37 protein-coding genes (1 of these 37 only partly in view) are annotated in these 49,522 nt (G+C 43.6%); 19 read left to right on the top strand and 18 right to left on the bottom strand.

Annotation, left to right across the window (positions count from 1 at the left end):
- Positions 1-438 precede the first annotated feature (438 nt).
- On the bottom strand, positions 439-1,002 hold the full coding sequence (locus IPZ60_RS11805) for a DNA glycosylase (protein WP_369074416.1): 564 nt from the start codon (positions 1,000-1,002) through the stop codon (positions 439-441).
- A gap of 543 nt (positions 1,003-1,545) precedes the next feature.
- Here IPZ60_RS11805 and upp point away from each other — a divergent pair.
- The 4 genes from upp to IPZ60_RS11785 all read left to right on the top strand — a co-directional run bounded on the left by upp (position 1,546) and on the right by IPZ60_RS11785 (position 5,207).
- Complete coding sequence (gene upp, locus IPZ60_RS11800; protein WP_201592543.1) at positions 1,546-2,181, top strand: uracil phosphoribosyltransferase; 636 nt, start codon at positions 1,546-1,548, stop codon at positions 2,179-2,181.
- A gap of 95 nt (positions 2,182-2,276) precedes the next feature.
- Complete coding sequence (locus IPZ60_RS11795; RefSeq protein ID WP_194197970.1) at positions 2,277-3,029, top strand: SDR family NAD(P)-dependent oxidoreductase; 753 nt, start codon at positions 2,277-2,279, stop codon at positions 3,027-3,029.
- Positions 3,030-3,309: 280 nt separating this feature from the next.
- Positions 3,310-4,209: an ABC transporter substrate-binding protein gene (locus tag IPZ60_RS11790; protein WP_194197969.1), complete on the top strand. Its 900-nt coding sequence runs from the start codon at positions 3,310-3,312 to the stop codon at positions 4,207-4,209.
- Between the two features lie 47 nt (positions 4,210-4,256).
- Positions 4,257-5,207, top strand: a complete 951-nt coding sequence (locus tag IPZ60_RS11785; protein ID WP_227669347.1) for an alpha/beta fold hydrolase — start codon at positions 4,257-4,259, stop codon at positions 5,205-5,207.
- A 96-nt stretch (positions 5,208-5,303) separates the two neighbouring features.
- Here IPZ60_RS11785 and IPZ60_RS11780 read toward each other — a convergent pair whose 3' ends face one another.
- The 3 genes from IPZ60_RS11780 to tyrS are packed head-to-tail and all read right to left on the bottom strand — an operon-like array spanning position 5,304 to position 7,421.
- Entirely contained in the window at positions 5,304-5,543 is a 240-nt protein-coding gene (locus IPZ60_RS11780; RefSeq protein ID WP_194197967.1) for a DUF1653 domain-containing protein, read from the bottom strand.
- Between the two features lie 31 nt (positions 5,544-5,574).
- Positions 5,575-6,153 (bottom strand): GNAT family N-acetyltransferase, encoded by a 579-nt coding sequence (locus IPZ60_RS11775; protein WP_194197966.1) that lies wholly within the window; start codon positions 6,151-6,153, stop codon positions 5,575-5,577.
- Between the two features lie 56 nt (positions 6,154-6,209).
- On the bottom strand, positions 6,210-7,421 hold the full coding sequence (tyrS, locus tag IPZ60_RS11770) for a tyrosine--tRNA ligase (RefSeq protein WP_189586136.1): 1,212 nt from the start codon (positions 7,419-7,421) through the stop codon (positions 6,210-6,212).
- Positions 7,422-7,652: 231 nt separating this feature from the next.
- Between tyrS and IPZ60_RS11765 the strand changes: the two genes are divergently transcribed.
- The 3 genes from IPZ60_RS11765 (at position 7,653) to IPZ60_RS11755 (ending at position 11,859) form a co-directional block, all read left to right on the top strand.
- The gene (locus IPZ60_RS11765) at positions 7,653-9,041 is read left to right on the top strand and encodes an anhydro-N-acetylmuramic acid kinase (protein ID WP_194197965.1); all 1,389 of its coding nucleotides are present in this window, start codon (positions 7,653-7,655) and stop codon (positions 9,039-9,041) included.
- Positions 9,042-9,529: 488 nt separating this feature from the next.
- The gene (gene fabF, locus IPZ60_RS11760; protein ID WP_194197964.1) at positions 9,530-10,882 is read left to right on the top strand and encodes a beta-ketoacyl-ACP synthase II; all 1,353 of its coding nucleotides are present in this window, start codon (positions 9,530-9,532) and stop codon (positions 10,880-10,882) included.
- 122 nt (positions 10,883-11,004) lie between these two features.
- A complete protein-coding gene (locus IPZ60_RS11755) occupies positions 11,005-11,859 on the top strand; it encodes a hypothetical protein (protein WP_194197963.1) in 855 nt (284 codons plus the stop codon).
- 91 nt (positions 11,860-11,950) lie between these two features.
- Here the strand turns inward: IPZ60_RS11755 and IPZ60_RS11750 are convergent, their stop codons facing one another.
- The 5 genes from IPZ60_RS11750 to IPZ60_RS11730 all read right to left on the bottom strand — a co-directional run bounded on the left by IPZ60_RS11750 (position 11,951) and on the right by IPZ60_RS11730 (position 19,617).
- Complete coding sequence (locus IPZ60_RS11750) at positions 11,951-13,768, bottom strand: aminopeptidase P family protein (RefSeq protein WP_194197962.1); 1,818 nt, start codon at positions 13,766-13,768, stop codon at positions 11,951-11,953.
- Positions 13,769-14,266: 498 nt separating this feature from the next.
- Complete coding sequence (locus IPZ60_RS11745; RefSeq protein WP_194197961.1) at positions 14,267-15,835, bottom strand: peptide MFS transporter; 1,569 nt, start codon at positions 15,833-15,835, stop codon at positions 14,267-14,269.
- Between the two features lie 323 nt (positions 15,836-16,158).
- On the bottom strand, positions 16,159-16,578 hold the full coding sequence (locus IPZ60_RS11740; protein ID WP_194197960.1) for a hypothetical protein: 420 nt from the start codon (positions 16,576-16,578) through the stop codon (positions 16,159-16,161).
- 141 nt (positions 16,579-16,719) lie between these two features.
- A complete protein-coding gene (lnt, locus tag IPZ60_RS11735) occupies positions 16,720-18,303 on the bottom strand; it encodes an apolipoprotein N-acyltransferase (RefSeq protein ID WP_194197959.1) in 1,584 nt (527 codons plus the stop codon).
- A gap of 414 nt (positions 18,304-18,717) precedes the next feature.
- Positions 18,718-19,617: a CBS domain-containing protein gene (locus IPZ60_RS11730; RefSeq protein ID WP_194197958.1), complete on the bottom strand. Its 900-nt coding sequence runs from the start codon at positions 19,615-19,617 to the stop codon at positions 18,718-18,720.
- A 276-nt stretch (positions 19,618-19,893) separates the two neighbouring features.
- Between IPZ60_RS11730 and IPZ60_RS11725 the strand changes: the two genes are divergently transcribed.
- Positions 19,894-21,258, top strand: coding sequence for a DUF4105 domain-containing protein (locus IPZ60_RS11725; protein ID WP_194197957.1), 1,365 nt, complete (start codon positions 19,894-19,896; stop codon positions 21,256-21,258).
- On the opposite strand, the gene IPZ60_RS11720 is transcribed toward IPZ60_RS11725, so the two are convergent.
- Positions 21,255-21,857: a YcgN family cysteine cluster protein gene (locus IPZ60_RS11720; protein ID WP_194197956.1), complete on the bottom strand. Its 603-nt coding sequence runs from the start codon at positions 21,855-21,857 to the stop codon at positions 21,255-21,257. The genes IPZ60_RS11725 and IPZ60_RS11720 overlap by 4 nt on opposite strands.
- A gap of 145 nt (positions 21,858-22,002) precedes the next feature.
- On the opposite strand from IPZ60_RS11720, the gene IPZ60_RS11715 reads away from it, so the two are divergent.
- The 4 genes from IPZ60_RS11715 to mutY all read left to right on the top strand — a co-directional run bounded on the left by IPZ60_RS11715 (position 22,003) and on the right by mutY (position 28,839).
- Positions 22,003-22,740, top strand: a complete 738-nt coding sequence (locus IPZ60_RS11715; RefSeq protein WP_194197955.1) for a dienelactone hydrolase family protein — start codon at positions 22,003-22,005, stop codon at positions 22,738-22,740.
- 312 nt (positions 22,741-23,052) lie between these two features.
- Entirely contained in the window at positions 23,053-26,265 is a 3,213-nt protein-coding gene (locus IPZ60_RS11710; protein ID WP_227669346.1) for a DUF2339 domain-containing protein, read from the top strand.
- 132 nt (positions 26,266-26,397) lie between these two features.
- A complete protein-coding gene (gene ylqF / locus IPZ60_RS11705) occupies positions 26,398-27,354 on the top strand; it encodes a ribosome biogenesis GTPase YlqF (RefSeq protein ID WP_194197954.1) in 957 nt (318 codons plus the stop codon).
- A gap of 243 nt (positions 27,355-27,597) precedes the next feature.
- Positions 27,598-28,839: an A/G-specific adenine glycosylase gene (gene mutY, locus IPZ60_RS11700; RefSeq protein WP_194197953.1), complete on the top strand. Its 1,242-nt coding sequence runs from the start codon at positions 27,598-27,600 to the stop codon at positions 28,837-28,839.
- A gap of 135 nt (positions 28,840-28,974) precedes the next feature.
- Here mutY and IPZ60_RS11695 read toward each other — a convergent pair whose 3' ends face one another.
- Both IPZ60_RS11695 and rapA read right to left on the bottom strand, forming a co-directional pair.
- Positions 28,975-29,877: an acyl-CoA thioesterase II gene (locus IPZ60_RS11695; protein WP_194197952.1), complete on the bottom strand. Its 903-nt coding sequence runs from the start codon at positions 29,875-29,877 to the stop codon at positions 28,975-28,977.
- Positions 29,878-30,261: 384 nt separating this feature from the next.
- Positions 30,262-33,150, bottom strand: coding sequence for an RNA polymerase-associated protein RapA (gene rapA / locus IPZ60_RS11690; RefSeq protein WP_194197951.1), 2,889 nt, complete (start codon positions 33,148-33,150; stop codon positions 30,262-30,264).
- Positions 33,151-33,795: 645 nt separating this feature from the next.
- On the opposite strand from rapA, the gene IPZ60_RS11685 reads away from it, so the two are divergent.
- From IPZ60_RS11685 to IPZ60_RS11675, 3 genes are all read left to right on the top strand, one after another.
- On the top strand, positions 33,796-36,105 hold the full coding sequence (locus IPZ60_RS11685; RefSeq protein ID WP_194197950.1) for a sensor histidine kinase: 2,310 nt from the start codon (positions 33,796-33,798) through the stop codon (positions 36,103-36,105).
- A gap of 111 nt (positions 36,106-36,216) precedes the next feature.
- Positions 36,217-37,173 (top strand): response regulator, encoded by a 957-nt coding sequence (locus IPZ60_RS11680; protein WP_110923565.1) that lies wholly within the window; start codon positions 36,217-36,219, stop codon positions 37,171-37,173.
- 332 nt (positions 37,174-37,505) lie between these two features.
- The gene (locus IPZ60_RS11675) at positions 37,506-38,447 is read left to right on the top strand and encodes a D-2-hydroxyacid dehydrogenase (RefSeq protein ID WP_194197949.1); all 942 of its coding nucleotides are present in this window, start codon (positions 37,506-37,508) and stop codon (positions 38,445-38,447) included.
- Between the two features lie 20 nt (positions 38,448-38,467).
- Here IPZ60_RS11675 and IPZ60_RS11670 read toward each other — a convergent pair whose 3' ends face one another.
- Positions 38,468-40,105: an NAD(P)/FAD-dependent oxidoreductase gene (locus IPZ60_RS11670; protein ID WP_194197948.1), complete on the bottom strand. Its 1,638-nt coding sequence runs from the start codon at positions 40,103-40,105 to the stop codon at positions 38,468-38,470.
- Between the two features lie 42 nt (positions 40,106-40,147).
- A complete protein-coding gene (locus IPZ60_RS11665; protein WP_194197947.1) occupies positions 40,148-40,861 on the bottom strand; it encodes an RluA family pseudouridine synthase in 714 nt (237 codons plus the stop codon).
- A 383-nt stretch (positions 40,862-41,244) separates the two neighbouring features.
- Here IPZ60_RS11665 and trxA point away from each other — a divergent pair, with 383 nt between their 5' ends.
- From trxA to IPZ60_RS11650, 3 genes are all read left to right on the top strand, one after another.
- Positions 41,245-41,571, top strand: coding sequence for a thioredoxin (trxA, locus tag IPZ60_RS11660; RefSeq protein WP_194197946.1), 327 nt, complete (start codon positions 41,245-41,247; stop codon positions 41,569-41,571).
- Between the two features lie 518 nt (positions 41,572-42,089).
- Positions 42,090-43,358: a transcription termination factor Rho gene (gene rho, locus IPZ60_RS11655; protein ID WP_055125334.1), complete on the top strand. Its 1,269-nt coding sequence runs from the start codon at positions 42,090-42,092 to the stop codon at positions 43,356-43,358.
- 476 nt (positions 43,359-43,834) lie between these two features.
- Positions 43,835-44,074: a hypothetical protein gene (locus IPZ60_RS11650; protein WP_194197945.1), complete on the top strand. Its 240-nt coding sequence runs from the start codon at positions 43,835-43,837 to the stop codon at positions 44,072-44,074.
- Between the two features lie 137 nt (positions 44,075-44,211).
- Here the strand turns inward: IPZ60_RS11650 and IPZ60_RS11645 are convergent, their stop codons facing one another.
- Positions 44,212-45,105, bottom strand: coding sequence for a neutral zinc metallopeptidase (locus tag IPZ60_RS11645; RefSeq protein WP_194197944.1), 894 nt, complete (start codon positions 45,103-45,105; stop codon positions 44,212-44,214).
- A 521-nt stretch (positions 45,106-45,626) separates the two neighbouring features.
- On the opposite strand from IPZ60_RS11645, the gene IPZ60_RS11640 reads away from it, so the two are divergent.
- Entirely contained in the window at positions 45,627-45,983 is a 357-nt protein-coding gene (locus IPZ60_RS11640; protein ID WP_110923572.1) for a hypothetical protein, read from the top strand.
- A 241-nt stretch (positions 45,984-46,224) separates the two neighbouring features.
- On the opposite strand, the gene IPZ60_RS11635 is transcribed toward IPZ60_RS11640, so the two are convergent.
- From IPZ60_RS11635 to pheS, 3 genes are all read right to left on the bottom strand, one after another.
- Positions 46,225-46,524, bottom strand: a complete 300-nt coding sequence (locus tag IPZ60_RS11635; protein WP_110923573.1) for an integration host factor subunit alpha — start codon at positions 46,522-46,524, stop codon at positions 46,225-46,227.
- A gap of 226 nt (positions 46,525-46,750) precedes the next feature.
- Positions 46,751-49,156 carry a phenylalanine--tRNA ligase subunit beta gene (pheT, locus tag IPZ60_RS11630; protein ID WP_194197943.1) on the bottom strand — a complete coding sequence of 802 codons (2,406 nt, stop codon included), beginning with the start codon at positions 49,154-49,156 and terminating at the stop codon, positions 46,751-46,753.
- Between the two features lie 60 nt (positions 49,157-49,216).
- On the bottom strand, positions 49,217-49,522 hold the final stretch of the coding sequence (gene pheS, locus IPZ60_RS11625; protein ID WP_194197942.1) for a phenylalanine--tRNA ligase subunit alpha. 750 nt of this gene lie beyond the right edge of the window; only the last 306 of its 1,056 coding nucleotides appear in the window; the start codon falls outside the window, past its right edge — the gene reads right to left on this strand; it ends in the stop codon at positions 49,217-49,219.

Raw genomic sequence — 49,522 nt, 5'->3', positions numbered from 1 at the left:
GTCCAGTGTTAGTATTTCAACTAAACAGTCATAGCCAATGTGGCTTATCCTATTTAGCGAGCTGACTATCATATCATGTTTTAATAGTCTGTCAACTTCTTTTTTTAATTCGTTTCAATGAGTTAACCACGTTATTTTAGTGTAATTATACACGTCCTAACTGCCAGTTCTCCCTGTTGAGGGGCGTATTATATAGAGTTCTCACACCGTGTCAATGCCCTAATCAAAGGTTTTTTATCTAATTTTACTACCCTTTTAATAACTGATTATTTTCAATGGGTTGAGATAAAGTTAGCTACTCAAAATTTTAGACACTGCTGTTGAAACTCTTATGATTTCCTACTTCTTTAGAAAAGCACTTCTACTTTAGCAATGATATATGATTGAAATCTCCCTAATATACCAATACTGCTATACCACTCTTTTCTATATAACTGCTTATAACTTACCCATCTTTTCAAAGAACGATTTATAGGCAGCGGCTTTTTTATCTAATGATAAAGGGTATGCCCGTGAAGTTGAAGGCAACCTATATAGGGTTAGATTATTCACATCAGCTTTGTTACCTGTACTTTGCCATTCATAAGGATAATCCATACTTTGATTGGTCTTAGGATACTTGGACTTAATAGGTGGCTCGCTTAATAAATTCAGTAGTACCTCAGTTGCCTTACCACCTGTGGTAAATAACGTTTTAACTTTTGGCACTTGTAGCAAGATATCATCTAAATCAACAGGCGTTACTACCGTTAAATTCTTGTCAGACGCATTACCCGTCTCACGAATGGCTTGTTTTACCGTCGGACAAGAAGCGATACCTCGGTCAAACATAAAAGCGCGAATACGTTCAGGATCAAAGCGCTTTTCGTCACCTACTCTGAAGTAATCTGCATCATCAAAAAACACGCGACCATATATCCGCCACATATCATTATAAAAATTGGGATAGTGAAAACTCATGGCCCATTTATCGATAGTGGGTGGAAACGTTCCCATCATCATAACAGTGGCATTGGGTGGTAAAACAGGCGGAAATGGATGTGTTTCTATTTCGGCGACGTGCGTTTCAGATAATGTTGAGTTGCTATCGGTCTTATTAGTATTTTCACGCGCATGAGATGGGTATGTAGTCATAAGATTCTTCGTCAGAAAAGCGGTTTTTTTGGTATCATAGCAGGCCTAAACCTTACTTCACTTATTATAGTGCTGCGATAGTGAAATATAGTCGGCTTAATAGGTCAATGGCTTAAATATATAGAATGATGCGGTGTTTGATTCGAATAATTGTGGCTTTAATTATTGTGACTCTAAATGTAGGTTATGAATAAAAGCACTGTAAATTAATTAAGGTTAGGACCTTTATATAAACATTGAATGTATTCAGTTGGCTTTATTATTAATATCTTAAGCTTACTATTTGTGTGCCAAAAATATAGTTAAAGTGAAGTAAGTGTTTGTATCTTTTATACTAATAGCAACCGCAGTGACTGCGCAAGCATCAGCCCCAAAATCAAGAGAGATTCTATGAGCGACCTAAATAGCGGTTTGAAAATTACGGTAATCGATCATCCACTAGTTCGTCATAAGCTTAGCCTTATGCGTGAAAAAGATTGTAGTACTTATAAGTTCCGTACGTTAACCAAAGAGCTTGCACGCTTGATGGCGTATGAAGCAAGCCGTGACTTCGAGATTGAAACATTCCCAATGGCAGGATGGTGTGGCGAAATCACTGGTGAGCAAATCATCGGTAAGACAGCAACGATTGTACCGATTTTACGTGCAGGCATCGGCATGTTGGACGGGGTGCTCGATCTGATTCCTACTGCAAAAATCTCTGTCGTAGGCTTGCAACGTGACGAAGAAACCCTGCAGCCAGTGCCATTCTTTGAAAAATTCGTCAGCCATATGGACAAACGCCCAGCACTTATCATCGATCCGATGCTAGCAACAGGCGGCTCTATGGTTGCGACTATTGATATGCTGAAGAAAAACGGCTGTACTAATATTAAAGCACTCGTGTTAGTGGCTGCGCCTGAAGGTGTACGTGTGGTCAACGAAGCACATCCTGATGTGACTATTTATACTGCCGCATTGGATAGCCATTTGGATGAGCACGGCTATATCATTCCAGGTCTTGGCGATGCTGGTGATAAAATATTTGGTAAGCAACTAAATCAGTAACCTTTAAACCAAGTTATTCGGTCATCTTAGCAAGGCATTCGGTTATCTTAGATAGTCATGACAAAAGCATACAGTATCAATGATAAGGATATAACATGAACGTATTGATTACAGGCGCTAGCGCAGGTTTTGGTAAAGCATTGGCTGAGCGTTTGGTGGCAAAAGGCCATCGCGTGATTGGCTGTGCTAGACGCCTCGATAAGTTACAAGCTTTGGCTACAGAATTGGGCGAGGCATTTTTACCTGTGGTCATGGATGTGAGCGATACAGCTTCTATTCCACAAATCATTGCTGACTTGCCTGACGGTTTTAACCAAATCGATGTCTTGGTTAATAATGCAGGATTGGCGCTGGGCGCTGGACCTGCACAAGAGTCCAATCTAGATGACTGGATGCGCATGACCGATACCAATATCAAAGGGTTGATGGCGCTGACCCATGCGGTCTTGCCAGCGATGGTGGCTCGTGATAGCGGTTATATCATCAATGTTGGCTCGATTGCAGGCAGCTGGCCGTACTTTGGTGGTAACGTCTATGGCGCGACTAAAGCATTTGTAAAACAGTTCAGTCTAAACTTGCGAGCTGACTTACTTGGCACGCAAGTACGCGTGACCAATCTTGAGCCAGGTAATGTAGCGGGCACTGAGTTTTCAAATGTGCGCTATCATGGCGATGACGACAAAGCTGCCAAGGTTTATGACGGCTTCAAAACCATGACTGGTGACGATGTTGGCGATATTTTATTATGGTTGATTGAGTCGCCTGCACATATCAACGTGAACCGCTTAGAAGTGATGCCAGTTGCGCAAACGTATAATGGCTTAACCATTGCAAAAAATGATGGTTAGTTAACACAAGTAAATAGTAGGTTTACCATTAGGCGGCAATACTTTATCGATAACAGATACGGTATTGCCGCCTAATTTTTTGCTGCTTTATCATTATGAGTTTTATCACTACTATAGACGTAGGATGGTCGAGTATTAACTGTCATAACGACTTTTATTTTATGCTATGGTCAGCTCTCTTATTCTTTGACACTCTTTGACACTCTCAGACACCGAGAGGCTAAACCATCAAAACCATCGCTCATCAATACTGTTATTTATTAAACTATAAGGACATTTTATGGCTAATACGCCGCTCACTCTGACACTAGAATGGTTTTTAAATCCAGATCACCTGCCTTTTATTGCGGGCATTAATACTGGTGCCTATTCTGAGGCAGGGCTTGATATCAAAATGATAGAACCAACTGAACATTACGATGGTTTTGCAGAATTAGAAGCAGGCAATATTGATTTACACGTGAACGAACCGATTCACTTATTCGAGCATTATTTTGAAGATTTAAAAGCATTGGGCTGTTTTTTTGTGACGGATGGTGGCGTGCTTATCAAGCAAAGTAGCCTTGATAAACTGCATCAGAACCAACCGATTCGTATCACAACACCAGCAGCCAACCCTATTACCAATAAAATTGGCTTTGAGATTTTAAGCCGTTATGCCAAGAAAAATGGTTTTGTGTTAGATGCCGCTAATGTCAGTTTTGTAGAGACTGACTTTCAGCACTTAGAAAACCTACAAAAGGGTGATGAAGCAGGCGAATTTGATGGCGCATGGTTATGCTTTTATAACTTTGAAGGTATTGAGGCCAATCATACGGGGATTGACTATACCTTTATTGATCAGCACTTATCACCATATCCCAACTTTTCAGCATTGGAGCTGATGACCACCCACAGTATTTGGGAAGAAAAGTCAGAAGCGTTGACACAGTTTGTATCCGTCAGTACAGCAATGGCGCAGTTGTGTATCGACAATCCCGAACAAGCACGCACAATTTATTACGCCTATACAGGTAAAACACCATCGGCATTGATGGACGACATTATCAACGACACTTTAAAACGCTTGATAGCACCTATCCAACCAGATGCCGAACGTTGGACCGCCCTACGTGAGATGTTAGCAACATTAGACATTGCTAATATCAGCGATGCCCACTACGCCAAACTCTGGCAGTAGTATAATCAAATCCATATAAATCCCATATGTTCAAAGCGACATTTAAAATGGCATTCAAAATACCTGAGCAATACCAATTACAGACCACTCATGTGACAGCGACTGACGGCACGCTGATACCGATGTCTGTGATTGGCAAAGGTCAACCCGTAATACTATTGCATGCTTTTGGTATGGACGCGCGACAGTTTCTGCCGTTTATACTGTCCCTGACCCGACAATACTGCTTTTATTTGCCACATTTTCGTGGTTTTGGTTTGGCCAGTGATTTGACGTTACCAACGTTTGATTTTATTGAACAATATGCAGAAGACACACAGCAAGTGGTACAACATATTCGTCAGAAAACAACCGTAGACGCCTTACCTATTGCTGCGATATCGATGGGCGCATTGGTCATGTGGGCGTACTTTAAGCGTTTTGGTTATGACAGAGTCAGTCGCTATCTGAATATTGACCAAGCACCTCTCATTCATAATCAGCCCGACTGGCAGGATGGCGGCGTCTTTGGCACACGTCAAACAGAATTATTTGCTCAGTTCACGCAGTTAATTTCTAATGCTGAGCCATATATGCATGTTAATGATTTTCGTCATCTGCCCTATCGATTAAAAGCAAACTTATTAGATATAGAGCGCTCGTTTTCACTGCTTTCTGTCAGCACCAAGCCTTCACAGATATTGACGAGAACCTTGAGCTATCAAGCACCGCATAAAATCTCATTAATGGAGCATGCGACATGGCAACATAAACTACGCTGTCTATCTGCCTATGTTGCACTGCCCTACGATTATCGTGATGTGTTGCCAACGGTAGTGATTCCAACCACCTTGTTAATTGGTGGACGCTCACAGTTGTATGATCCAAAACGGCAACAACAGTTGCTTGAGTTACTGCCCAACGCCACTGCAACCATATTACCAAAATCTGGTCATGCGGTGCCAATGGATGCGCCTGTGGCTTTTTATCAGGTGTTAAAGCAGTTTTTGCATCATTAACCCTTAAGATATTGGTCTAAGTAGACATAAAAAAGCGACTTTGAAAGTCGCTTTTTTGTTGAGTCAGCTGTGAGATGTGTTCGCAGAAAACTGAAACTAATCGTTTAAGTCTTTGATTAATTCAAACCGTGGCACTTGCTTACCATCTACCATGACGGTTTCAGTAAACATCGTTAAAGGACGAACCCACACGCCATATTCACCGTATAGGCAACGATAAACCACTAGCAATTCTTCGGTTTCTGAATGCTGCGCGGTATGCAAAACTTGGTAAAGGCTGCCTTTGTAATGGCGGTAGATGCCTTGGGCGACAGTGGCTTGATTTTGTTGGGACATAAACAGCTCATTCATATTGATAGTTTAAGGATTAATAAACGCTTTGTAATTTCCCTGCTAGATTGGGCTTTATCTGTGACCATTCAGAACTGACCATACTATACATGACTGTATCTGAAATGATGGCATCACGGCGTACACGATTGCCTCGAATCACGCCATCTTTTTTAGCACCTAAGCGCTCAATGGCTTGTTGTGAGCGATGATTGTCAATATCTGTACGCCAGCCTACGGTTTGATACTGTAAGGTTTCAAATATATAAGTTAGCAGCATGAGCTTGCAAGTCGTATTAACATGCGTTCGCCAATACGATTTAGCATACCAAGTATAGCCAATCTCTAAGCGTTTGCTGATAGGTAAAATATCATGAAAGCTCGTTGTACCAATCGCTTTACCGTTTGATTCATCAATAACGACAAATGCTTGTCTATCAGGCATTGAATCTGCGGTATTGATATAGCCAATAACCTTGTCCGGCTCAGGTACCGACGTCTCGTTTATGTTCCATAGCTCACCATCTTGGCAAGCCTCCATTAAGTCAGTTGCATGACTAAGCATCAATGGCTTAAGGGTAATACCATTACTGGATAATGTCGGTAAATCTAGCATTTCTTTTTCCTCAAGCCACTCTCAGTTTAGGCAATAGTCACTTAGACAATAGACACTTAGGCAACCGTTACTTTCGCATAGGCTTTTTTGCCTGCTTGGATAACCACGGTTTGCCCAGAAGTTAAGCTAAAGCCACCGTCTACTACTTCGCCATCTACTTTTACCGCGCCGCGTTTTACCATGTCTTTGGCAGATGAACTGTTTTTCGCAAGCCCAGATTGGTTCAGTACTTGAGTGATAAATAGTGCATCCTGACCTTCTAGATCTAACGTCACTTCTGGTAAATCGATTGGCAATTCGCCATCAGCTAAGACGTTACCAGCTGATTTATGTGCATTGGCAGCCGCATCGGCATCATGGAAACGCTCGATCAACTCTTCAGCCAAGATACGTTTGATTTCTTGTGGGTTACGACCGTTTTCCATTTCTGCCAATAAACCTTCGACTTCGTCCATCGGTTTAAAGCTTAAAAATTCAAAGTAGCGGCGAATTAACGTATCTGGCATAGATAAGATTTTTTGATACATGGTGCCCGGTGCATCATAAATAGCAACGTAGTTATTTAAAGACTTAGACATTTTATTAACGCCGTCTAACCCTTCCAAAATTGGTACGGTGATACATACTTGTTGCTCTTGACCATAACGGCCTTGCAACGTGCGTCCCATCAATAGGTTAAAGGTTTGATCGGTACCACCAAGCTCAACATCGGCTTTTAGCGCGATAGAATCATAGCCTTGCACGAGCGGATACAAAAACTCATGGATAGAGATTGGGGTCTGTGAGGCATAGCGCTTAGAAAAATCATCACGCTCAAGCATACGCGAAACCGTTTGCTGACTAGCAAGCTGAATCATATCAGCGGCGCTCATGTCGTTGAACCACTCAGAGTTAAAGACCACGCGAGTTTTTTCTTTGTCCAAAATTTTAAATACTTGCTCAGCATAGGTTGTGGCATTGGCTTTGATTTGCTCATCAGTCAATGGCGGACGTGTGCTGTTTTTGCCAGAAGGATCACCAATCTTGGCCGTATAATCACCGATTAGAAAATAAATCTCATGACCCAAGTCTTGAAAGTGCTTGAGTTTATTAATCAGCACGGTATGACCTAAATGCAGGTCAGGTGCGGTAGGATCAAAGCCTGCCTTGATACGCAATGGACGGTTTAGCTTAAGCTTCGCCACTAAATCCTCTTCAGATAGGATTTCTTGTGTTCCGCGCTGGATAAGCGCAAGTTGTTCTTCTAGGGTGTACGTTTGCGTGGTCATGATGATCTCTTTATTGTCTTTATTAAGGGTTAAACGTTTGGGCTATTTATACTAAATCATACCAAACCAAAAAATACGATGAGCGGTGGCAAACTCGTGTAGCGTAATAAATGCAGGACTTACACTCGTTTTCCGTGCTGCTCTGATTTTGGGAATGGTATTAAGGTCTCGTAGCCCGCAAAAGATGTTAGAATTTGACGGATATACTAGCGTTTTTTAAGGTAAATTGCCATGACCAACCCCGCATCGATTGCTGATACTCAACACAATACTCATCCAGATTTAGAGATGGACAGTGATTTGGATAATAGCTTGGAAAATATTGACGATTTAAATTATGCCACACTTACTGAGGCACTCGAGCAAACAGTGTTTGAAAACTTCGATGATGGCTTATATATCGGCATGATGTCGGGCACCAGTTTGGACGGTATGGATGCCGTTCTTTGTCAATTCGGTACAGATACTGGTAATGGAGATGAGGCTCAGCAGCCCATGCGTTTGTTAGCCTCTTATAGCCAAGACTTCCCACCGCGACTGCGTGAAGTGCTTTTAGCATTATGTCAGCCCAACGGTGTTCAGACATTGACACCCACGGCTGATGAACCAAACAGCGAGCTGGACTGGTTCGGCTGGGCGAGCCGCGAGTATGGTGAGTTTGCAAGTGAAGTGGTCAATACGTTATTAAAACAAGCCGATACCGATGTAGAGTTAGTGCTAGCCATTGGCTGTCATGGACAGACTGTGCGCCATCGTCCGCGGATGGGATTTAGCTTGCAGTTGCTCGATGCCAATATCATCGCTGAGCGTACAGGTATCAGTGTGGTTAGCGATTTTCGACGCCGTGATATGGCCGTTGGTGGTCAAGGTGCTCCGCTGGTTCCAGCCTTTCATCAAGCACTGTTTGCCAAGCCTGACAGTACTCGCGTGTTATTGAACTTGGGCGGCATTGCTAATATCACTGTCTTGCCAGCAGCTTCTACTAACTCATCAAATCAACCAGACAATGTCATAGGTAATGTTGTAGATAATGCCGTTGTAGGTTACGACACTGGCCCTGCCAATTTACTATTGGATGCATGGACAGCGTTGCATACGGATAAAGATTATGATGCTGGTGGTGCATGGGCGCAGTCTGGCCAAGTCATTGAGCCGTTACTCAATCAGCTGTTGGAACATCCGTTTTTTGCAAAACCTTATCCCAAGAGTACTGGCCGTGAAGACTTTAACTTAGCATGGCTGCAAGACGAGCTACAAAAATTCGAACAGGCCTCTGCGGTCATTCGTTATTCGTCAGCGGATGTACAGGCCACACTCACCGAGCTAACAGCCATCAGTGCGAGTGCGCAAATCAACCAATTTACCGACGTTGATAAAAACACTTCGGTGTACGTCTGCGGTGGTGGCGCATTGAATAGCTATTTAATGACGCGCTTGCAGGCACATCTCCCTCATTGCACAGTAGAAACGACTGCGAGCTTAGGACTGAATCCAACATGGGTAGAAGCCGTTGCTTTTGCATGGCTAGCGAGACAGACGTTGATGGGTGAAACAGGTAATTTGCCAGCAGTGACAGGCGCGAGTAAAAACGTGGTGTTGGGGCAGGTGTGCTTCGCTTAGTAGCACTGATTACCATACTACTGGTCTCACTAGCACGTGTTGCTATCGCCTGTACCATAAATCATGGATATATTGATATCCTCGGTACATTGATATAAATAAATCCAGTATAAGTGATACATGAGTATATTTAGCGAGGCAACAATACAAGGTCTTTACCTTAGATAATAACGGCATTATCGTGGATAAACTGCATAGTCAAAGTATAGGCAGTCATCAGCAATACCGTTATACTATTAAAGCAATAGATACCTAGAACAGCAGGTAGCTAAAATAACAGATAGCCTTTGCTACACTCGTTAGGCTTCGCAAGTACACTACACTTAAGTTTACATATGTACACTTAAGTGTTTTATAATGGTTGTAAAAATGCATGTATGACGCTATAAAGAGTATAACGCGACAGTAACAAACGATATGACGACAGCGCAATCAAATAATATCAGAAAAAACCATCCTTTTAGGAACGCAAGTACAGGACATATAGCATGAGCCAAGACATCAATACAGCCACATCACCGACGACGACTGGCACAAAGCGCCGTCCAAAAAAGCCTCATTATGAGCGCGACGATGACACTCGAGTGGTCGTTACCGGTATGGGAGCCATCACACCACTGGGTCTAGATCTTGAGAGTACATGGGCAAACCTGCTGGATGGCGTAAGTGGTATCGCACCTATCACTCATTTTGATGCCACAGAATACCGCGCTCAAATTGCTGGTGTAGTCAAAGACTTCGATGCCAAGCAATATATGAATGCAAAAGATGCGCGCCGCTATGATGAGTTTATGCATTATGCCATCGGCGCAACTACCATGGCCTTACATGATGCTGGCTTCATCGATGAGATTGGTGCCGCTGATGCGCCCGTTAAAAATGTCGACCAAGAACGTTTTGGCGTGATTATTGGATCAGGTATTGGCGGTATTCAAACCATCGAAAACAGCTGTGCGACCCTCAATGCTCATGGGCCAAAAAAAGTATCGCCTTTTATTATTCCTGGCTCTATTGTAAATATGGCAGCCGGTCTGGTGGCCATCAAACATAAGCTAAAAGGCCCTAACCTTGCCACATCAACAGCCTGTACGACCTCAACGCACGCCATTGGTTTAGCAGCGCGATTGATTGCACATGGTGATGCCGATGTCATGCTGGCAGGTGGTAGTGAAAAAGGCTCAAGTCCTTTAGGTATGTCTGGTTTTGCCGCGATGCATGCATTATCAACACGCAATGATGAACCAACCAAAGCCTCTCGTCCTTTTGATAAAGACCGTGATGGTTTTGTACTTGGTGATGGTGCTGGTGTAATGGTATTAGAAAGCCTTGCTCATGCTAAAGCACGTGGTGCGACGATATTGGCAGAACTGGTTGGGTTTGGCATGAGTGATGACGCCAGCCACATTACCTCGCCACCAGAAGACGGTAGCGGTGCTGCACGTGCCATGCAAAATGCAATTCATGATGCGGGTATCGAGGCGTCTTGCGTGGGTTATGTCAATGCACATGGTACCAGCACACCCGCTGGCGATGTCGCCGAATCACTGGCTATCGAAACCGTTTTTTCAGCAGTTAAAAACACCATATTGGTCAGCTCAACCAAGTCTATGACAGGCCATTTGCTTGGCGCTGCGGGCGGTATTGAAGCTATTTTCACTGTTATGGCGCTTCAGCATCAGCATGTACCACCTACCATTAACTTGGATAATCTCGAAGACAATTGCAACCTCGACTATGTGGCCAACCAATCACGTAAAGTCGACAACTTGCAATATGCGGTATCTAATAGCTTTGGCTTTGGTGGCACTAACGGTTCGTTGATTTTTGCAAAATGGTCATAAAAGCAGTCGATCATAATGTCTTAAGAGCGAAAATGTAACGATACCGTCAGACTGACTACGTTTGTCCACTTGCAGCCCCTTATTATACTTGCGTATGATAAGGGGTAATTTTTGGAACATTTATGGAAGATACCATGTCAAGCTACTCATTTTCCCATCAGTTTTACCAACGCTGGACGTGTGCGCCTGAACCCATCCGCGCAGCTATTACTCAAGAGCTAAAAGACATCACTACTTTATTGCAAAGCGATACACCTTTTGAGAGCTTTGAATTTCAAACCCATGATTTAGATGCTCATATCGATGAGCTCTACGAAAACCACGAAGCCGAGCAAGCGATTGCGAAGGCCATTGCCGATAAACAAGAGCAAGCGCGTGCAGCTGCTGAACAACAACGTATTGAAGAAGCACAGAAAATAAAAGCGGCAGAGGATGCCAAGCTCAAAGAAGAAGCTAAGTTGAAAGAAGAGGCCAAGCTGCGTGAAGAAGCAGAGTACGCACAAAAAGAACAAGAAAAGAATACAACGTTAGCCGCTGATAAGCGCAATGATGACAAGCCAGTAGCGATTGAGATGAAAACTGCAGACAAAGCAGATAATAATAGCATTACTGATAACTCTGAAAAAAATAATACCCAAAGTGTGGCTACTGAAAATCATATGGTGAGCCATAAAACCATCAGCGAACATGCGAACGCTGTTGAAGACAATACGGTTGGTAATGATAGCAGCGTTAAAAATGATAGCGCTATTAAAGCCGTTAACGATAAAGCCAGTACTGCCATCAAGTTGGCATTAAAAGACGCCAAACTGAGTGCCACGCATCAAGAACTGATTCGTGAGCTTGAGATGCAGATTGATGATTACCTCAGTGAGCAAATGATGCTGATGTCTGAAAACTTAAAGTCTTGGCTACATGCTGAAGTCATCCAAAATCTGAGCGAGCAAAATAAATCACAGACCAATAAAGAATCATAACGAAGCTAAATGCTGTGTTCCAATAGAAAAAGCCCTGTAAGTAATTTACAGGGCTTTTTCTATTTTAGATTCGCAGATATAGGCCTTTACTTTAAATAGCCTGCGTACGCTCAGTTAGCCACTCAAGTGCTGCGCCGTCGACACGGTCTTTTAGCTCTGCATAAACTTGGCTGTGATAATCGTTGAGCCAGTCAATCTCTACTTGATTTAACAATGACGGCTCAATCAAACGAGTATCAATCGGACAGTAAGTAACGGTTTCAAAGTTTAAGAATTCACCAAACTCTGTCTCGGTAGGGCTTGCCACACGCGTATTAACCATTAGATTTTCTATGCGAATGCCCCACTTTCCTTCACGGTATAGACCTGGCTCATTACTTGAGATCATACCTTCTTTCATCGCACGCTCTTTTGGCGTACTGGCACTATAGGCAATGACTTGTGGACCTTCATGAACGTTTAAGAAGTAACCAACCCCATGACCGGTACCATGACCATAGTCCATCTGTGCCTGCCATAGAGGTGCACGGCAGATAGCATCGATTAAAGGTGAAGCGATACCGTCAGGAAAATGTGCTTTTGCTAATGCAATATGAGCTTTTAGCACTGTGGTAAAGTCACGCTTATGCTCAGAATTGACTTGTCCGATACCGACCACGCGAGTAATATCAGTCGTTCCGTTTTGGTATTGCGCGCCTGAATCAATCAGTAGTAATCCACCCTCGCCCTCGGCCACATCAAGGTAGCTGAATTTTTCTGGTGTTGCGCGGTAATGTGGCAACGCACCGTTTTCATTAAAACCTGCAATCGTTGGAAAGCTTGGCGATACATAGTGTAGCTGCTGACTACGTACATCGATTAGCATGCTATCCACGTCTAACTCACTTAAACGCTCACCGTTTGCTAGGCGCTGCTCAAATGTCGCAAAAAATTCAGCTAAGGCAGCACCGTCTTGACGCATGGCTTCACGCACATGATCGATATCAGCATCAGCTTTAACAGATTTGAGTAACGTACTTGGCGCCATTTGCTCAATAAAGCCGATACCGTCTGCCATCTTCGATAGCGTACCGACTGCAACCTTACTTGGATCTAATAACAATAAGTCTTCTGGCGTCAAGGCGCTCAATGCCTCTTGTACGGCATCATAATCAGCAATCGTGATACCGCTATCTTTTAGGGCTGTGGCGATATCAGCACTGACTTTATTGCTATCGATAAACAACGTCGCGTCATTTTCACTGATGAGCATGTGTGACAAAAACACAGGGTTGTAATCAACGTCAGCACCGCGTAAGTTGGTCAACCATGCGATGTCATCTAAACTTGAGAGTAAATGATGCGTCGCTCCTGCCTCTGCCATACCTGCACGCACAGCGGCAAGTTTTGAGGTGGCAGACTGAGCAAGAAATTGTTCATCATGTTGATACAAATTAGCGGCTGGTAGTGCCGGACGATCTGACCATATCTCTGTCAACACGTCACGCTCAGTAATTAAAGTAATGTCATTGGCATCAAATGCATTCAACAATCGATCCTGCTCAGCGATAGACAACACATTGCCATCGACTGCGACACTATCACCTTCTTGTAAATGCTCAGCTAGCCAATCAATATGATTCGGCTGACCTGGCGCAAGCTTCTCTAAAGTAATACCTGTGCCTTCTAACTGATCCGCAGCGTGTACCCAATAACGACTGTCTGTCCACAGACCAGCAAAGTCAGCAGTCACGACAAGCGTACCGACCGAACCTGTGAATCCTGACAGCCATAAGCGTGCTTGCCAATATTCAGGCAAGTACTCAGATAAATGTGGATCAGCAGACGGGACGATAATCGCCGTCAGGTCTTGTGCCGCGATTGTCTGACGCAGACTATCGATACGATCATGGATGGTTTGTTTATTCATTAAAGGTGTCCTTATTAGAGGTAGAGCAATTAATTTTGGAGAAATTAGATTTAGAAAGTTATTACTGTGCGGCGACTATGGATAATCGTCTTATTCGAGTGGAACCATTTTAAGCATTCATTGACCGATTATTATTAGAATTAGAGTCAGTTACATTCAATCGTTTAAGAGTTAAAGGTTTGCCAATAGCCAGATACAGGAAGCTACCTATGGCTAAAGCAGAATCGTATCACAACAGCACACCATTAGATGTTTGGGCAGATAACAGGGTTTCAATGGCGCAAGAGAAATACCTCTCCAATTAAAACAATAAAACGTGCTACCAATTATGGTAACACGTCTCATCATACGTCACTTGTACTGTTGTTATTCACAAATGTATATCAGCCTATAGTTAATCCAAAATAATATCGATACAAGAAAACCGAGTGCAAGCTATACATTCGTATGGTTAGCGAGGTTGACGCTGTAGCGGTTTTATAGTGGGTAGACTATACCTTATTGTTTGGCTAGCTGTTTCTCACGCTCACTATCTTTAAGCATTTTATTGATAGGTTTTGCTAATATCAGCAAGAATATCGCGGTAACCACCAAAAATATTGTCATGGTTGTAAATAGACCTGGCAACCCTTCGATTTTGTCAGCAGATACATGACCACCAAAGAAGGCCGCAACCAAGTTACCCATGGCAATAGAAGCAAAGAATAGGCCCATCATTTGACCTTGCATGCCTTCTGGCGCCAGCTTCGTCATCGCAGACAAACCCACTGGGCTTAATGCTAACTCACCTAGCGTCAATAATAATAAACTACCTACCAACCATAGTGGCGATGCCAAGCCAGCACCAGGCGCTAAGATGCTTTTTGAAGCAAAAATCATTAAGGCAAAACCTGCCGCTGCGAGCAGCATACCCAGTGCGAACTTGGCCATACTGCTAGGCTCAAGACCTCTATTACCAAGCTTGACCCAGATGATACTGATGATAGGTGCCAATATTAAAATAAATAGTGGGTTCAATGACTGGAACCAAATGCTAGGTACTTCAAACCCTAATACATTCAGATCAGTATAACGATCAGCAAACAAGTTAAAAGACGTCGGCTGCTGCTCAAAGCTCGACCAAAACAGCGTCGAACCAATAATTAAGATAAAGCAAATCAACAAACGCAGCTTATCAGTCTTATCTAGCTTAGGTGAAATGAACATAATAGCAAAGTACAGGATGACCACCGCAGCAATGATATAAGTCATATACTCTGCGACCATCTCAGGATTGAACGATATCATTCCTGTAGAAATCAATAGCACTACGGCTACTAATAACGCTAAAAAACCACCAACCCAGCGACCGACATTTTTGTATTGATCATTAGATTTTTCCCACTCGGCAGTGATACCTTTAGCTCGTGCATAACGCGTCAAGTTCTTTTGCGCGACGAAACGATATATGAGCAAGGACACGAGCATCCCTAAACCACCGACGCCAAAGCCGACATGCCACATGCCTTTTTCTTTGAAGACACCAACGATCAGTGCCGCCAATAGCGCGCCGATGTTAATACCCATATAGAACAAGGTAAAACCGCCATCACGGCGAGAGTCACCTTTAGGGTATAAAGCCCCCACCATCACTGAGATACAGGTCTTAAATAATCCTGAGCCCAAGACGATACAGATTAAACCGACAAAGAACAGTGTCATGCCAAACATAGAGGAGAGTGCAATACACAAATGACCAAGGGCAATAATAATACTGCCCCACCACAGTGCTCTCTCCTGACCTAGCCAGTTATCCGCTAGCCAGCCCCCAGGTACAGCAGCCAAGTACAACGAACCCGCGAAAATACCGTAGATAGCAGAAGCGGTGACTTCATCAAAACCAAAACCACCACTACCTACCGTCGCCACCATAAATAAGACCAGTAGCGGGCGAATACTATAATAAGAAAACCGCTCCCACATCTCAGTGAAAAACAATGGCCGTAGCGGCGTTGGATGCCCCATAAAGCCAGTATCTAGTGCGTCTAATTCAGCAGCATGAGCCCCCGATCGTGTTTCTGTGCCCATAACTTTATTCCTTTAAAGATCATATTGGTAATGACCAAGCCCCTATTTATTGCGATGAGCGGTCATATAGGCGAAGTATTGTTGCACTTGGTTATATTCAAGTAAAGAAAAAATTGGTTAAAAATTACACAATTACCCATAAAAAAAGCCCGTTCTCAATAGTTGAGAACGGGCTTTTTTTATGGGTCTCGAAGACACTACTATTATACTTATAGCACTGTTGATAAAGACTTCATAATGCTGTCACTTGAATATCTGTTACTTGAATACCTATCACTTGATAGCTAAGTAGCACTATTAGGTCAAAATGACCATGCTACAGACTACTGTGCCGCTGCCGTATCATCAGCTGCGTCGCCAGCTTCCAAATCACCGTCCGCTTGCTCTGCGGTCAAGTCAGCATCAGCCACAGCAGTTTGGCTTACGGTGCCAGAGGCAGTCGCGGTACCTGCTTCGGCAGTCACTACTGCGCTGTCAGTAGAACCTTCAGCAGTAGAATCTCCAGCATCTGTGGCTGGCGTGACAGTTGCATCTGCTGCAGTGTCAGTTTCTGCTGGTGCTGTTTCATCAGCTGGCGCAGCAGCGGCTAATTCTTCAGCAGTCTGAACAGTAATGTGCTGTCCTGCTGGACGTAAAAATCCAGAAACACCAATAAGTAAGACAATACCTAAAAACAAGGCAATGCCACCTAAAGTGTATAACAGCTCTTTTTTTGGATTGTTATTGACGATACCTTCTGACATACCTGATCCACCTTGCACAAAATATTTGAAATATTGGCCTATTATATCGCAATTTGTACCGATTTGTTAAAACCCTTAAGTATTTAAAGGATTTATTATCGACAAATTTTGCCAGTCTCTTTTATAGTCGAGCACCATCTCTTATTTGCGTGACGCGCCCAAACGCAGTTGAGCAACCCCACGCTTGCCAAAATAGCTTAATAGCAATAGCAGCGCCATAATGAACAAAATAGGATAATTACCGAAGCGCATATAAGGCGTACTACCAACTCGCGCTTGGACATTGCCTCGTAATACGGTGCGCTCAAACTGCGGCGCACGCTCAACGATATGGCCTTTGTGATCGATAATAGCCGTGACGCCTGTGTTGGTCGCACGCATAAACCAACGACCATTCTCTAATGCACGCATCTGTACCATCTGTAAATGTTGCAATGGACCTGCCGACTTGCCAAACCATGCATCGTTTGAGATCGTCAATAAAAAGTCCGTACCGACTGCATTCCTACGGGTGGTATCAGGATAGGCCACTTCATAACAGATTGCCGTACCTAAGTTATGACCACGTACACGCAGTGGTGACTGCTCGTCATTGCCACGGCTATAGCTCATGATGTCTTTACTACCAGCCAAGTCAGGTAACACATCTAGTAACCCTTGGAATGGAATGTACTCACCAAATGGTACCAAGCGCTGTTTTTTATACAACCCTTCTCCCTGTGCACCTAAAGCCATCACACTATTATAAAAAGGTGCATATTTATCGGTGCTGGCATCATAAGCAGCTTGGTCTACATACGGTATACCAGTTACCCATGTCGTATCAGTCTCATTGGCCAGTTTTGCCATCTCATTAATAAAATCAGCCGCGGCTATCTGAGACATGGGAATCGATGATTCAGGCCATAACACAAGATCACTTCCCCACTCTGTGCTCGTTAACATTGCATAGATGTTAAGGGTTTCAAGTTGATATTCATTCAACCATTTTAGGTCTTGAGGGATATTACCTTGAATCAACGATACCGATAGATCAGGCGTACCTTTTGGCTTGGTCCATTGTGGATTTATCAGCCATAACGCGCTGCTAATCACTAACAGAGCGATCGAAGGAATCATATAACCGCCACGGCGACGCAACAGCTCGACCAAGCTGGCTGCCAATAATACAGCAACGAACGAGATAGCAAACACCCCAGCGACTGGTGCGAGCGATGACAGCCAAGCTTGATCTGTAAAGGCATAGCCAACGAACAGCCACGGAAATCCAGTGAGCAACCACGTCTTCATCCACTCTTGTAGTATCCAAAGCGCGGCAAAGGACAACGGCTGACGGCCGACCACTCGATTGAAAACCAGTGCTAAAAATCCATGGAACAAGCCCATGCCTAGCCCCATAATGGCAATCATCAGTAGCGCAAGCCATACTGGAATGGCACCATACGTATGAATAGAAGTGTAAAGCCAAAATGCCCCAACACACCATAACCCTGTGCCATAAGCTTGACCGATAAGAAAAGCACGCTTACCACTCATATCAGGCATCAATAGTGCATATAAAATAGCAGGCGACACCAATGCTACAGGCCACACACCATAGGGCGCGAGTGCAAAGATAAACACCGCACCTGCCAGCAAGGCAATTAGCACGGTCAATGCTAGAGGTAAGCCCTTTGGTTTCTCGGGGTTCAGGCGTTTTTGCAAATCAACAGTAGACAGACGCATAGCAGGTATCCAAAACCATATTTTTCAAAATTTTAAGCGTCAGCATTCAGGTAAAAACCAAGCTGAAACTGACCGTATAATATTCCATACCGTATCTAAAAATTAAACCTGCCCATAATACCAGTCTCAACCCATTAATAGGTAACATTGCGTAGCATGCACTAATCACAGACCAAAAAAAACACGACCGCAATCGTGTTTTTTTATATTTCTCGATAAGCTTTTAGATGACTAGGGCGTGTCCTCATTTTAAAAATGGTGATAAAAATGAGATAAATCGCAGTCAAACAAGGAAAATAGCGCAGATAATATCGAGATATTAGTCAGCTATTTGACGCCATTTGGCAAGATTTAGCCATTTTTAACCCATTTAGATAACTATCGATTGAATTGAGGACACGCCCTAGCACCAGATCAATGACTGCCTATCAAAACTTGCTGATTAACATCTGTTTTGGTCAACTCTAAGTTTTGGATAAAACGTCCTTCGACATCAGTAATGGTGATTTTCCAATCATCTATTATGACGCTCTCACCTTCTAGATCACCCACGAAGCCAAGTGCTTGCATGACCAGGCCGCCCATCGTATCGACATCGGTATCATCAAAATGACAGCCAAGCTCATCATTACAGTCTTCTATCACCGTAGACGCCTGCACACGCCACGTATTTGGCTTTTCAGGATCGGCGATAATGTTATTAATATCGCTGTCTTCATCAAAGTCATCATGCTCATCGACGATATCACCAACAATTTCCTCGAGCAAATCTTCCATGGTGACCACACCGCCAAAGTTACCAAACTCATCGACGACAATTGCCATATGTACTTGCGTACGCTGTAATGAGCGTAACAAGGTATCAGAACGCGCAGTTTCACTAATGTATAGCGGCTGACGCACCAAATCTCTGAGACGTTTACTGTCTATTTTATCTTCTTGGTCACGCACCATATGGACGAGAATAGGTATCAAATCTTTTGCCAATAGGATACCAATGACGGCATCATCATCTTGACTGTCAAAAACAGGATAGCGCGAGTGTGTGGTCTCAAGAATGATATCCATCACTTCGGCAAGACTGGTACTTTCATGCAGACCAACCACTTGCGGACGTGGGGTCATGATTTCACGCACTTGGGTCGCAGGCAGGTCGAGCACGCCTTCTAACATATCGACAGTATCAGGCTCTAAGAATTGACGCGAGTCTTGTACCAAACGAATCAATTCATCACGGGTTTCAGGGGCGGTCGATAGCCAGCGTTTTAAGCCGCGCATCGACCAACTACTCGGGCTGGGAGTGTCGTCAGACATGGTAGTGTGGTTTAACCTCTTTAGTTAATAAAAATTTAGTTAATAAAAATCAAAGTAAGAACAAACAACAGGTAAAACGTAGATGGGGATAAAAACTGTAAAAAAAATAAGTCGCGTATCATTAATTCAGTATTAAATCATAAACAAACCACGACAAATTAGCTTCACTTTATCTTATGACTCACCGACATTCAACGACAAATTCACTCAAATTGTATTGTCAGTGTGTTATGAATTTTGCTATGGTCAAAGCCTTTATCTACTAAGAAAAACGCTATGTCGCTACGTTCTGTTTTTTCTCGCCTGCTTTCGCCGCGCTCAAATCATCGTCGTTCAGATAATGACTTGGCTCGTGGTGACGTAAATAATAGCGGCCTAGATAACTGTAATGTAAATAATAACAACGTAAATAACCATAATGTAGAAAGCAACTCTCTGAAAGGCACTCCGTCAAAGTCTACGTGGCGACATTATATTGTGCAGTGTCTAATCATCATTACCCTGTTACTATCAGCCATTTGGTTGCTGCTTGCCATTTGGTATCAATTTGGCGAGCGTTCGGCGATCACTTGGTTAGCAGGGATAATGATTATTGGCGTACTGACAGCATTGCTCAAAAGCCGCTATTGGTCGAAAAGTGCTAAGCCATCAGATAGCCAACCCTTGACGAGTCAAGCAAAAACCAGTGGCAAAACCAGAACTAAGTGGTTAACGGCTTTATACGCTGCGATTTGGTTTTGTGGCGTTGGTTGGTTTTTTTCTATTGAGCCGCAGCAAGAACATGACTGGATGAGCGAAGTCAGCCAGCGTGTCTCTTATGAGCGTGATGCAACCAACCCTGATTTGATTACCTTGACCAATATTCGCAACTTTGATTGGCATACCGCCGAAGATGCCACCGCGCATTGGGATACTCGCACAATCGATATGTCCAAACTCTCTGGTGTCGATGTCATCAACTCTTATTGGATGGGGCCACTGATTGCCCATACCTTAGTCAGCTTTCGCTTTGAAGATGATCGACCACTCTCCTTTTCATTTGAGATTCGTAAAGAAAAGGGTGAGTCATTTTCTGCCCTCGCTGGGTTTTTTAGACGCTATGAGCTCAGCCTGATAGCTGCAGAAGAGCGCGATATTATCTACACACGTAGCAACGCGCGCGGCGAGCAAGTTTATCTATTTCCCGTTAGCAATTTGCAGCAGCACGAGGTCAAATCACTGTTTGAGTCTTACTTAACTGCTGCCGATGAGTTGAATGCAAAGCCTGCTTGGTACAATACGCTGGTCAGCAACTGTACCAATATTATTTTTTATATGGCGCGTATCGTCAGTGGCGATCGTCTGCCGTGGGATTATCGCATTTGGGTCTCTGGCTGGCTACCGAACTATCTATATAATGTCGGCATGTTAGATGCCGATCCAGAAAGCAATGGTCAGCCATGGACAATGGATACATGGTACGAGCATACCTATATCAACCCAAAGGTTAAAGGGTTTGATAATCAAGTAAATCTAGCGTCAGGTATCAATGGTCGCGAGTTCTCTGAGCAGATTCGTCAGGACATTCCTATCCCGCCACTGGCTGATTCACAAGATAGCGCGGAGGCCAAAGCCAAATCTGCGGCTCATTCTGCTAACTAGGGATTAATCCAGTTAACCACACGATCTTCCATTTCTTCATCAGACATGCCTGTTTCAGAGACACAGCGCCCTGCCACTCCGACATTGGCAACGCGCATTTTTTGCTGCGTCGCCATGGCATTTTGTGTCAATAATAAGTGCCAGCTTGGTAAGTTTTGTCCTTTATACAGACGCTTATACGCACAGTGCGATGGTAGCCACATCATTTGCGGCAGGTTGTCCATGGTCAGTTGAATACAATCTGGCACATGCTCTTGGCGTGTCGCATAGTGACCACAGTATCCCGTCGCACAGTCCATCAACTGACACGTGACGTCGGTGTACTCGACCAGCTCTTCGTCCACAGCTCCATTCTCATCCTCATCGATGTACTTAATTAAACAGCAACTGCCGCAGCCATCACATAAAGCTTCCCATTCGCTATGGTTCAACTCATCTAGCTTAAAGCGTTCCCAAAACTGTGGGCGCAATGTTTCAGACGCTTCATCCGATTCGCTGTCAGCAAACAGGCTCACGATTGGTTTAGTTTCTGATTTCACCTGCGAGACATAAACATCAGGTAAGTTATCAGCAGATTTGTTCAACAAATTCATAGTCATAGCGTCGCAGTAGCATTTTGATAAAGAGCGTTACACTATTATAGCTGTTTTTGCTGATTATGGGCGTTAAGGTAGTACAAGTTAGAAAAACGAACTATTACAATGACAAATAAATAAAACTCACAACATAAAAAAGGACAATAATATGTCAATTAAAACATTTGAATTAATCAGTACTACTGAAAATGGCATCGAACTTATCAGCTATGTCGCACTGCCAGAAAATGCATCAGACGATGCCTCAGTACCAGGTATTTTAGTGGCTCCAGAATGGTGGGGCGTGGTCGATCATCCGAAATCAGTAGTCGAGCGCTTGGCAGAAGCAGGTTATGCAGCAGTAGCGATGGATGTCTATGGTGAAGGTAAGCTGACCACCGATGCAGCGCAAGCCAACATGTGGATGGAGCAAGTACTTGAAGATCAAGACATGCTCATGGCACGTTGCCGTTTGATACTCAATGACTTTAGTGATCAATTAGCTGTTGATGGTGACAACTTAGCAGCGATTGGCTATTGTTTCGGCGGCAAAATCGTCCTAGATATGGCACGTGAAGGCATGCCATTGAAAGCGGTTGCCACATTCCATGGTAATCCATCACCAAAACAGCCAGCAGACAAAAACTTCAATGCAAAAGTATTGGTCGCCCACGGCCGTGATGACTCAATGGTCTCAATGAATGCCATCGAAGGTCTAAAATCAGAGCTAGATGCTGCCGATGTGGACTACACTATCGATGTCTATGACAACGCTAAGCATGGATTTACCAACCCGCATGCCGATGAGCGTGCTGCCAAAAATGAAGTAGATCTTGGCTACAACGAAGTCGCTGCCAAACAGAGCTGGGAAAACATGCTTGAGTTTATGAAAGCTAACTTGGCATAAGTTGCAATAACAGAGAAGTATAAAAGCTCTCGGTATACCGTAAAGGTTAAATAGCAAATAAAATAAAAGAAGGGCCGCTTAATATTTGAGCGGCCCTTCTTTTTGAGTAGCTTTTCATAAATGACCTTTCAAATATAGTCAAAGAAGTCTAAAACAGATACAAGGCAGCCGACTGCAAATTGTACAAGTAGTAAATTTAAGGAGGGTAACGCAGTAGCAGTTTAGTAGCTCTCTGACTATAAGTCGCAAGGACAGTATTGTACTTCTTAGCAAATAACGTCATTATCACTGCATTATAAGTTGTATTGAGTGATGAAGATGTTTTATCTATTGATAAACCAACTGGGTTGGTTGGCTTTTACCGCCCTATTAATTGTGGTGGTCGTACTCTACGTCAGAATTAATCGGCAGATTGGGCAGTTGCGCCGTGATGTGGGCAAACTACAAACCGAGCTTGGGCAGCAAAAAGTCAGTCACGCCACTCCCTCACGTATTCAATCAACCGAAAGCAACGCTGCTAGCAATAGTGATGCTACGAAAGAGAACCTGAGTGAAAGTTCAACTCTCAACACAATAGATGAAACGAATACAACAGCACAGACATGGCCACCATTATCGCCAACAACTGCATCACCAACAACTGCGACGGTCTCAAATCTACAAGCAAACCCTTTATCAAATCCGTTATTAAACCCTTTGACAAATTCTTTATCAAATAAGGCATCGAACACCTCTGACAATGAGCCTACCGAAACATTAGGCTTGATAAAAAACAAAACGCCAACCACTGCGATTCAACCAGACGAAAGCTCCTTACCTATCGTCACCTCACTGTTCCACTCTGTTAAAAACTGGTTTTTCGGTGGCAATTTAGTGGTGCGTGTCGGCGTGTTGGTGCTACTCGTGGGCGTGGTATTACTGCTGCGCTTACTCAGTGATTATATTGAGATTCCGATTGCTTTCAAACTCATGGCCATTGGTGGCACAGGGTTGGGGTTAGCAGCACTGGGGCTGAAACTAACCGAAAAACGGTTTTCTTATGGCATTACGTTACAAGGCGCAGGTCTAGCTATTACGTACTTGAGCACCTTTTTTGCTTATAGTGTCTATCAAATTATCCCAAGTTTACCGAGCTTTATTGGGCTTGGCATATTATCTGCCGTCACTGTTGCCCTCGCCGTCCGTCAAAACGCTTTCCCTTTGGCGTTGCTAGCCTTGTCTGGTGGTTTTTTCGCACCGATTTTGACCAGTGAAGATACAGGCAGTCTAGTTGCCTTGTTCAGCTATTATCTACTGCTAAATGTGGCCATTGCCATCATTGGACATTACCGCCCGTGGAAAATTTTAAATTTATTCGGTGTGACTGTGACCTTTGGCCTCGCCTATTATTGGGGAATCAGCGGAAATCTAGACGCTGTCATTGAGTCACAGCGTTGGTTATTGGCTTTGTTGGTTGCCTTACATTTGAGTCTTTACCTGTTTGTCGTGATTCGCTACGCACAACAAATCATCGCTTACAACACCGATAACGAGCAGGCAATTAATCAGGCCAATCGTACCAACTCTGACGACACCGAAAAACCAGATACTGACCAGCATACCTATCTATTTCCTATCGACACGGGATTATTATTTTCAGTGCCACTGATGGCATTCGGTTTATTTGCTGCGATATTAGATGGTATTCCTCATGCCTTAACCATCGTCAGTGCGATTTTAGGGACGATTTATCTTAGCTTAGGCTGGCTATTCGTCCAACGCAGTCAGCGTTATGCGTTGATTACCGAAGGCATGTTGGCACTCGGGTTCGGCTTTTTAGCCTTGGTCATTCCTCTCGCGTTGGATGCTGAATGGATTGCGTTTGGATGGTCAGTCCAAGGACTGGCTCTCGTGTGGTTCGGTAGGCGCTCCTTACGTGCATGGTCAGTATTACTTGGTCTGTTATTACAGCTCGTCAGTATCGGTATGTTAGTGCTTACTCTTATATTCTCTGGCAAAGACTATCCTGTTTTAGCCTTAAGTATTTCAGCTATTGCTTATCTAACCTCTGTCTTTATTTTACGTAGTAGCCACTCGCCAGCACTGTTAAATGATAGCTTGCGCGACGATTTATCCGATTCAACAATACTTAAAACGTCTACCACGACCTCAGACCCGATAGATACTTATGCCAATGCATTGGGTATCAGTACTGATGCCGCGCGCCAGTGGCTGACATCTATCAATAGTCGAAGCACAGCGTTCAATATCGTGTGGCGCAGTCCTAGATTCATACAGTTTTTGACGATGACTGCGATGGCGTGGGTACTGCATGTGCTGCTGCTTGATTTTCATCAGTGGTTTACCAGTTGGCAGCTGGCCACATCAACCATGATTGCGCTCGCAGCACTGATTACCCTTAGCATTTACTGGGTCATTAATCGTTATCATGCATGGACGGAAATCAGACAGCTTAGCCATGGCTTGTTATCACTGTTTTATCTGATGCTGATACTACAGCTACCACAAAAATTTGAGCAGCACTTAGACTGGACGACTGCAGACTGGTTGCTATTTGCAGGTTTACTCATTGGCTGGTTGGTTGTTGGACAGTTGTGGCTGAAAACATGGCATAAAACATGGCATAGCGATGAGCGTTCATCACATTATGATAATACGAGCTGGCTAAGTGCTGGCATCTTGGTTGTCGCAGCGGCGGCACACTACGGTCTGCCTGCCTCTGCTGGCGTGATGGCTGTCTTGATTCCAGCCCTATTCATAATCCTTGGGTTATGGGGTGGTTATCGCTATCGCCGTGATGACCAAACAGATAGACAGGCAAATGAACTGATAACTGAAACTACCACACAAGGGTTGTTGTACTGGTTTGATTGGCAACGGGCACTGCTAAATAGTGCAGCTATCTTTGCGCCAATTGCCCTATGTTGGGTCATCATTACCAACTGGTCTTATGATGGCGTGATTTGGGGTATGTCCTATTTCCCACTGTTGAACCTATATGACGTTACCTCAGGGCTGGTGCTACTCGTTGGTTTTAGCGTTTATTACCTGAATCAGCAATATCATAACGAGCAGCCAAACCAAAAGAATACGGCCATCCAAAAGAATATTCAGAAAGTATTTACCGCTAATAATTTGCTAATTGTTTTAGGTCTTGTTGGTTTTTGGCTGATATCCAGCATCCTTATCAGGACGCTTCATGCCTTTATTGGTACTCCACTATGGAATGACTATCAAGGCGGCGCGTGGCAGAGCGAGCAAGTGCAGACTGGACTGACCATGTTGTGGACGCTTTTGGCATTAATCGCCACTATTATGGCCAGCCGCTACTGGCAGCGTGCGCTTTGGTTTATGGGTATCGGACTATTGGGTGTGGTTGTACTCAAACTGGTGTTAGTCGATTTATCACAAACTGAGGCGATTTGGCGAGTCATTTCCTTCCTTGGCGCAGGTAGTTTGATTCTACTCATTGGTTATTTGGCACCGTTACCGCCGGCGCACGATGAGATAATGGATAAGACGTAATCATGACCTCACATGATGGTTAAGTGAAATTGTGGCGTGAGCAATGTGGTTCTGTAGTAAACTGGACACCATTAGAAAGTAAACGTAAATGGTTTTACTTTTAGCATTTTTTATAAAAGGTTATGAAAGCAGATGGATAAGAGAGCAAGTATTCAGTGGTTCCCTGGGCATATGAACAAAGCCCGTAACGAAATCAAAGAAATCATGCCACAGATGGATTTGGTCATCGAGGTCATCGATGCACGCATTCCTTATAGTAGTGAAAACCCAATGGTCGCGGCATTACGTGGCGAAAAACCTGTTATCAAAATCCTGAACAAAGCTGATCTTGCTGATCCAGAATTGACCCAAATATGGATGGATTATCTCGAGCAACAAAGCGGTGTCAGAGCCATTGCTTGTGATACCGAAAAAGCCAACGACGTAAAACGCATCATCGCCATCTGTAAACAACTCGTTCCTAATAAAGTCGGTACGGGTCGTCAAATCAAAGCCATGATCATGGGTATTCCGAACGTTGGTAAATCAACGTTGATTAACACTTTAGCAGGGCGCGCTGTCGCAAGAACCGGTGATGAACCTGCCGTGACCAAATCGCAGCAGCTGATTAAGCTGGACGATGACATCATGCTCTATGACACACCTGGCATGCTGTGGCCAAAAGTTGAAAACGAAAACTCTGGCTATCGTCTCGCAGCGACTGGCGGTATTCGTGATACGGCTTTTGACTTCGCTGATGTGGCCAGCTATACCGCTGAGTACTTAATGCATGCTTATCCTGAGCTGCTGAAAACTCGTTATAAAATTGAAGAGCTACCAAAGACCGATTGGGAGTTTTTTGAAGTCGCTGGGCGTAATCGCGGCTGTGTACGTTCGGGCAATCAAGTCGATACATACCGCATGTCTGAGATTCTGATTAACGAATTACGTAGCGCCAAGCTTGGACGTATTACGCTTGAGACACCAGCTATGACTGAGGCTGAAGAAATTGTGGTCGCTAAACAGCGTATCGCTGCTGAAGAAAAGAAAAAAGCCAAAGAAGAAGAAAAACGCTTACGTCGTTTAAAAACGCGGAAGAATCGGAAGTAAACGTCCACTAGGATATTTCATAGGGTGCGCCTAGCGCACCTGTTGTGTTTTTCTTAACCACCTCTAACATACCTAAAAATACGCTTAGATTTTACTTGGCAAACAACAGAGTCAATTGCCACTTTATCCAATAATACTGACGACAGAGCTCACCTATCTGCATCTTGTATCAATCGTATTACACCCCATAAATAACCTTAATATCAAATTTATATATCCCTGTTCAATTTACAAGGAATACTCTTGCCTACTCAATTTTCTCAGTCACCTACTGCCCTAAACTCCTTCGCCCCACGCCTACTAGATTGGTTTGCCGAAAACGGTCGCCATGACTTACCTTGGCAACAGCACCAGACTGACACGCCCAACCCCTATATCGTTTGGTTATCCGAAGTGATGCTACAGCAAACACAAGTAACCACTGTTCTGCCCTACTTTGCGCGATTTATGGCATCGTTTCCGACAGTGCAGGATTTAGCAGCAGCAGAATGGGATACCGTAGCAGAGCATTGGGCAGGACTTGGCTACTATGCACGCGCGCGTAATTTGCATAAAGGCGCTAAGCAGTTGGTCGTGGTCATCGATGAAACAGGCGAGTTTCCGCAGACGCTTGCAGGATGGGAAGCGATTTCAGGCGTCGGGCCGTCGACTGCTGGCGCGATTATGGCGATGGGATTGCATCATTATGGCGTCATCTGTGATGGCAACGTCAAACGAGTCATCACGCGCTGGGCAGCGATTGACGGCGATATTATCAAGTCTGCTACGACTAAAGAGCTGTGGGCACTAGCGGAACGCTTAACGCCTAGCAAGCATTCAGGATTATTTGCACAAGCGATGATGGATATGGGTGCAACCTTATGCACTCGTAGCAAACCTGCCTGCCTATTATGTCCACTGAAAGAAGACTGTCTGGCTCATGCACAAGGGCGCGAAACGGATTATCCCGTCAAAGCAAAAAAGCAGCCCAAGCCTAGTAAGTTTAGTAATGCACTATTAATTAAAAATACTGATGACGACATTTTATGGCTACAGCGTCCTGATAATGGTATTTGGGGTGGATTGTGGAGCTTACCTTTGCAGTTCGTAGAAAAAATTGAAGGTAAAGCGAGTGGCAACACTGCGAAAAAAGTAGAGGCTAACGATGACAAACCATCGGATATGCCAAATGACGTACGTAGTAATGAAAAAGTATATGAGACAGAATTTACCACCGCTGAGCAGATTATCAATGAGTGGATGATAAAAAATAAATTAGTAGCAGCGCCTATCAGTAAGACCTTATTAGATGACGCCCCTATCAAGCATTCACTGACGCACTTTCACTGGTATTTGACTCCGCAATCAGTAACTCTAAATGCTAAGCAAACTGCTGAAATAACTAAAGCACTGCAAGCTGCCGACATTAATATTAACTGGTTGAATGCTAACGATGCTCAAGCAACACTTGGATTACCACGCGCGATGGTCAAGATTTTAGAATAATCTTATAATCTATATTTCCGCACTATTCATGCTCAAACCAACTGATTAAACAACCATCTCGTATGCCATAAAAAAAGCGGCTCAGAATAATTCTAAGTCGCTTTTCTTCAATGCGCATAGTAAATCTATAAAGCGCTAAGACTTCGGCACACGTAATCGCATCAAGCCTTCTTGTTGTACCGTGGCAACCAGCTTACCATTTTGCCAAAACTGACCATGGTTCAGCCCTTTAGCATTAGACGTGGTATCACTCCACATATCGTATAGTAGCCAATTATTCAAATCAAAGTTACGATGAAAATGCATCGAATGATCGATACTGGCTGCTTGCAAACCACTGGTCATAAAGCTCACGCCATGTGACATCAATCCAGTACCCACTAAGTAAAAATCAGAAGAGAACGCCAATAATGCCTGCTGAATAGCCACTGGTTGATTGCCCAGCTCACGGATACGCAGCCAGTTAGCCTGCTTTGGTTTCATTGGTTCTGGATTGATAGGATCACGTGGTTTAACCGGTTTGATCTCAACATGACGACGACGCATAAAGCGTGATTTCAGCGCATCTGGTACTTTACCGATATGCTCACCTTTCAGGTCCTGCTCAGCGAGCAAGTCTTCAGGTGGCGGATAAACAGGCATGTCTTCCTGATATTCCAAACCTTCTTCCATCGGTGAAAACGAAGCAATCATTGAAAATATCACTTGCTCAACCGGTGGCTTACCACGTGCTTCTTTATATTGAATCGCCGTCACTTCGCGTGCAGACAGACTACGGCCATCGCGCAATCGACGCACCTGATAAATCACTGGCTGGTTGATATCACCACCACGCAAAAAATACCCATGCAACGAATGGCAAGGCTTGTCTTTATCCAACGTATGAGCCGCTGCCATAATCGCTTGTGCCAGCACTTGCCCACCAAAGATACGACTGCCGACATAGTCATGGCTCTTACCCTCAAACACATCAGGGGTAACTTCAATAAGCGCGACAGTAGCCAGCAGCTCATCTATCAGTTGCGAATAATCGGACATGACGATATGTTTCCTTATTTTTATCAAAAACGCTAACTATCTGAAGACAAGTGCCCAATCATATCAATATGATACAGCGACAAATCCTTTGCGTTTGAATTCAAAATAATATGAAATCACTTGCTGAAAGTACACAAGAGAGATTGTAAAACAAAAATACAGTCATAGCAGCGCTATCGCTAGTATTTATTATAAATAGAAAAAGGTAATCATATTACCCAATATCGATAGCTTTGGCTAGGTAGCGACAGACTACTTGGGAGTATCCATTTGATTGTTCGACTACGACGATAGATGACCATACATTGGTAAATGTCGATATTAGCCATAGAGAACGAGGCTTTTGATATCACCTCGTTCTTTATCTTTATCTTTATCTCAAAATTACGGCTTCACGGCTACTAGCACACGGATAGAATCAGGTACTAATGACAAGTTGCTTAATGCTTGCTCACCTTGTGCTTTTAGCTGCTCTAAGCGCTCAATCTCTGCAGGGCGCACGTTAGGGTTGATGGTTTGCAAATGTTGTAGGCGTTTGATTTCACGCGACCATTGCTGGCTAAAGCGCGTACTTGCTTGCTCACCAATCTCAGCCAACTGCTGACGGGCAATATCCTCAGCTTCATAATAACGCTGCTCAATCACGTCGCCACGTACTTTAATCACTTGGCGTGCACGGTTTTTATCCAAACGCTCAATATGCGGCATGATCATCTCAGCGCTGATACGTGCTGATAAATCACTGCCCTGCTCACTGATAAAGACGCGAATGTTTTGGGTGGTTAAGGTCGCTGGCAAATTGAGCATTTTTGGTGCAATGGCTTCTACGCGGAAATTCACTTCTAGCAGCACCATGCCTTGTGGTACAGCAGCGCTTTTCAGCATCGCAACTGTGGTATTACCAAAGGTACTGGTACTCGCCAGCTCATAGATAGCACGCATCAATGGATGCTCATGAGTGATAAATTCGATATCTTCACGTTGTAGCGCTTGGTCACGCTCAAAGGTCAATGTCATGCCATCTTCATCACCAAGTGGCAAACCATCGATATAGTCACTAATTTCAGTGCTATCAATCGGTGCGATAACCCACGAGCCATCACGCTGAATATTATGATCAATATTGGCCGAGGCAAAGAAACGCTCAATGAATTGCGGCAATAGATTATGACCATCAAAATCACGCATGGCATCAGCGATACGCCCAGCAACACGCGGACGGCATGAGTTATACTCAAGTAAGCGATCGCGACCAGCTTGTAGCTGTGCTTCTAGTCCCAATCGCGTCTGTAGCGCTTCGTCGATGATACCTTGTAAAACAACCTTGTTTTCGGCCGTATCTGCACCTTCTAGCATTGGCTTCAGAACTTGAATATATTGCTCTTGTACGCTCTGCGCTGTTGGTGAAATCTGATTGAACATATTGAGCGCATCGTTATACCAACGATACAGACGCTCTTGCGCCGTGCCCTGTACATAAGGCACATGCAACATGATTTGTTGCGTCTGACCAATACGATCTAGGCGACCAATACGCTGCTCTAAAGTATCTGGATTCGCAGGCAAATCCCATAGTATCAACTGACTCGCAAACTGGAAGTTACGACCTTCTGAACCAATCTCTGAGCACAATAGTATCTGTGCGCCTTCACTGTCTGCGAAGAACGCTGCCGCTTGGTCACGCTCAAGTAGCGTCATCTGCTCGGTAAAGATAGCGGTCTTGATACCTGCATGCAGACGTAATACCGCTTCTAAACTTTCAACCGTCGCGCCACTACGGGCAATCAACAGCACCTTTTGATGTTTCAGTTCGCCACGCAAGATATCAACCAACCAAGACACACGTGGATCATCTTCTAGCCAGCCACCATCAGGTTGGTTCTCTTCGCCCCATAGTTGCTCACGCAGTTTACCCGTGGTTTGATAGCTGTTAACCCATGCATCAGGTAATGGCAGCGGATAAGGCTGGCTGCTACGACCATAAAACCCTTTGACACTCTCACGAGTATTACGGAATAGGATACGACCAGTACCATGACGATCTAGCAGCTCGTTAAGTGCATAGGTACGCAGTTTTTCGTCGTCATTAATCCCTGCCAATTCATCAGCACCGAGCGTAAGCAAGCTACTTAACGCAGCGATTTGCCCGTCACTCAATGGCTTGTCTTCTATCAGTACACCAGCGACCGTTGCAGTCTCAGCAAAAGCGGCCTGACCATCGATAAACTCATCTAAATCATCGAAACGATCCGGATCGAGCAAGCGCAAACGAGCAAAGTGACTTTGTGCACCAAGCTGCTCAGGTGTCGCCGTCAATAGCATGACGCCTGCCGTCTCTTCTGCAAAGTCTGCGATCAAGTCATATTTATCGTTGCCGCCCTGTGCCTCATCCCAATGCAGATGATGCGCCTCATCGACGACCAATAAATCAAACCCTGCATCCATCGCTTGATCATACAAGTCAGGATGGTCAAGCAATAGATCCATACCAGCGATGATACATTGCTCAGTAGCAAAGACGTTCTGCTCAGGATCGTGCTCTTTAATCGCTGCCGTACGTACCAAGTCAAACAAGGCAAAATTTAGATTAAAACGGCGACGCAGCTCAATCATCCACTGGTATTGCAGACTGTCTGGCACCAAAATGAGTACGCGCTCAGCCTTGCCAGTCAATAGCTGCTGATGAATAATCAAGCCAGCTTCAATGGTTTTACCTAGGCCAACTTCGTCAGCGAGTAAGACACGTGGTGCAATGCGTTTACCGACTTCATGAGCAATATAGAGCTGATGCTCAATGATATCGACACGCGCACCCATCAAGCCTTTGAGTGGATGGCCAGCCAGCGCTGATTGCATACGCAAGATATCTTGACGCAGCTCATACCAATCACCACGTTCGATACGGCCAGCGAGCAGACGCTCAAGCGGCTTGGCAAGCGTGATGTTGGCAGCGAGACGAGTTTCCATAATGCCGCGCTCGTGTTCATCGACACTATATTTGAGCACGCCCATTACTTCATCGACAGCATTGACCGTGTAGCATTTGCCGTCTTGGTCATAGATGCTGTCACCAGCCTTGAATACGACGCGCGATAGTGGCGCAGAGTTTTTGGCATAGACGCGCGTCTCTTCGCTTTGCGGGAATAAGATATGCACACATCGGTCGTCAACATCGATGACCACACCCAAGCCAAGCTCAGACTCCGTATCAGATAAATAACGTTGACCAACGGCGAATTCAGTACTGTGCAATGAAGCGATAGAGATAGTCATAGGGCGATGTCTTTTGTACTCAGGTAGTAAGAAATTAGATAGATAGCTTAGAAAACAGCAATGGCGGCTAACAACCGCTAAATAAGGTTGTTCACACCGTAAAATGTCAAAAAAACATAAACGAAGTGCCACAACATTAATCAAGCCAGCAGTTTAGCCGACCATTATATAACGTTAGCGGGTAGATGAGTGCGTTAAGTTGACTTTTCAAGAGCAGATTCATGCAAGATTATGTCAATGCTAAGCATAAGTTGGTCATATAAAACAATAAGATAACGACTCGCAAGTATATAAAAAACATTTACATCATAAAATTGTTTCTATACTGTTACTTTATGAAAATAGATGTCTTTTTTGTTACGTTGGTTATTCATGTTTATTATTAATAAAAATATTTAGTGGCCCAATATCTAAAACCAGTCTTGTTCAAAACTGCACGGATATCACTGCTTTTATAGGTACTTAACTTTTAGATAAATATGACAGTTAAGTGCTGAAGCTATTCGCTTTACCTTTTCTTTTAGCACATTCAAAGTTTGATATTCGAATTGAGGACACGCTTTAATAATCACGGCTCTTTTTCTACCCAAAAATACTGCTGTTGGTATTTTTCGTACTTTATATAATTCAAGGATGAATACATTTATGAGTGCCTCCAAAAAAGTTGGCTTGCTCAACCAAGTCAGCACCCAAGTGACCGTTATTTTGTTTCTTGCTTTTGCCGTTGTTCTTGCCGTTGTCGTCTATATCGTCGAAAAAGAAGGTTATGAAAAAATCCGACTTGAGTCCGGAAAACTAGTGGCTCAACGAGGCAATACGGCAGTCAATAGCATCTCCTCAGATGTCAACCGTGTGATGCGTAGTGCGTTGCAGCTACAGCAAAGTGCCCAGACACTACCACTACAAGAAAACATTCTACAAGCCAGTACGGCCAATGCTTTTGATAAGCGAGACTATAGCTTGCTAGGCAGTGGTGGTATTTGGCCTGATATTGGTGCGCTTGGTGAGGGTGCAGCTACTCATCCATTTTTGATGGTACGCCAAGAGGGTGATTACCGAGCCATCCTAACAGATCCAAATCCTGCTAATCCTTACTATAAACAAGACTGGTTTAATAAGGTAAGAGCCCTCAATCCTGACGGTTGTATTTGGGCTGATGTGAGCCCCACTCAGACCAAGGGCGAGCTTGCTATGAGCTGCGGCGTGGCCATCGATCGTGATAATCAATTTTGGGGTGTGAGCACAGTTAATTTTACACTCAATCAATTACAAGAAAACATCGTCAATCTGAGTGAAAGCTCTGGTTCAGGCTATATTTTATTGCTTGATAATAGCAATAAGGTCATCGCCTCATCCAACCCCGAAAGCCTAAACTATATCGATGAAGAGTCTGGTACACCGCTTGATATTAAGCAAGTCATTGATTCAGACCCTGCTTGGCAACCTATCTTAGATTTTTTAGATACTCAGCATAGCGATATCATCAAACAAGTTGCGGCGAAAATCTCTCCAGAAGCCCAGCAAATCATTGCAACACTTAATAAAACGGAATCAACTGCTGTTAGTAGCTCTGAGCTTATCAATTATGCAGCTTATGTGAATGCCAGTGAAAACCATCAAAGTACGATGGACAGTCGCCTATTGCAGAATTTCGAGTTGACCAATGACAACTATTATAATGGTAGTCAGGCGTATGTTTTCCAGATTCCTGAAACCTACTGGAAACTCATCGTGGTACAGCCCGACTCTGCCGTCAACGCCATTGCAGATAACTTAAGCAAGAACCTGATCAGATCAATCATGTTAGCGTTACTTATCACCGTTGTGCTGATCTATTTCATGCTGACATTCTTGGCATTTAAACCATTGAAAGAGACCACAGACAAAATCTCTCTCGCTGAAAAATTGATTGATGACAAGCAATACAACAAGCTCAGCGAGGTCAAATTTGCGGGTGGACGTAATGAGATTGGTCTAGTTAACCACTCTATTAATGAGCTACTTCATCGCATTCAGTCTAATGAAGGTAAGCTTGCCAATATTAATCAACAGCTAGAAGTGAAAGTCGAAGAGCGTACCGCTGAGTTGCAAGACACCTTAAAAGAGTTAAAAAACTCACAATTGCAATTGATACGTTCTGAAAAAATGGCCACGCTCGGTCAGATGGTTGCAGGCGTTGCTCATGAAGTAAACACACCTTTATCCTATGTGCAGAACAACCTCGAAATCATTGGGCAATTGACAGCACAATATGAAGATTTGATTACTTTGGTGCAAGGGTTGAAGTCACTTAATACTAATGAAGCAGTGCCTACCACTGAAATCGAGAAATTATTGGCAGATATCGTTCGTGCCTCTGATGAAATCGAAGAAGATGACCTATCAGATGAGCTCAAAGAGCTGATTAAAGATTCCTTATTCGGGGTAGAACAGATTACCGAGATGGTACTCAATTTACGTAATTTTGCACGTCTTGATGAGTCAAAAGTCAAAACGATCGATGTTCGCGAATGTATAGAATCTTCGCTAAAAATCGCTGGTAATTCTATTAGACATCAAGAGATTGTCACCAACTTTGGCACAACGCCTGAAATCAAATGCTCACCATCACAAATCAATCAGGTGCTGGTCAACCTATTGAACAATGCCTCGCAAGCCATGGATGGCAATCCTGATGACAAAATCGAAGTGCGTACCTACGCTGATGATATCAACGTTTATATTGAAGTCAGTGATAACGGTAAAGGCATGAGCCAGTCCGTATTGGATCAAATCTTTGAGCCGTTCTTTACCACAAAAGCAGCAGGTGAAGGTACTGGCCTCGGCATGGCTATCAGTCAGCAAATTATGGAACAACATAATGGTGCGATTCAAGCCACCTCAACCGAAGGCGTTGGCACGGTATTTACCCTAACCTTACCCATCGATAATAATTTAACAGAACAAAATATGTAAGCATAAGCGAAGCGTTAATTATATTGTCAGTGCAGCGCATAACCGAGCTGCACTGATAAAAGGAACAATACCTATAATTTAGCCCCTACTATTCATCGTAAGGATACGAACATGAATGAGATTGAAGACAATATACAGCCGTCTGTTCTAAGTACTGAACCTAAACCAAAAATTGCGTTTATCGATGATGAAAAACGTATTTTGCGCTCAATGAAACTGCTCTTTCGCAAAAGTCATGATGTTTTCATTACCACTGACCCCAACGAATATATTGATTACATCAAAAATAACCACGTGCACGTGGCCGTCAGCGACCAACGTATGCCTGAGCGTGTTGGTGTTGACATATTACGAGAAGTCAAAGAAGTTTCACCATCGACCATGCGTATTCTGCTTACTGGGTATGCCGATCTGAACGCTATTATTGGCTCTATTAACGACGGCGAAATTTATCGTTATTTGACCAAACCGTGTAAATCTGAAGAGCTTCAATCAGTTGTTGGCCGTGCCACCGAAATTGCTTTGACGTACAACCCTGATGAAAATGCAGATCAAATCGACAGCTCAGATAATAAGCAAACACTGTTGGTCATAGATGAGAACGACGAGTTGATTGAGCAAATTCGTAAGCAGTTTTCAAACAGCTACAAAGTACTACATGCTACCAGTTTAGAAACTGCCTACGATTATCTTGCGAACTATGATATCGGTGTTTGTATCACAGATATTAATGTTGCCGGTGAGAATATCGCTCCTATTATCTTCACCTTAAAGCAAGATGCACCGCACCTAGTGGTGTTAGTACAAACACAATTTCAAGATGCCAGTTTATTGATTGATCTTATTAACAAAGGTCAGGTGTATCGTTGCTTACCAAAACCGATGCGTGCCAGCCTGCTAGAGATTAGCGTCAACCGCGCGTTTCGCCATCATAGCAATCTCAAAGCCAGCCCTGAGTTGGTCAAACGTCACGAAGTAGAGCACGACCCTGAAAATGATATTCGTATTGATTTAAGCAATCGGGTACGTAGTTTTATTGGCAAATTGCGCAAGCGTTTTTCGCTATAGCCTATTATTTATAACCAATAAACACGGCGAAACCCTTATAAAAAACCCTTACATCAATTATGGCGTAAGGGTTTTTTATCATTTTATCTCTCACGTTAAAAACGTTAAGCACCAGACAGCTCATTGATAACTGATACCTCGCAGTTTTGACTCATAGTCACTCAGTAGGTCAGCTTCAATTTTCCACGCATTATTTTTGATTACTGCTTCTGATCATCGTTTTAATACCATGATTTTTAATCAACCGCTTTTGATTGACTAAGGCAACATGCTACATTACCTCGATAATCATTAAAACTAACTTTAAAATACCCATTCGATAAGGAATAACCATGCAAGCGGTTTTTTTAGATAAAGGTACTTTTTCTGAGGGCATCGACTTACCTGCCCCAACAGGCATCAGCGACTATGTCACTTATAACGACACTCCAAAAGATACTGCCGTTATTTTAGAGCGCTGTAAAGACGCCGATATTATCATTACCAATAAGGTGCAGATTAACGCTGAAGTAATAAGCAAACTGCCCAAGCTCAAGCTCATTCAACTAACGGCCACTGGCATGAACAATGTCGATCAAGACGCTTGTAATGAGCACGGTGTTGCGCTTTTTAATGTCGCTGGTTATGCAGTCAAAAGCGTGCCCGAGCATACGTTTATGCTCATGCTAAACGCAATGCGCGCAGGCATTCATTACCATCAAAAAGTCTCTGATGGCACGTGGCAAGCGAAGGGTGATTTTTGCCTGCTTGATATTCCGCTAATAGATTTGGAAGATAAAACGTTAGGTATTATTGGGGTTGGCACCATCGGTAAACGCGTCACCGAAATCGCGCGTGCCTTTGGTATGAATGTATTGTGGGCGGAGCAACAAGGACGTGCGCCGCGTAATGATGAATATACAGCGTTTGAGGACGTACTTGCTCAGTCTGATGTTCTAAGCTTGCATTGCCCATTAAATGCACAAACTCAGCACCTTATTAATGCAGATACCTTAGCAAAAATGACAAAGAAACCACTCATCGTCAATGTCGCTCGTGGTGGTATCGTCGATAGCCAAGCGCTGACTGATGCGATTAATAACGAGCAAATCATTGGTTATGCCAGCGATGTGTTTGAGCAGGAACCTATTGCTAATAATGATCCGCTATTGAGCTTAAAGAACCATCCGCGTGTTATCTTTAGCCCGCATAACGCTTGGGGCAGTAAAAGCGCTCAAGAGACGCTGTGGCAGATGCTAAGCAAACAAGTCGCGAATTTTATCGATACGCATTAAAGGACAACCACTCATCCAATCTAGCGACTGAATCGTAGCCAATCGTCCTTTATTTTACGGTATTTGAGCACTATTCGGTCGCTGAGATAGTTGTTTGTAACCCGCCAAGGATAGATATCACCTTGCTTGGGTAGCTCGTTTTGAGCGCGCTTGACATATCCTGAGGATAGCGCGCCCATCACAGTCTCTGATTGGACATGGGCAGTGCCATGCTCACTCTGCGCTTCCGCTAATACTACTTGATAACCATGCTTATCCATATAGCCAAGTAGTCGCATCACATACTGACAGGCCAAATCAATCTTTAGCGTCCATGAGGCATTGGTATAACCGAACAGCACTGCCATATTGGGCACATTTTCAATCATGACTGCTTTATAAGTCATGCGTGTACCGATATCTACTACCTCTCCATCGATATATACTTTTGCACCACCCAGCATTTGTATCTTTAGCCCTGTTGCTGTCACGATGATATCTGCATCGAGATGTTTGCCAGAGTTGAGCATGATACCTGTCTTCGTGAAATGGCTTATTTGGTCAGTCACTACTGCTGCGCGTTTACCCTGTAACGCTTTAAATAAATCACTATCTGGTACTGCGCATATCCGTTGGTCCCAAGGATTATAATCGGGTACAAAATGCGCCACATCGACATCGCTGCCTTTTAGTTCTGTTTTGACGCCACGCTTTAGTAGCGCTTTCATAAATTTGGGGGCTACTATAGCCGCTCGGTAAGTACCTTGTTGTATGAGTACATTGCGGGTACGCAATACCATATAGGCCTGCTCTTTTGATAGAGGTGAAAACTTGCCTGACAGCCAATCAAGCGCATAATCGTCGCCTGGCACACTTGCCACATAAGTGGGTGAACGTTGCAGCATAGTGACGTATTGTGCGCACTGCTCAGCTTCTTCATCTACTAACGCTGGCAGCAACGTCATCGCCGTCGCACCACTCCCGATAATGACTATCTTTTTATCTTGATAGTCGACATTATGCCAATGCTGCGGATGGACTATCCGGCCTTCAAACGCTTCTTCTTGATCAAAATGAGGCTTATAACCTTGCTCATAATCGTAATAACCAGTGGCACCGACGACGAACTTAGCTGTTAGAGTAAACACTTCACCGCTAACGTGGTTTTTTACCATAGCCGTCCATCGTTGGCTGCTACTTGACCAAGAAAGCTGCTGCACCTCATGCTGATAGCGAATATGCTCAGTAATACCAAACTCCTGCGCCGTATCAGCAATATAACGCTTAATGTCCCCACCTTTTGCCAAAATCCTATGGTTCAACCACGGCCTAAAACTGTAGCCAAACGTCAATGCATCAGAGTCAGAGCGAATGCCGGGGTAAGTAAATAAATCCCATGTACCACCCAAATCTGTACGCTTTTCTAAAATCGCAAACCGCTGCGAGCTTTTCTGCTGCTGTTTTGATGATTGACGTTTACGTTGACCTGGGTTTTTATGACCAAACAGCCCTTTGTGTTTTTGCTGCTGCAATCGGCAAGCCATACCTATACCAGCAATTCCTGCGCCGATGATAAGTACTTCATAATCTACTGGCGTGTCTAAGCGCGCCTTTTTAGATTGAAAGCGTCTTTTCACTGCCTGCCTTGACGCCTGCTTTGCTGCTATGATATCAAGCATAATACCGTCCTTGTTTTTGCATGATTTATCTAAAAAACTTGGTTAAAAAGGGCTTGGGCTTTCCCAGTCCATCCATGCACCCAATACGGGATGCTTTAGACGTAAGTGTTGTGCATGCAGATTGAGTCTTGGCGCAATCCCTAACGCAGTCCCTTCAGCATAAATGGGGTCGCCAATCATCACGTGATCAACATGCACCATATGGACACGTAGTTGATGGCTACGACCGGTAACCGGCTTTAGCATCACTCGTGTCACTGCATGACCATTGCACTCTTCATGAGCCAATATTTCATACATAGTTAACGCATGCTTTGACCAATCGTGGTCGACGATGTGGCGCGGTTTGGTCGCAGGCTCGTAGCGTACTGGCACTGATATTTTGCCAGTTGCACCAACACTCTCCCACTGTCCAAAGACACGGGCTTGGTATTTTTTTTGCGGTAAACGCTCAATAAACTGCTTACTGATATGGGTTTGTGCTGCTGCGTTTTTTGCGAAAATGAGCAACCCTGAGGTATCCATATCCAGACGATGAATCAACTTGACTGCTGGATTGACGCGCTCAAGCCTTGCCAGCAAGCTCACATTCAGCGTTTTACCATTGACGCTTAATAGCCCCACGGGTTTATCCACCACCCAAATATCATCATCTTCATAGACAGTAATATCTCGTGCAAATGCTTGAAAAAACTCAAGCGGACGGGCGTTCTCTTGAACATTAAGAGCGTTGACTTCTTCATCAGTAAAAAGCATAAAAATGGGCTACTTATATTAAGGCGTAAAGGTAAAAAACAGAATTATTTATGGACTAAAATGTGAGACAGCTGGCGATTTCAAGTATAAAGGGGATACGTCAGGCATGGTAAATAGTGGCAATAATTCAATAAAAGATACGAATAGCACAATCAACTGCCAGGCAAAATATAATCTATATTATTGTGTGTCGATTTATTGTGCTAATGGCAATTGTTAAACAATTTAACCAGCCTGCATCTGTCAAGTTTGAGCAAACATGTTAATATAATGGCACATTTTCACCACTTCTAAACGATTCTTTGGTCACTCATCACGCTACTATCTAACCAAGATATAATATGATGCATGACGATAGAAATAATAAAACAAGAGAGAAAACTATGTCAGATCTTATTTTCCATACCACCGATGCAGACTTTGATAAAGACGTACTAGAGTCAGACGTACCAGTATTGGTAGACTTTTGGGCCGCTTGGTGTGGTCCTTGTAAAGCCATCGCTCCTATTTTAGAAGATTTAGCCGCTGACTACCAAGGTAAAATCAAAATTGTTAAGGTAGATGTTGATAGCAACCCACAAGCGGCTAGCCGTTTTGGTATTCGCAACATCCCAACCCTGTTTGTATTTAAAGGTGGCGAAAAAGTTGATTCAGTAATGGGTTTACAGCCAAAAGCTGAATTGGCAAAAGTACTAGACAAGCATCTATAAGCTTGTGCTAGCCAAGCATATGTTAAAAACTGCAATGCAGTAGAAGAAGCCATTATCTGACTAAGATAGTGGCTTTTTTGCTTATTTTTTATGCAAAAGACTCGATTATACGACTTTTTTGGCAAAATTTATTGACAATGCCATTGTGAAGACCGTATAGTCTGCTGACAACAGAAAACTAATTGTTTTCATAAGTGTCTTATCGCTATTCTCCTCGTGTTTATCAACAAAAACACAATCGTCGTTATAAACACCATTGCTGAACGAAATGACTAAACACAATTACTGATATTGAGTTTTTGACGCAGACTCTTATGTAGCCTTCTTTATATTTATTTCTTATTACCTTGCATCAAACGACTGCAATTCGTACATAAGCTGACATGTAACACCCAAACTACATAAATCCTAGCTCTGTGCACGCACCCTCTATCGCCATATTATCGTTGTTTTAATCAATGTCGTGACTTGTGCTGCTAATGGCATCTCTCATCTGATCACTTGCTAATGACCTATCTATGAATCTTACTGAATTAAAGAAAAAATCAATCGCTGAGCTATTGGCTATCGCAAAAGAAATGGGTCTTGATAATATGGCACGTAGCCGTAAGCAAGACATTATCTTTGCTATCCTAAAAACCCATGCCCGTAACGGTGAAGCCATCTATGGTGACGGCGTCCTTGAGGTTCTACCGGATGGTTTTGGCTTTTTACGCTCATCAGAAGGCTCTTATTTAGCGGGTCCTGATGATATCTACGTCAGCCCTAGCCAAATTCGTCGCTTTAGCCTAAAAACGGGTGACAGTATCGCTGGTACGATTCGTCCACCGAAAGATTCTGAGCGTTATTTCGCGCTACTAAAGGTTGGCGAAATCAACTTTGATACGCCAGATCGCTCACGTCATAAACTTATCTTTGAGAACTTAACCCCACTATTCCCAACTGAGCATTTAAAACTCGAGCTGGGTAATGGTACAACCGAAGATTTGACGGGTCGTATCATCGACTTGATCGCACCAATTGGTAAAGGTCAGCGCTCTATTATCGTTGCGCCGCCAAAAGCCGGTAAAACGATGCTACTACAGACCATCGCACAGTCAATTACTCGTAACAATCCTGAGTGTTATCTCATCGTACTATTGATAGATGAGCGCCCAGAAGAAGTCACTGAGATGGTACGTACGGTACGCGGTGAAGTCGTTGCCTCTACTTTTGATGAGCCACCACAGCGCCATGTGCAAGTGGCTGAAATGGTCATCGAAAAAGCCAAGCGTTTGGTCGAGCATAAGCAAGATGTGGTCATCTTACTTGACTCAATTACACGTCTTGCTCGTGCTTATAACACCGTCATCCCTTCATCTGGCAAAGTACTTACGGGTGGTTTGGATGCCAATGCGCTTGAGCGTCCAAAACGCTTCTTTGGTGCTGCACGTAATGTTGAAGAAGGTGGTAGCTTGACGATTATTGCCAGTGCCCTTATTGATACTGGTAGTAAGATGGATAGCGTTATCTTTGAAGAATTCAAAGGTACAGGTAACCAAGAGATTACGCTTGAGCGTGATTTGGCTGAAAAACGTGTCTTCCCTGCGATTAATATCAAAAAATCTGGTACTCGCCGCGAAGAGCGCCTGCTTGATGAAGATAAATTGCGTAAAGTTTGGATTTTACGTAAATTGCTACAGCCGATGGATGGCGTACAAGCAACTGAATTCTTGTTGGATCGCCTAAAAGAAGCGAAGACCAATGACGAATTCTTTGAGCAAATGAAACGTAAATCACAAAACTAATGCTAGCGCCGAGTTGCTTTAGCTTATTAATAAGCAAACATTTAACTTAAATAGAAAAGACCGCTTTCGAGCGGTCTTTTCTATTTAAGCTAAAAATGGTAATCAGTAGTCTCAACCGACTTACTATCGATACAAGTACAATAACTTCCAGAAAAACATCCGTCAAGGACACAGTGGAGAAACATCCTTTACAGGATATTTGCAAAGAATAGCGCTTTTACTACGCGCATAAATTATTAGTTGGGTTAGTATAGGCATACTCTGCTACACAAATCGACAGCAGTATCAATTTTTGATACATTTAATGCAGTCTTTATTAATATAGACCATGATATGTCTTGCGGTAACACAATAGGTTATTTTAAGACTATTGCCCAAGTATCTTGATACTTTATACCAGTACCAAAATACTTGGACAATGCAAATATCGTGTTTTGATTATGATCAACCAACTTGATAACTTAACAGGTGATATTATGAAATTTGCTAAAACTATTGCGATGACAGCCCTTACTAGCTCTGCTCTTATCATGGGCGGCTGTGCAACTAACGGATACAACAGTGGCTTGAGCAATACTGCTAAAGGTGCTGCTGTTGGCGCTGCTGCAGGTGCTGTTCTTAAAAGTAACGGCGACAGCAAAGACATCGCTCGTGGCGCACTTGGTGGTGCTGCTGTAGGTGGTGCTGGTGCTTATATTCTTGACCAAACTCGCTAATTGATCTTATCAAGGCTGAATATTACCTTGATAGAATTTTAGCTAGACACAAAAAAGCCTGCAATTGATTGCAGGCTTTTTTGTGTCTAGCTAAGGCGTATTGAAAATAAATACGCTTATCATGATATCTAGTACCCTTATAGCGCTCCACTAAACGTATCACAAGACTGTACGCTACCACTCTCTAGACCACGAGTGAACCATTGCACACGCTGCTGACTGGTCCCATGGGTAAAGTTATCGGGTACAACTGCACCACCACTGGCCTTCGCTAAACGATCATCACCGATTTGACTGGCTGCATTGATAGCTTCATCGATATCGCCCGCTTCCAAGAATTGTACACGCTCTTGATTACGCTGCGCCCAAACACCTGCGAAGCAATCTGCCTGCAACTCTTGTAGTACTGACAATTTGTTGGCTTCTGCACGCGTGACCTGACGACTGGCTTCGTTGACTTGCTGACTAATACCTAGCAACGTCTGCACATGGTGACCAACCTCATGCGCGATGACATAAGCTTGAGCAAAATCACCCGCTTTGCCTTCGTTACCTTCATCACTAGAGCCTTGCTTATCACCTGTAATACCAAGATTTTGACTCATTTCTACAAAAAATGATTTGTCTAAATAAACAGTCTGATCTGCTGGGCAATAAAACGGACCTGTCGCAGCGCTAGCGCTACCGCAAGCTGAACTCACTTGACCATTAAACAAAATCAATGAAGGCTCTTTATAGGTACTACCTGCTTCATTAAATATTTGATGCCACACTTCTTCTGTGTCAGCCAGTACTACTTTTACAAACTGTGTATCCCGATCCGTACTGGTTGCAACTTCAGTAGAGGTATCACTACTTCCACCGCCAGTAACGGCTTGACCTGTCTGCAAAGCCGTCATTGGGTTTACCCCAAATACTAGCCATAAGATACCAGCAATGATAATACCACCGATACCACTACCAACCATCTTTCCACCGCCACCACTACTGGTGCGTACGTTTGAACTACCACGTCGACCTTGCCATTTCATAATTTTATTCCTCAAACATACGATAGGTACTGCTGCTCGTATTGATAGTTATTCATATAATATTACAGCCAATACTGCTTTTTATCTTGGTGCTTTAGCCTATTATATTAAAAATAATAGGCTATATATGCCTTTCGATAGATAACACCTCCTTAATTTACTCACATTACATCAAACGTTACATTTATTTACTGATTAATCATCGTGAAAGCAGTAAATTATTGCAAGTAAATTTAGAAGTTAATATCCAAAAAAACTTCTTTAAAAACAATCTGATGTCATTGATTGCATTTTTTTTGATATCCAACAGGGTGTTAAAAATTATAATCAATATACGAAGTAAAATTAAACTTACAATTTTATTGTTACTTAATTGTACGGACTATTTCCATTTAGATAGAAAACATATAGAATGCGTGCAAGCTGAGTAGCTGTAACTGGAAGTCGTTGAATACTGAGAAATCTCGGATTTCAACCCATGTTGCTGCTATTGATCATTTCATTTTTCCGGAGAAAACACTATGAAACTTAAATTACTTGCTCTAGCTGGTATCATGACTGCAACTATGGGCCTAACTGCCTGTGACAGCAGCAAAGAAAACGCTGCTGAAGATTTATCTGACGCATCAGAAGAAGTGCAAGACGCTTCTGCAGAACTAGACGAAGCTGCTGCTGAAGGCGAAGTAACTGCTGATGCTGACGCTGCTGTTGCTGGCGCTGAAGCTGACATCGCTGATGCTCAAGCTGCAACTGCTACTGACGAAATGGACGCTGAAGTTCCTGTAGACGGCGAAGCAACTACTAGCATGGATGTAGCTAGCGAAACTCCAGCTGTTGACGCTGCTGACGAAGTTGTTGTTGAAGAACCAGCTCAGTAATTTTATCGTTTATACGATGAATATACTGTAGTAAAAAAAAGAGAGCCTTAGCTCTCTTTTTTTGTGCCTGTCATTTATGATGTATAACAAGCTAATACTGTAATGTTCACTGATATTGCTACTCATATATAGTTCAAGCACATCAACATGCTTAGCTTATATACTTAGACTATATAACGAGTATCAATCGACGACCTAAACATAAAAACTTAAGCCGTCATCATCAATACACACATCTAGATTAGGCATCAAATAAACGTTCGTCAACCTGCTGGCGAAATTTCTGTCCTGTTTTAAAGGTAACCACACGGCGTGCTGATACTGCAACGGGCTCCCCTGTTTTTGGGTTACGGCCTGGTCGGCTATTTTTATCTTTAAGCTCAAAATTGCCAAAGCCTGAAAGCTTGACCTCTTTGCCATCAATCAAACTCTCTGACAACTCATCAAAAAAGTTCTCAACCAAACAGCGTCCTTCTTGGCGTGTTAGGTTAAGATGACTCATCAAATGCTCGATCATGTCAGATTTGGTTAAGGTGCTCACAGTACAACTCCTATGCTATGTCGTGATGTCGAATATCATGGTTTAGCGGTATGAGGGTTAATGTTAGCTATTATAAAGGTTTTTGGACGTTTTTTTAATAAAAAGCGCATGAAAGTCCTTTATTAATAACCACTTAACGTATTTTAGGGCTTTCTATTAATAGCAATGCCCCGTAGCCTTATGAATAGAAAAGCTACAGAGCATCGTTTATTGTCTATATTAAATATTAGCTATCGCGTAACTGCGCAGAGTGCTGTTCTGTTAGCGCTTGCACAACCTGATCAGTAGTCGTTTTTACTACGTCATCAGATAAGGTTTGCGTACTGTCTTGCCATACGAGTGCAAATGCCAATGAGCGCTGACCTGTCGGTACTTTATCACCTTGATAAACATCAAATAACCACAGATCTGTCAATAGCTCGCCTGCGGCAGCACGAATCGTAGTTTCTAGTGTCTGCAAACTAATATCACTATCGACTAGAATGGCAATATCGCGGCGTACTTGTGGGAACTTACTAGGCGTGCTGATAGCATGCTGCTCACGAGCGACCGTCAATAATGGTGCAAGTGATAGCTGCGCAACCCAAGTGGCTGGTAGGTCTAACTGTTTTGCAGTATTAGGGTGCAATTGGCCAAGCCAACCAACGTACTGATCATCGATATATAATTTAGCGCTTTGACCAGGATGCAAAAAGTTTAGTCCACTACGCTCATATCGGATACGAGCACCCTCTATTTGCGCAGGTAATAACTGCTCGATATCATGTTTGAGGTCATAAAAATCTAAAGCACGATTCTGATAGGCTTGCTCATCCCACACATTACCGACTGCGACCAACGCAATACTTGGGGTCTGTACTAATTCGCTGATGCTCTGGCCGACAAAGCTAAGACCTGTTTCAAAGAAACGCACACGTGGTTGCTGACGGTTCAAGTTATATTGCACACATGGTAATAAACTTGACAGTAAGGTGCGGCGCATAACGGCTAAATCACTAGAGATAGGATTGGCCAGTGCCAGTACCTCTCCCAGTGCTTCGTCATCGAGCAATGCTTCTAGTTTTGCATCGCTAAAACTAAAGCTAATCGCTTCCATATAGCCAGTATCGACCAATGCCAGCTTCATCTCATGAGTCAAGTCAGCGGTATCGTCATAATCCATGCTTACTTGCAAGTGCGGCAACACACTTGGAATATTGTCATAGCCATAGATACGGGCAATCTCTTCGATAAGATCCTCGCGGATACTCATATCAAAACGATAAGATGGTGGCTTACAGACTAACGCATCTGCTTGTTGCTCCACTTCAAACCCTAACTGAGTTAAGATACGCACCATCTCTGTTGGCTCAATATCGATCCCGATGACATCACGAACTTTAGTGATTGGCAAAGTAATTGGCGCACGTGCTGGTAAATGCTCAGCACTCTCAGCTTTTACGATAGGACCCGCTTGACCACCAGTGATGCTAATAATCAAATCACAAGCACGTGCCAATGCTAGCGCTGGTAATTCAAAATCTACCCCACGCTCAAAACGTTGCGACGCATCAGTATGTAGACCAAAGCGGCGTGCGCGAGCAGCGATAGCAAGCTGACCAAAGAAAGCACTTTCTACAATAATATTGGTCGTGCTGTCAGTGACGCTACTACGCTGACCACCCATGATACCAGCGAGCGCCAGTGCACCTTTATCATCAGCAATCACGAGCTCATCACCCGTTAGAGTAACCGTTTGCTCATTGAGTAAAGTAATGGTCTCAGCAGGCTGTGCCAAACGCACAACGATATCACCAACGATGGTATCTGCATCAAAAGCATGTAGCGGCTGACCCAACTCCATCAATACATAGTTGGTCACATCAACCAGGAAGTTGTGTGAGCGTAGTCCTGATTGAACAAGCGCATCCTGCATCCACTTTGGTGTCTCAATGCTACGATCAATATTGCTAATCGATTGTAATAAGTAGCGTGGACAGGCTTCAACGGCATTTACCGTTACGGCTGGCGTTGCACCATTTTCGGTAATAGTGATGTTTTCAGCGATGGTTGGCATTTGCATTGGTAAGTCGTTGATGACTGATATTTCACGTGCAATACCACGTACACTAAAGCAATCACCACGGTTTGGTGTGATAGAGATATCCAATATCTGATTATCTAAGCCTAGATATTCACGGATATCTGTACCGATCGGCGCATCTGTAGGTAATTCAAGCAAACCGTCTATGCTATCCGTTAAATCAATTTCGGAAGCACCACAAAGCATACCGTTAGAGGCCACGCCGCGTAGGTTACCGTTTTTAATTTTAAAACCTTTTTTGTCATCGCTTGGGAGCACTGCCCCAACGGTGGCAACAGGTACTTTCATACCAACGGTGACATTAGGTGCGCCGCATACAATTTGTAGCAGCTCAGCTTCACCGATATTTACCTGCGTGACTCGCAGTTTATCCGCATCTGGATGCTGCTCAACGCTGACGACTTCACCGACGACCACACCACTAAAGGCACGAGCAACCGCATAGCGATCATCAATTTCTAGCCCTGCCATGGTTAACTGTTCGGCCAACTGTTCGCTGGTATTAGTGGGGTTCACCCATTGACGTAGCCACTGTTCGCTAATTTTCATAAATATCTCGGATCAAAATTTTAGAGTAAAGGTAGGCGTATTAGTATCAAAAACTAAAATCTAGCCAAACTGCTTTAAGAAGCGTACGTCGTTTTGGAAGAACAGGCGCAAATCGTCAATACCGTAATACAGCATCGCAAAGCGCTCAATACCCATACCAAACGCAAAGCCAGTGTATCTTTCAGCATCAATGCCGCAGTTGGTTAATACTTGTGGATGCACCATACCGCAGCCCATGACCTCGAGCCATTTACCATTGTCATCTAAGATATCTACTTCTGCAGAAGGCTCAGTAAACGGGAAGAATGATGGGCGGAAACGAACGGTCAATTCTTTGGCAAAGAATGCTTCTAAAAACTCACTAAT

It is taken from the genome of Psychrobacter sp. NG25 (genome assembly GCF_015234355.1).
Lineage (GTDB): Bacteria > Pseudomonadota > Gammaproteobacteria > Pseudomonadales > Moraxellaceae > Psychrobacter.
Note: the sequence above shows the minus strand (reverse complement) of the source record. Positions and strands in the feature narration are given on the sequence as shown.

Bases quoted from the DNA above. Each gene is read 5' to 3' on its own strand.
- IPZ60_RS11805 (WP_369074416.1), bottom strand. From the start codon at position 1,002: ATGATGATGGGAACGTTTCCACCCACTATCGATAAATGGGCCATGAGT.
- IPZ60_RS11795 (WP_194197970.1), top strand. From the start codon at position 2,277: ATGAACGTATTGATTACAGGCGCTAGCGCAGGTTTTGGTAAAGCATTG.
- IPZ60_RS11790 (WP_194197969.1), top strand. From the start codon at position 3,310: ATGGCTAATACGCCGCTCACTCTGACACTAGAATGGTTTTTAAATCCA.
- IPZ60_RS11785 (WP_227669347.1), top strand. From the start codon at position 4,257: ATGGCATTCAAAATACCTGAGCAATACCAATTACAGACCACTCATGTG.
- IPZ60_RS11780 (WP_194197967.1), bottom strand. From the start codon at position 5,543: ATGTCCCAACAAAATCAAGCCACTGTCGCCCAAGGCATCTACCGCCAT.
- IPZ60_RS11775 (WP_194197966.1), bottom strand. From the start codon at position 6,153: ATGCTAGATTTACCGACATTATCCAGTAATGGTATTACCCTTAAGCCA.
- tyrS (WP_189586136.1), bottom strand. From the start codon at position 7,421: ATGACCACGCAAACGTACACCCTAGAAGAACAACTTGCGCTTATCCAG.
- IPZ60_RS11765 (WP_194197965.1), top strand. From the start codon at position 7,653: ATGACCAACCCCGCATCGATTGCTGATACTCAACACAATACTCATCCA.
- fabF (WP_194197964.1), top strand. From the start codon at position 9,530: ATGAGCCAAGACATCAATACAGCCACATCACCGACGACGACTGGCACA.
- IPZ60_RS11755 (WP_194197963.1), top strand. From the start codon at position 11,005: ATGGAAGATACCATGTCAAGCTACTCATTTTCCCATCAGTTTTACCAA.
- IPZ60_RS11750 (WP_194197962.1), bottom strand. From the start codon at position 13,768: ATGAATAAACAAACCATCCATGATCGTATCGATAGTCTGCGTCAGACA.
- IPZ60_RS11745 (WP_194197961.1), bottom strand. From the start codon at position 15,835: ATGGGCACAGAAACACGATCGGGGGCTCATGCTGCTGAATTAGACGCA.
- IPZ60_RS11740 (WP_194197960.1), bottom strand. From the start codon at position 16,578: ATGTCAGAAGGTATCGTCAATAACAATCCAAAAAAAGAGCTGTTATAC.
- lnt (WP_194197959.1), bottom strand. From the start codon at position 18,303: ATGCGTCTGTCTACTGTTGATTTGCAAAAACGCCTGAACCCCGAGAAA.
- IPZ60_RS11730 (WP_194197958.1), bottom strand. From the start codon at position 19,617: ATGTCTGACGACACTCCCAGCCCGAGTAGTTGGTCGATGCGCGGCTTA.
- IPZ60_RS11725 (WP_194197957.1), top strand. From the start codon at position 19,894: ATGTCGCTACGTTCTGTTTTTTCTCGCCTGCTTTCGCCGCGCTCAAAT.
- IPZ60_RS11720 (WP_194197956.1), bottom strand. From the start codon at position 21,857: ATGACTATGAATTTGTTGAACAAATCTGCTGATAACTTACCTGATGTT.
- IPZ60_RS11715 (WP_194197955.1), top strand. From the start codon at position 22,003: ATGTCAATTAAAACATTTGAATTAATCAGTACTACTGAAAATGGCATC.
- IPZ60_RS11710 (WP_227669346.1), top strand. From the start codon at position 23,053: ATGAAGATGTTTTATCTATTGATAAACCAACTGGGTTGGTTGGCTTTT.
- ylqF (WP_194197954.1), top strand. From the start codon at position 26,398: ATGGATAAGAGAGCAAGTATTCAGTGGTTCCCTGGGCATATGAACAAA.
- IPZ60_RS11695 (WP_194197952.1), bottom strand. From the start codon at position 29,877: ATGTCCGATTATTCGCAACTGATAGATGAGCTGCTGGCTACTGTCGCG.
- rapA (WP_194197951.1), bottom strand. From the start codon at position 33,150: ATGACTATCTCTATCGCTTCATTGCACAGTACTGAATTCGCCGTTGGT.
- IPZ60_RS11685 (WP_194197950.1), top strand. From the start codon at position 33,796: ATGAGTGCCTCCAAAAAAGTTGGCTTGCTCAACCAAGTCAGCACCCAA.
- IPZ60_RS11680 (WP_110923565.1), top strand. From the start codon at position 36,217: ATGAATGAGATTGAAGACAATATACAGCCGTCTGTTCTAAGTACTGAA.
- IPZ60_RS11675 (WP_194197949.1), top strand. From the start codon at position 37,506: ATGCAAGCGGTTTTTTTAGATAAAGGTACTTTTTCTGAGGGCATCGAC.
- IPZ60_RS11670 (WP_194197948.1), bottom strand. From the start codon at position 40,105: ATGCTTGATATCATAGCAGCAAAGCAGGCGTCAAGGCAGGCAGTGAAA.
- IPZ60_RS11665 (WP_194197947.1), bottom strand. From the start codon at position 40,861: ATGCTTTTTACTGATGAAGAAGTCAACGCTCTTAATGTTCAAGAGAAC.
- trxA (WP_194197946.1), top strand. From the start codon at position 41,245: ATGTCAGATCTTATTTTCCATACCACCGATGCAGACTTTGATAAAGAC.
- rho (WP_055125334.1), top strand. From the start codon at position 42,090: ATGAATCTTACTGAATTAAAGAAAAAATCAATCGCTGAGCTATTGGCT.
- IPZ60_RS11650 (WP_194197945.1), top strand. From the start codon at position 43,835: ATGAAATTTGCTAAAACTATTGCGATGACAGCCCTTACTAGCTCTGCT.
- IPZ60_RS11645 (WP_194197944.1), bottom strand. From the start codon at position 45,105: ATGAAATGGCAAGGTCGACGTGGTAGTTCAAACGTACGCACCAGTAGT.
- IPZ60_RS11640 (WP_110923572.1), top strand. From the start codon at position 45,627: ATGAAACTTAAATTACTTGCTCTAGCTGGTATCATGACTGCAACTATG.
- pheT (WP_194197943.1), bottom strand. From the start codon at position 49,156: ATGAAAATTAGCGAACAGTGGCTACGTCAATGGGTGAACCCCACTAAT.